Source organism: Shewanella sp. MF05956 (assembly GCF_059758055.1).
The window spans coordinates 1-57,671 of the sequence record NZ_JCAYNV010000007.1 but is presented as its reverse complement, the minus strand read 5'-3'; the positions used below and the strand labels follow the sequence as shown (position 1 = coordinate 57,671).

Sequence of the window (57,671 nt, the reverse complement as noted above, 5' to 3'; positions counted from 1 at the left end):
TCGGCTTTTAGCCAACCAATATCATTACTTGATTTAAGTCCTGTGTCTTTAATGACGATTTGCAAGTGTTGGGCAAGTTGTTTGTCGTCTTCAATGTCATTGAGTTGCGCAAGAGGGTGTTCAGGATGGCAGACTAATTCAAATACCGCTTCGCATAAAGGTTCAGAAATATGACCTTTGGGTGATGCAGCACAAATGGCGATATCAACTTGGTTATTTTGTATCAACTCCTGAGTCCCGGTGATGACTGAATCGAGAATGGTGACTCGTGTGCCGCGACTTTGTGGTAAAAATGCATTCAGTGCTTCAACGAGCGTGTCTATTGGGTAGATAATCTCACGAGCAATGGTTAAATTCGGCTCCCAGCCTTGCCCTAAATTTGTCGCAAGTTGTTCTAGCTCATCAACTGACTGAGTTAAGTGACGTGAACGGCGAAGCAACACTTCGCCTTGCTCGGTGAGATAAGCTTTACGCCCCTTCACTTCAAGCAAATTAATACCGAGTTGATGTTGTAACTTTGCCACAGCATGGTTAAGCGAAGACTGGCTTTTACTCAATTGTTCAGCAGCTTGAGCATACCCGCCAAAATCAACGACTGCTTGCACGATGCGCCATTGCTCTAATGTTGATTTAGCTCTACTCATTAATGTGTCCGAATAGTATAAAAGAATGAATATTTTGACATATAAAAAAGGCAAATGCAGTGCATTTGCCTTTGATTTATTACTGTAACTTGATTAACACTTTGATTCTTATTGAGTAAAAGGTAGTTACGCCTTCGACAGATTAATGAGCATTAGTCTTGGTTGCCGTTATCTTAGGTGTGACCAGTGTTGTGGTTACTGCATTAGGTGTTACAAGCTTAGGCAGATAACGTTTAGTGCTTGAAATATCGTTCAAATATGGTCCTTTATGTAACGTCTCAGGCCAATGCAGAAGCATCATGGCTAATACGTTTCTGTGTTCACCAGACGATAAAATAGCTTCACCTTTTGGTGATGGGATCATCTTAAACTGGGGATTATAAGCCGCAATCACATGTTTTTTGACTTTATCAACGACAGGGTTATTGCCATTGCCGGTGATTAAGAAACCAATTCCCACTTCAGTAATAATATCTTCTGTGGTGTCTTTTAAAATGCGATCAATATTTTTTTCAAAGTAAGTCAAAATCCATTGATATTCTTTGGCATCTACTGGGCGTTGATAGTATCCGCTGGCGGCAAAAATAAAGTGCGTCATGCCGTATATTTTATTTTTATACTGGCTCTTGTCTAGGCTGGCATCTTCATTATCAGGATAGGCGTTGATAAACGCTTTTTTATAGGCAGAGTAATAGTCACCTACGCCCATTTGTTTAGCCCAAAAAACATAGTTAATTAATTGTGCAGCCCAGGCTTTAATCATTTTTTTGTCTGTCAATGCTGGGGCCAAATCAGCCTTTTTAAGGGTTTTTATCATTAAATCATGACATGGTCCTTTAAAGCCAAACTCATCCACACGACTGGCGTAGCGCAGTAATATGTCGCTATAAAACATAAATTCAGGGTAGGGGGCAATGGCTAACTTGCGCGCATCGCCTCGTATACCCGATTTGATTTTGGCCACTTCTTTTTGTGATTCAGCCTTACTGAAACCGGGTTTATCTAAATTACAATTGTAAAAAGCTTGTTGTTCGGCAATGGTCAACAAATCGATTAACGAACCATTAGCGTACTTATCTTCACCGGTCATACGATATTGACGTATCGCATAGTGTCCTTGCACTCGAGGAGGCAGCGAATAAAGATTGCTTTCTAAGTTTGTCTTAATCCCTTGATAAACTTGATCTGCAGTTAAATTGTGCGGGACCGTTTCAATCGACTCTTTCGCAAACGCCACACTACTTAATAAGCTAGCTGACAATATTAGATACGAGAGTGTTTTACTCTTGCGCAGTTCTAGCATGTTTAAATCTCCAAATAAGTGAATGAGGGTCTATTGGTGAGCCGATAAGTTGCATAAGTTGCTCGTTAAAAGGCAAATACGCCTCGTTAACAATCAACAGATTAAAAATATCTAGGCTTGAATGTTGGGTTGCACTTTGGGTAATGATCAATTGTGCCACAGCATCTTGCCATAGTGGAAGATAATGGCTAATTCCTTCATTAGCAATAGCTTGGTAGCTATATATTGCATCAGTGGCACTCGGCCACGATTGGCCAAAACTGTCGGCAAACGCTGCTGACAATTCAGTGTTGAATGCTAGCCAATCACTGTTATCTAAATTACCTGAAAATTGATAATAATGGAGCGCGACTTTAGATCTAAACACTCTCATTTGTTGTTGATATTGAAGTGCGAGTTGTTCTCGTTCTGAAGTGGGTGAAAATGGTTGTAATTGAGTCAGATAATGGTTTAACCATAAACTTGCAATCGCGTGCTGTTGTTTATTTTGAGTTTTATGGGCGAGCAAATAAAATTGTCCACCTTGGGCCAAAGACACAATGGCATCGCTAAGTGCTGCAATCAGTTTTTGTTGTTGTTTTTGTGTCGTCAATATTGCAGGGAAACTCAGAGCATATTGGCCAAATTGATGACCGATTACAGTTTGTTTTATGAGCTGGCCGCTAATGGATAAGGCTGATTTCGATGACTGCTGAGGTTGCTGTTGCGAGAGCGGGTAAGTGTATATCTCACCTAATAAGCGTTGCTGATGCCATATTCTAATGATATTGATGTTATCGTTTTTTGAATCACTTACAGTGTCTGGCTGAGCAATATACTCAATGCGAATTCCCAGTGGTATTAACTGATCAAATAATTGCGATAAATAACCTTGGCTAGATACCGCTTCAATCGGGGCCGCTTTTTGAGTGAGGAATAACGCTTGCGCTATATCCCAGGGAGCTATGCCGATTGACTTGGTTTGCGTATCCAAAAATCGATTAAGCATTGCAGGCGTGAGATCATAGGGTGCTAACGCAAGTTCTGCCGCGTTTAGATAACCTTGTTCGATTGCTCTTTGCTGCTGTAATTCATGAATGTAAGCCATAGCGGCAAGTAATTTGGATTTAGCGCGCAATTGATAAGCAAACCAAGCTTGTTGACGACATTGTGCGTTAGGTTGTTTAAGTAAATATTTAGCAATGTGGATATCAATGTTGGTGCTAGCTTGTTGCGTATTCTCATCGACGACAGACTGACTGGCTAATAAGCATTGTTCATCGTTGAATTGCATCTGTAATTGACGTTCGGACAACGCTTGATTGACGGTAGCCTGGGCGCTATGCAGTTTTGATTTTTCAGTCAAACTCCATTGTGTTTTTTTTACACTTTGAAGGCGTTCGGCTAATTGATTATAGGGTGCTGATAGAGAGTGTAATGAATCAATAAGCTGTTGAGTTTGATTGGCTGCGGTTAACTCATAAAGCTCATCGGCTAAATGTAATTGGCACCACAATAATCCTTGTTTGCTTAACGAGTCAGTGGCAAAAGGGCGGTAGTATTGAATACGGTCGTTAATATTATTCAGCGCAAGCGTTTGTTTTTCGAATTCGACGGCGTTGAACACACTTGAGGAAACAGGTTCTTGCTGGAGAGTGCTTAAGTCAGGTTTATATTGAAGGCACTGCTCTACAAACAGTGCCAACGGATTGGCCACAGCATTTGCTGTGGCCAATAAACTAAAACTTAGGATTACTAGAGAAATGCTTTTTAGCATAAGCCACACGTTCTTCAACTGACATTGCTGGGCCTTTCATGGCTTCAACGTGTTTAAGTCGAGGTAAAAGGCCTCTACCATTGGCTATTTGAATGGTTAACCCTGGGCGGGCGTTCAATTCAAGCAGTAATGGTCCTTTGTATTTATCCAATACCATGTCGGTACCCAGATATCCCAGCTCACACATTTCATAAGCACTCGAAGCTGTATGAAGTAAGGTTTCCCAATGTGGCACAGTCATGTTCGACAGTGGAAAGTGGGTATCTGGATGCTTATCAACAGGTAAGTCGAATTGCACCGCATGCAAGCTTTTGCCTGTCGCGATATCTAATCCGACACCAACAGCACCTTGGTGCAAGTTAGCTTTACCGTCTGATGCCGCCGTCGACAAACGCAGCATTCCCATGACTGGGAAGCCCTTAAAAACGATTAAGCGAATGTCTGGTACGCCTTCATAACTGAAGCCTTCAAATACCGGGTCGAACTCAATTAATCCTTCAACAATCGCCACATCAGGCTTACCGCCCAGTGAAAATAATCCACTGAGAATGTTAGACACATGCCGGTAAATTTCACTGTGAGTAACTTCGTGACCATTGGGCTTGTAGTAACAGCCATTGTTCACCTTAGTAATCACCATGATACCTTTACCGCCAGAACCTTTAGCTGGCTTGATAACAAAACCAGTACGGTCACTGACCATGGCTGGAATTTCTTGAATTTTATGTTGTTCGTGGACAACACCAATCAGGTCAGGAACCGCAATGTTATTAGCAAGCGCAAGTTGCTTAGTGATCAACTTATCATCAACGCGTTTATAAAATTTACGCTGATTATAACGACCAATATAGCTAATATTGCGCCTGTTCATATTCAGTACACCGCTACGGCTCAATTCCCAAGGCCAGGCGTACTTCATTATTTCTCTCCAACCAATGGTTTAAAGCGTTTTAACTCTGTTAGGCGATAACCAGTGTATTGACCCATCACTAATACCAGAGCCAAAATCACTAAGTGAATACCTAAAAAGTTAAACACCCAATGTTGTACTAATTGGTTATCCATTGCTAAGTAGGCTAGGGTTGCGACAAATAAACTGCCACCACCTGAAACGAATACCTTTTTAGGGCCTTCTTCTTCCCACAGGATAGACATACGCTCGATGGTCCATGCAAGGATGATCATCGGGAAGAATGTAATGGTTAATCCCTCACTTAAACCTAGCTTGAATGAAATCAGCGTGAATAAACCGATGATAAATATCACCACAATTATGACCGCGGATATTCGGGATATGAGCAGTAAATTGAGGGTGGACAGATAGGAACGGATCATTAAGCCAAATGCCACAATCAGTAAGAAACCAATTAAGCCAGTCAGTAACGTTGTTTGAATAAAGGCTAAGGCAATTAACACAGGCATAAAGGTACCTGATGTTTTAATCCCCACGATTACCCGTAAAAATACTACAACTAATACTCCGATAGGGATTAAGAGAATACCTTTAAACGTGCTTTGTTCTTCAAGGGGTAATTGATATAACGAAAAATCCCACACATCATCATTCATCATCATATCAATAGATGTTGCTAATGCAGAACGTGTGTCTTGCAGCATTGAGAAGTTAACTAATGAATTAGTGCCGCCCATGACATCAAGTACGGAGTGGCCAGCATATTCCCACAACACGAGAGTGTTATCGCGACCTTTTTTGTTATTTGGTACATCAAATAACACCCATTCACCGTCATTATACACTTGCACGTAAGATGAAAGTTGTTGGCGACGACGTTGATCTTCTAATTGTAAGCCATTGACAATGCGCGCAGGGACACCTTTAGAGTGCAGCATATGCAAAAACAAATTAGTTGAAGTGTTTGCCGACAATAACAATGCCATGTTTTGGCTTTGATCAGCGTCGTTGATTAGATTCATCAATTGTTGAGCAAACGACAGATTAGTGGCACTACGGCCCCATACTTCTTCGGTGATCTGCTCAGCCGCTGACTTCTCTGTTGCTGGCCATAAGTAGGTATCGGGTGCGAGAGGCTCTTCAGTTGCTTCGATGTTTAATTTACCTGTAGGGACCAAAGTCACTCGGTAATATAAGGCTTGTGGGCCTGAAGCTTCACGAATTGACCATACAGCACGACGATTAGCCACATCGTTAGAAATGGTTAAGCCGTAACCTGGTGATGTCGCGTTTTCAACGAGCACATCAAACGCAGGATCGTTCGGTAATGAAAAGTTGACTTCAGCTGGTTGATTGTTACCAACAAAACTGACTTTAGCGTCTACAGCCCAACTTTGAACCTGGTCACCAGGCAAGAAAGGCACATTGTGCTCAATTCCACGGTAAATACTTGTGCTGATGCCGATGATAAATAGCAGCGCAACAAAGATGTAAAACGGTTTACGAGAATGCATTACTGATCCTATTTATTTAACGTGGTTATTTGGTCTTTTGCTTTACCGTGGATATAGATTTGGCCTACATCAACAACAGCAATATCTTTCATAAACTTGCGACCTAGTAATAATGGATAGTCTAGGTGGCTTCGATCAACAAGGTTTAAATCTGTTTCTGCTGAATATTTACCTATTTTTAAATGCGCGTGGATCACTGGACGACGATCATCATCTGAATCAACGTCTTGTTTAATACGAACAAACTTTTCTACTTTTGATTCAAAGGTATTCGCGGGTTGGTCAATACCATTGGTCATTACGTCATAACGAGCCCATTGTACGCCGTCACGCTCAAATAATACGATATTTCGTGCATCTAAAGAAGACGACTCAGCCCCAGTGTCAATACGGGTAGCAAACTTAGCTTTCACTTCATCGACATAAACGCTTTCAACTTCACCTAAAATAAATTTCTCACCAATGGTGGCTTCAGAACATTGATCTGGAATGGCAATCGGTCTTACTCGTTGGGGTGGTGGCATCACAATCGTCTTTGGACGTTCGGCCATCGCGGTGCTGACTTGGGTTTTTAATTTTCTCATTTCAGCAGACAGCGCACTAATTTCTACACTTTGTTGAGCACATTGAGCATTAATGGCGTCAATAACGACAGTTTGTGTATTAACCAGACTGCTATTCAACTCAGCATTAGTCAGTGGTGGTGTCATTGGTTTTTGAGTGGCTGTACAACCCGATATAAGGGCTGCTGCAACGGATAGAGCAAGTACCTGCTTTAACATGTCAATTCCTGTTGAATAGTAATATTTAAACTAAATCGTGATTCGGTTGATTCTTGGTAGCAATAATGATGGCCCGTTTGGGGGCGGGATAACCTTCAACAGTTAAACTCGCATCATCGGGGTCGAGATAATCGACAAGTGATTCATTTTTCATCCACTGGGTGCTACGTTGCTCATTTAGTGAGGTGACATCAATATCGACACAACGGATATCGGTAAACTCACACTTTTTTAACCATAACATTAAGGCCGCAACAGAGGGGATAAACCACACGTTGTTCATTTTGCCGTATCTGTCTAAGGGGACAAGAACTGCGTTCTCATCGCCATCAATAACGAGTGTTTCAAGGACTAATTCACCGCCCATTCTTAATTGATCACGCAGTTGTAATAAGTGATCAATTGGTGAACGGCGATGATATAACACCCCCATTGAAAATACAGTGTCAAATGCATCCAGTGGCGGTAATTCTTCAATGCCTAATGGCAATAAGTGTACAGGGTGTTGATTACCGGCCAAGCGTTTAATGGCTTCAAACTGACACAAAAAAAGGGGGGACGGGTCAATACCCACCACCCTTGCTGCGCCTTCACCTAACATACGCCACATATGGTAACCGCTGCCACAACCGACATCGAGCACGGTACGGTTTTTCAAAGGCGATATATGTCCTTTTACTCTATCCCATTTCCAGTCACTGCGCCATTCTGTATCAATTTCAATACCATGGACAGTAAACGGACCTTTACGCCAAGGTTGAAATACCGCCAGTAAGTTACTGAGCTTTTCAGTTTGTCCTGGGCTCAGTTGTTCGCCAGAACCAATGGTTACGCTACTCGTAAATTCAACGGTGTCTGGCTGTGGGTAATTAAGTTTATTGAGGACTTTTTCCCACTTAGGTAAATTACCGTGTTTATGGTCGCGTTGCCATTGGCCTAAAATAGAGGGCAAATTTTCTAACCAATGTTGCAAGTTAGAGTCGGCAATGTCTTTGTAAAAAGAACTAAAACTAATCATTTAATCGCTACCATTGATGCAAAATTAAAGCATTGGAACCACACTGAAAAATGTGAGAAACCGTTTTCTGTTAACCGTTGTTGATGCACCGTTAAACTGTCTGGACGCATCACATTTTCAAGGGCGCTGCGTTTTTGACTGATTTCAAGTTCACTGTAGCCGTTAGCCCGCTTAAAATTTAAATGCAGGCTGTCTAACAAGCTTTGAATTTGATCGTCTTCAAAATACAATTTTTCTGATATCACTAAAATGCCACCTGGAAGCATACCGTCATAAATACGCTTGATGAGCGCGTCACGATCGTTGATAGGTAAAAATTGTAGCGTAAAGTTTAACACCACCATTGAGGCATTTTGAATCTCGATATTTCTTATATCGGCGCATAATAAATTAACTTGGGTATCGCTAACATAAGCCGCTAGATTTTCCTTGCAGCGGTCTATCATCGATTGACTATTATCAACGGCATAAATTTGGCATTCTCGACCTTCAATTTGACGACGAATGCTCAAGGTAGCAGATCCTAACGAACTCCCAAGATCATAGACATTACTGTTTGGCGTTACGAAGCGATCGGCAAAATCACCAATCGTATTGATTATTTGTGCGTAACCTGGGACAGAACGACGGATCATGTCATTAAATACACCAGCAACTCGCTGATCAAATTGAAAATCGGCTATCTGATCGGCAGCGTGAGCGTAAATCGTATCTTGTTGAGAGTTCATGAGCTGTTATGTGGAAAAATTCTGCGTGTATTTTAGCTAATCATGGTGAATGGCAGCAAGCATCCTGCTAGTATTTTGTGAGTTTTTTTTCAAATAGTTCATTATAGTGTTAATACTTTTGATTTAGGCTGCTATTTATCGCTGTTAATCTGTACAGTAATGGTCGTTGACTTTCGTCAGCGCCTTCCAAAGTAAATTATTTTGATTGGTCGACTCTCCGCTATTGACTATAAAAACAACAACAGGGCATGTTAACAAGATAAAATTAGCGCGATCATCTTAAAAATAATGATATTATTTATTCAGCATTACATAAATATAACAATTGGATTGTCGCGGTCGTGTTCAACAAGAAAAGCGAGTATTCGCCATCTTATTAACTTTGTTTAACACTCTAGGGCCTGTTGATCTTTTCTGGTTGAATTTTGTTTGAGTTAAAAACGTTTTAATCGAGGCGAATGGATTGATGCCTAGTCATCTAAGCAAAGTTCATTCAACAAAGAGTAAAACGTTTTTAGCCGAACCCTACGGGCAGCGTTTGTTGGCCATTTTTACTGCGTTATCGACTTTTTATGTAGAATAACTACACCTCAAAGTCTCTGCCGCGCAGTTGTATATGTGAGTAGTGGCCAACAATTTGCTGCTAAAACAACCTCGAAAGATCTACAGGCCCTAATGTATGTCGCGAATAACAACAGAATATCGCGTATAAAAACAAGCTTGTTTATTCATCAAAATTAAAAGTATTAGGGAAAAAACTTGAAATTGATATCTTGGGCGCTGGCATTCATGTTGATGTCGCTATGCTTGCCTGCCACTGCCGTTCATGCCGATGAGGATGCTAAGCTGTATTCTCCTGAGCCCTTAGTGATTGTCATGGGCGAAGACACTTATCCTTTTGAATATTTAGATGAGCAGGGTAATGCTGCAGGTATATTAGTTGACTTGTGGCGTGAGTGGTCAACGATTACCAATACCAAGGTACGATTTGTGGCTCGACATTGGCTGGCCTCTTTAACGCAACTTGAACAAAAGCATGCTGATGTTCATATTGGCATGACTGAAACGGCAGAACGCTCACGCGTATTTGATTTTGCACACCCTTTTACTACCTTAAATGCCTATCTTTATGTTCATAAATCCATTAACAGTAAAAAGCGCATTAGTGATTTAATTCCTTATCAAATTGGCATCGTTGATGGCTCATCTCATGAAGTGATGCTTAAAGATCTTGAGCCAAGATTAAGTTTTAAGCGTTATAAAAACCGAGAGCAATTACTGCAAGCAGCCGCCAATGGCGATTTATTTGTTTTCGCAGGGATTGAAGGTTATCAACGTAATGTCGCATTAGAGCAAGATATTGCCGCTAACTTTTACAGTTCATCTCGTATTCTCATCAAAAAAATAGGGTTATCTCCTGCTGTAAATAAAGGTAATCAACAACTTATCGACAAAATCAATCATGGTTTTGAATTAATTTCTCCTAAAGTGATTAAGCAAATTGAGCGTCGCTGGCTTGGGTATCATAAACAAACCTCTGGTGTCGTTATTGCCATGCAAAATGGGGTAGAGCCCTATGCTGATATGGGGACGGATGGGCTACCGGCAGGGATGTTAGTGGACCTATGGAAATTATGGTCTAAAAAAACTGGTATCAATATCGACTTTGTCACAGGTGATATGAATAGCACGATTGACGATGTCAAAACGGGTGTGGCGGATGTTCAGATTGGCTACCCAGAAAGTAAAGAAATGCGCTCAGGTTTGAAACAAGCGTGGCATATTATTTCTGTTAAAAGTCGTTTTTTTAGCCGTAAACAACACATTGAAAATATCGAACAATCGACCATGAGGATTGGCGTATTTCCAACTGCACCGTATATCGGGCAAGTTAAAAGCGCATTTCCTAAAGCTCAATTACGTTTTTACGATACGTTAGATGAAATGATTAAAGCAGTACATAACGATGAGATTATCGGTTTTGTATCTTCTGCAGCGATGACATCACACTATTTATTAGCCAATAAACTCTGGGCTGAGTTTCACCAATATACCAATATAGAATTTATTACAGACATGTATACGCTAACGCGTATTGATGACAGCGGACTAGCCGATCGAATTAAAGCGGGCTTTAATTTAATTTCGGTTGAAGAACAAATACAAATTGAACGTAAATGGCTTATTAATCCAGACGACCGCTTTTTTACTGGAAGCGCAAGTAAAATCAAATTAACAACCCAGCAAAAGCAATACATTAGCAGTTTAGGTGCCATTAAAATGGGTTACCTTAAAAATTGGGCTCCAATGGAGTTTCAAGGCAAAAATGGTCAGTTTTTAGGGGTCAATGCCGACATTAAAAATTTACTCGTTAAGCAGCTTAATCTCACCATTATTCCTGTTGCCTATGACGATTTTGGTAAAATGGTAAATGATTTAACTAAAGGCGAAATCCATTTAGTCGCGAGCATGGCACAAACCCCCTCAAGAGAGAATACGCTTGCATTTTCGTCGCCTTATTGGCCATCACCTTGGGCGATAGTGACCTCGTTAACTCAGCCGCCTATTTTTAATATTTCGCAAGTTGCCGGTAAACGTTTAGCGGTTGTCGATGGTTACCATATTATTGATCAATTACGCCAACAATATCCGGGAATAGAGCTGGTTATCGTGGCAGATACCAAAGACGGTATTAATGCGGTGATTAATGGCCGTGCAGATATGTTTGTTGAGCAAGTTGCCACATTGGCCGCCACCCTTAAAGGCGGGCAATACCCCAGTTTAAAATTGTCTTTAGTCGCTGAATTAACAGAACAGCATAGCCGAATAGGTTTATTCCCAGGCGTTAAAGATTTAGTGCCATTGATTGATCGTGTTATTGCGACAGTGGATGAAAACGAACAGCAAAATATGTATCAAAAGTGGGTGGCACTGGATTTAAATAGTGACTCGTTATTATACCAACGGTGGTTAAAAATATCGGTGGTAGGTTTTGTTATTTTGGCGCTTATTGCCTTGGTTATTTTAATGTCGAATCGACGGTTAAATAACGAAATAGAAAAAAGAATTAAAGCCGAAGATAACCTTAAATTTATGGCCAATCATGATAACGTAACGGGCCTGCCCAATCGTAATTTACTGGAAGACAGGCTCGAGCAAGCGGTATTGACACATCATCGTGACAATCAACGCTTTGCATTATTATTTATCGATTTGGATGGTTTTAAAGTGGTTAACGACCTTCATGGTCATCATGTTGGCGACAAACTATTGCATCGTGTCGGGGTGTTATTGTCTAAATGTGCACGAGAGTCTGATACCGTTGCCCGATTCGGTGGTGATGAGTTTGTATTACTACTCAACCATATCGACAGTAAAGGCAGCGCGCGACAAGTGGCAGACAACATATTATTAGCCTTTAAAAAGCCAATAATAATAGACGGCATTAGTGTCAATATTTCAGCCAGTATCGGTATTGCCGTATTTGCCGACGATGCCGATACCGCACTGTCGTTACTCAAAACCGCGGATCAGTTAATGTATCAAGCTAAAAAAATTGGCGGCCATCAATTTAAAATGAACTAGTGCTAAGGTTTTGTTGGTTTTTCAGTCAGTCAACCGTGTTTATGTACGACAGGTATGGTTAATTCACACAAACTAACTGATACTTCAATGCATAAGTTTGAGTCACGGTATATAATGCCGTTTTTATCGTTTTCGATTTCCAAAACTACCGCTTTGTGGATAAAGGATAGAGTTCAATGCGCAGTCATTATTGTGGAGACATTAATAAGTCTCATCTTGATCAAGAAGTTACTTTAGTCGGTTGGGTAAACCGTAGTCGTGATTTAGGCGGAGTTGTGTTTTTAGACTTACGCGACAGAGAAGGACTCGTTCAGGTTGTTTATGACCCAGACTTAAAAGAAGTCTTTGACGTTGCAAGCACACTGCGCAGTGAATTTTGTGTTCAAATAAAAGGATTGGTTCGTGCTCGTCCAGACAGCCAAATCAATACACAAATGAAAACCGGCGAAATCGAAATCTTGGGTAAACAACTGACCATTATCAATGCGTCAGCCCCCTTGCCACTGAGCATGGACAATTACCAAAACAACAGCGAAGAGCAACGTCTTAAATATCGCTACCTAGATTTACGTCGCCCAGAAATGGCCGAGCGTTTAATCTTCCGTGCTAAAGTGACCAGTGCCGTGCGTCGTTTCTTAGATGGTAATGGCTTCCTAGACATCGAAACCCCTATTTTAACCAAAGCAACACCAGAAGGTGCGCGTGACTACTTAGTCCCTAGCCGTACTTATAAAGGTCAATTCTTTGCATTACCGCAATCGCCGCAGCTATTTAAACAATTACTGATGATGTCGGGTTTTGACCGTTACTATCAAATTGTGAAATGTTTCCGCGATGAAGATTTGCGTGCTGATCGTCAGCCTGAATTTACTCAAATCGATATCGAAACATCCTTTATGTCATCAGAGCAAGTGATGGAAAAAACTGAGCAAATGATGCGCGGTTTATTTCAAGACTTGCTCAATGTCGATTTAGGTGAGTTTCCGCGTATGTCTTACGCAGAAGCGATGAAGCGTTATGGCTCTGATAAGCCAGACTTACGTAACCCACTTGAATTAGTGGATATTGCTGACTTAGTTAAAGACGTAGAGTTTGCGGTATTTAACGGCCCAGCTAATGATGTAGAAGGTCGCGTAGCAGCGCTTCGTATTCCTACTGGGGCATCATTGTCTCGTAAGCAAATTGATGATTACACTAAGTATGCCGGCATTTATGGCGCTAAAGGCTTAGCATGGATGAAGCTTAACGATTTAACGGCGGGTATGGATGGGATTCAATCTCCAGTACTTAAGTTTTTATCTGAAGACATTGTTAACGACATTATTAGCCGTACCGGTGCACAAACTGGCGACATCATTTTATTTGGTGCCGACAAAGCCAACGTGGTTGCAGAAGCCATGGGTGCATTGCGCTTAAAAGCGGGTGAAGACTTTGATTTACTTGAAGGTCAATGGCGCCCAATGTGGGTTGTTGACTTCCCAATGTTTGAGAAAATCAATGGCGGTTTCCATGCAGTCCACCACCCATTTACTGCACCACGCGGTATTAGCCCAGCAGAATTAACTGCCGATCCAGCAGCGGCTATTTCTGATGCATACGACATGGTATTGAATGGCTGCGAATTAGGCGGTGGTTCTGTACGTATTCACAATGCTGAAATGCAAAGCACGGTATTTAATATTTTAGGTATTGAAGCCGAAGAAGCGAAAGAGAAGTTTGGCTTCTTACTTGAAGCATTACGTTATGGTACGCCGCCACATGCTGGTTTAGCATTTGGTTTAGACCGTATTATTATGCTTATGACGGGTGCTACCTCAATTCGCGATGTTATGGCATTCCCTAAAACAACCACAGCTGCGTGTCCGCTCACTAACGCGCCAGGTTTTGCTAATCCAGTTCAGTTAACTGAGTTAGGCATTGCCGTGATTGAAAAGGCAAAAACGGAAGAATAGTTTTTAATGTTCAACTTCACTCGCTCTTAAAGGGCACCACATACCGAGGCTGCTGCCTCGGTCTGTTTTTTACAAGTATGATTTTGTACTTGAACGAAAAGGGAGCTTAATATGGCAGGACACAGTAAATGGGCCAACATTAAACACCGCAAAGCAGCCCAAGACGCTAAGCGTGGTAAATTATTTACTAAATTTATCCGTGAACTCACCGTTGCGGCTCGAGAAGGTGGCTCAGACCCCGATGCGAATCCAAGATTACGCGCCGCCATCGATAAAGCCTTATCAAATAACATGACTCGCGACACCGTAGAGCGTGCCATTAAACGTGGCGCAGGTGAAGTCGACGGCCAACAACTTGAAACCATCATTTATGAGGGCTATGGCCCAGGCGGAACTGCCGTGATGGTCGAAACCATGACAGATAATCGTAACCGGACAGTATCTGGTGTACGTAATGCCTTTAATAAATCGGGTGGCAATTTAGGTACCGACGGTTCAGTGGCGTATTTATTTACCAAATCAGGTGTGATTTCATACAACAATGATACTGATGAAGACACATTGATGGAGCTAGCGCTAGAAGCGGGCGCTGAAGATGTGGTTACTCATGATGACGGTGCAATGGATGTATTTACCAGCCCAGAAACATTTGGCAAAGTAAAAGATGCACTCGACAGTGGCGAACTTGAAGCTGTTAACGCAGAAGTGACCATGGTTGCTTCAATTAAAGCGGAATTAGATATCGATACCGCAGAGAAATTTTTACGATTAATTGACATGTTAGAAGATCACGATGATGTACAAGAGGTATATCATAACGCTGAGATTTCAGATGACGTCATGGAAGCATTAGATAATCTATGATCATATTAGGGGTCGATCCCGGCTCACGTATTACCGGTTATGGCGTGATCCAATGCCATGGTAGACAACAAATTTATTTAGGCAGTGGGTGTATCCGCACCTCGGCCGATGATTTACCCCAGCGCTTACAGCAGATTTATGCAGGTTTAAGCGAAATTATTACCCAATATCAGCCTAATGAATTTGCGATTGAGCGAGTTTTTATGGCAAAAAATGCCGACTCGGCATTAAAACTGGGTCAGGCACGTGGCGCCGCCATTGTTGCTGCTACCTGCGCTAATTTACCGGTGGCCGAATACAGCGCGACCCAAATTAAGAGTGCCGTAGTGGGTACCGGACGTGCTCAAAAAACACAAGTACAGCACATGATAAAACAACTGTTAAAATTGCCCGCCGCGCCACAAGCAGATGCAGCGGATGCGTTAGGGGTCGCAGTGTGTCATTTTCATACTTATCAAAGTCTTATTGCTATGGGCGGTAAGGCGAGTAGCAGAACTTACGGAAGATACAAATGATTGGTCGACTCAGTGGGATATTAGCGGAAAAACAAGCACCTGAAGTGGTGCTAGACGTAAATGGTGTGGGTTATGAGTTACAAGTGCCCATGACCAGTTTTTATGAACTCCCCGAACTTAATCAGCAGGTGATGTTGTTCACTCACTTCGTTGTGCGTGAAGACGCGCAGCTACTGTATGGCTTTATTACCAAACAAGAACGGGCATTATTTCGGTTATTGATTAAAACCAACGGAGTAGGTCCTAAATTGGCGTTAACTATTTTGTCGGGAATGACCGCTTCAGAGTTTGTCTCTTGTGTTGAACGTGACGATATTGTGACGTTAGTGAAGTTACCGGGCGTAGGTAAGAAAACTGCTGAACGTTTAGTGATTGAAATGCGCGACAAACTCAAAAGCTTGCTTGAAGCTTCTGTTGGGTCGGAACGTGAATTTATGTTGCAAAGCAACTATAAACCAACACCAGTTGCAGACAGTGCAGAAGAAGATGCCATATCAGCGTTATTGTCATTAGGCTATAAACCCGCCCAGGCCAGTAAAGCGGTTTCTGCGGCATATGCTGATGGCATGAGTTCTGAAACGCTGATTAAAGCGGCATTAAAGTCGATGTTATAACACGTTGAATATACAGACTAGGGTATCTACATAATGATTGAAGCTGATCGCCTGATCCAACCGCAAGTACAAGGTCAAGATGAACAAATTGACCGTGCAATGCGACCGAAAATGTTGGATGAGTACACCGGGCAGGACGATACTCGCGCCCAGCTTAAAGTGTTTATTCAAGCGGCAATCAATCGAGGTGAAGCATTAGATCATATGCTTATTTTTGGCCCGCCAGGTTTAGGTAAAACCACGTTAGCTATGATTGTGGCGAATGAAATGGGCGTGAATATTAAATCGACATCAGGTCCCGTGCTTGAAAAAGCGGGTGACTTAGCGGCGTTATTAACCAACCTTGAACAAGGCGATGTTCTCTTTATTGATGAAATTCACCGATTAAGCCCCGTCGTAGAAGAAATTCTGTATCCCGCAATGGAAGATTACCAACTCGACATTATGATTGGTGAAGGCCCCGCTGCACGTTCCATTAAACTCGATTTACCGGCATTTACGTTAGTCGGCGCTACAACTCGAGCTGGAGCGTTAACTTCACCACTGCGGGCGCGTTTTGGCATTCCTCTACGGTTAGAATTTTATAATGTTAAAGATCTCACCACCATTGTGACTCGTTCTGCCAAAGTGATGGGATTAGAAATTGATCATCAAGGTGCAATCGAAATTGCTACCCGTTCACGCGGCACGCCACGTATTGCTAACCGGTTACTGCGCCGTGTTCGCGATTATGCTGAAGTTAAACATGACGGCATTGTGACTCAAGAAGTTGCTGAATATGCCCTTGATTTACTTGATGTTGATGAACAAGGTTTTGATTACTTAGACCGTAAACTCTTATTAGCGATTATCGATAAGTTTATGGGCGGCCCAGTAGGATTAGATAACGTTGCTGCAGCCATTGGCGAAGACAGAGAAACGATTGAAGATGTACTTGAGCCGTTTTTAATTCAACAAGGCTTTATTCAACGCACGCCAAGAGGCCGAATTGCAACGCAACGGGCGTATGACCATTTTAGTATGGTTAAGCCAGAGTAGATGACTTCGAAAAAGAACCACTATTCATTCAGTCATACGCCTTATTTAAGCCCTTTTAAATTCTCGCTGAGTTATCACTGAATAAAGCAAAATGGTATTAACCCGAGTTGAGCTCACTTAGTTGTGACCGTTCATCAATACAGGTTACGATTCGTTTTCTGCCGTGGGTTTTGCCGTTAACGCAAAGACTTGCTGGCAGTACGCTAAATGATGGCGAATGTTATCCAAAAACTGTGAGGCCTGGTAATCCACTAAATACCAATAACTGGCTTGAGTTTGCGGGGTCTCATTATAAAAAAGGGCTTCAGCGGTGATTAAATCATCTTGAGTCGCATACGATAACCAATGCACGCTGGGTAAATTGCTCAACGCAGCTAACAGCGCGTATTGTAAATCGGGCTGTGCAGGGCGCTCAGTGGTGACTTGTAATGCTAACGATTGCGCCGTAGCCAAGCTAAATGCTGGCTGAGTATCTCGTTTACTGCGACGCACATAATCACTCAATAACACTGCAAATGGATTGATATCAGGTTGCTCAACTCGGGTATCAAGCTCTGCAGGAATGCTAGCTTGATCGATTAACAACTCCGGCCACACAATAGTGTTATGCGTTAAGGTTAAACCTAATGCAAGACGACGTTCCCCAAGCCAATTATGCACCATGCAAGGTAAATACTCATCAGCTGCCAATGATGATGAACGCCTTAATGATGGCATTAACGACATACGTTGTACGGATACTTGTGCTGCGACTATTGTCATTAAAAAGCTGGTCACTAACCCCGAAGATGGCCAACATTTAAGTTGCGAGTTAAGTGTCTCTGCAACTTGCGTTAATAATGATACTAATTGGCCATTATCAGGGCCGTTGCTGACGACAAAGGCATGACTTGATTCAGCATAAGGTCCATTGCAAATATTGATCACATTGGGCGCTTGATGTTGGGTCGCATTAAACACAAAGGTGTGACCCTCTATGGCAGGTTGCCACTCTCCTTGACCATTACCAATAATGGTCACGTTTTGGTAAGGCAGAATATTTTGCGATTCAGTTGCGACGGGGTTATCAGAAGAAGGCATTATTTCAAGTTCACTTTTAACGTTTCGACATGATGGCGTGTTCATTATCGCTTAAGCTCAATGACACTGCTGAGCGAGCAATTGTAACTCATTGATCTGGGCTAATGTCGAATAACTTAATGAAATCGTAAAAGGTCACACTTATTTAATGCGGATTGGTATTTGGTTAAAAAACCATTCCATTTTGTTACGCTTTAGTATAAATTAAAACAACTGTTTTAATTATTCGTTTAAGAGAACTTTATGTACCCATATCAAGCCCCATTAAAAGACATGCAATTCTTGTTAGAACAGGTTTTTGATGCGCCTACAACGTGGGAACAACTTCCTGCAATGGCAGAGACTGTTGACATGGATACAGCATTGGCCATTTTAGATGAATCAGCCAAAATTAGCCGTGATCTACTGCAACCTTTAAACCGTAATGGCGATGAACAGGGCGTGGTTCACAGTGGCAATAACATTATTACCCCAGATGGTTTTAAAGAAGCCTATAACCAATTTGCCGAAGGCGGTTGGGTAGGTTTATGCGGCGAAGCTGAGTTTGGCGGCATGGGCATGCCTAAAATGTTAGGCGTGTTGGTTGACGAAATGGGCTACAGCACCTGTAACTCTTTCACACTTTACAACTCGCTAACAGCCGGCGCAGCATTGTGTATTCATGCGCACGCAAACGATGAATTAAAGCAAACTTACTTACCGAATTTATATTCTGGCCAATGGGCTGGCGCAATGGACATGACCGAGCCACATGCCGGTTCTGATCTTAAAGGTATTCGTACTAAAGCAGAGCCTTTAGATGATGGCAGTTATTCTATTACCGGCAACAAGATTTTCATTACCGGCGGCGACCAGGATTTAACTGAAAACGTCATTCACTTAGTTCTGGCTAAACTGCCAAACTCGAAAGGGATTTCGTTATTCCTCGTGCCAAAAATCAGTGTTAATGCTGACGGTAGCCTAGGTGATGCCAACGGCGTTACTGTGGGTTCAATTGAGCACAAAATGGGCCTTAAAGCGTCTGCCACATGTGTCATGAATTATGATAATGCCAAAGGTTTCTTAGTCGGTGAGCCAGATCGTGGTTTAGTGTGCATGTTCACCATGATGAACTACGAGCGTTTAGCCATTGGTTTACAAGGCTTAGGTAACGGTCAAGCCGCTTATCAAATGGCCAGCGATTACGCCAAAGAGCGTTTACAAGGCGTTGCTGCAGCGGGTTCTGCAACTGGCGCAGTGTCTGATCCTATTATTGTCCATGGCGATGTGCGTCGTATGTTACTCACGATTCGCGCCATGACTGAAGCTGGGCGCGCGTTGTCAGTGTATACCGGTAAGCAACTGGATTTAGCCAAGTACGCCAGCGGCGATGTGCAAGCAAAAGCGGCGCGTTATGTGGGTTTACTTACGCCAGTTTCAAAAGCGTTTTTAACCGATCGCGGCTTAGATTCAACCGTAATGGGTCAGCAAGTGTTTGGTGGTCATGGTTATATTCGTGAAACAGGTATCGAGCAGTTTGTGCGTGATACCCGTATTGCCCAAATTTACGAAGGTACTAATGGTATTCAAGCCATTGACTTTTTAGGCCGTAAAATCACTTACGATAATGTGGCCACCTTGACTGAATTTGTTGCTGAAGTGAATGCCAGTCTTGTTGAATTAACTCAAGCGAACCCTGAACATAAAGCTAAGGTGAGTGCGGTATTTGCTGAGTTATTAGTGACAGCCAATTACATCAATGACAATAAGAAAACCCAACCAGCACTAGTGAATTCATGTGCCGTTGATTTCTTAGATGCGTTTGGTTATGCACTTTATGGCTACTTCTGGTTATTAATGGCCGATAAAGCTTCAAGCCATGAAGACTCGACCTTTGCAGCGCAAAAGCAGTATGTAGCCGATTTTTATATGGACAAGTTATTGTCTAAGTCTCAATACCACTTATCACAAGTTAATCAAGGTGATAAGTCTATTATGGCCATGCCAGCAGAGATGTTCTAAACCACTTTCGTGGATAATAGACAACACAATAAGCCTTCCATTAGTAATGGAAGGCTTTTGTACTTATGGCGTTCTGCATGTTGCTAATAGCGGTATTTATTTGCTGCGTTTCCAATAGATAAACGCCACAATCGCAACCAGTGCAATGGCAGGCGACAGATCCATTAAGTGATGAAATAATCCAACACCGCCGTGTCCCTCATGTGCCATAGCAAGAGATGGAGTAGCGGCAAGGATAAAGGCAAGTGATAAGTATTTCATGGTGTGGTCCTTTTATTGTGTTCACTTTTGTCGTTATTGTGTGTTTTAACATTACTTGTTCTGTGTCGCGTGAGTCGCTTATAAACCCGTCTTTATGTCTCTAAAATCAATTGCATTAGCATCATGTCTTCACCGTCCGTCACTAAGGTGTTATTGCCACCACAAATTGGGCAGATAATGGTGCGTTCATCAACCTGCGACTGTTTATCGCAATCGCGGCACTGCAACACTAATGGCTGAATATTCATGATTAGCTTGGCGTTATGGCATACCGTTTCCAACTTAAACGTATCGAAAGCCTGAGCCAGTAAAGCCGGTTCAACACCGCTCAAAATACCAATTTTAAGTTCGACTTGCTCAATGCCTTTGGCATTGTTTTGCAAGGCAAGTGCTTCACATTGTTCCATTAACGACATGACTATCGAATATTCGTGCATTAACAAATCCTGGGGAGTAATTCACCCTGAGGTAAATCTAAATAACGGCTGCTGCCCCACGGGGTGTTTAAAATCACTTTGCCTATTTGATTGTCAGTCACATGACCAATAATGGCTGCTTGCTCGCAATGGCCGTAACGTTGCATCACTTCAATGACACCCTCGGCAATGTCTTTAGGTACCGACAATAAAAAGGTGCCTTCGTTGGCTAAATCATAGGGTTCAAAACCAAATAGCTCGCACAAGCCTTTGACTTCATCACAGACTGGAATATGAGCTTCATCGACGGTAATACCCACGTTTGAAGCCGCCGCCCATTCATTTAATACTGCTGAAATTCCGCCACGGGTCGCATCGCGCATGGCGTGGACTTTAACATTGGCAGCCAATAGCTGTTCAACAATAGGCCATAGGGTATCGCAGTCACTGCACAGGGAAGACTCAAGGGTTAGGCCATCACGGGCCATTAATATTGCCGCGCCATGTCGGCCTATGTCTCTAGAGACAATAATGGCATCACCAATCTGTAAATTCCGTGCTGAAATGTCGGGATTGAGAATGCGTCCGATCCCTGAGGTATTGATAAATAAGCCATCAGCACAGCCTTTTGGTACCACCTTGGTGTCACCGCAGACAATTCTTGCTCCCGATTTATGTAACTCTTCAGCCATGCTATTAACGATGGTTTTGAGGTCATCGATGGCAAAGCCCTCTTCAATAATAAAGCTGCAACTTAAGTATTCTGGTTGCGCAGCCATCATGGCCAGATCATTCACCGTACCTGCGACAGCTAATTTGCCTATATCGCCACCAGCAAAAAATAACGGCGATACGGTAAACGAGTCAGTGGTGAAGGCAATATGGCCACACATGTTCAACTTGGCCGCGTCTTCTTGTGAGGCTAAGATTGGGTTATTAAATGCTGTAAAAAATAAATCGGTGATTAATTGATTCATTTCTTTACCGCCACCACCATGGCTTAGTTGCACGGTCTTTTTAGTTGGCATGTTGCACCTCTCCATAGCGATAATAAGCGTTACAAGCGCCTTCTGAGCTCACCATACAACTGCCTAAAGGCGTTTGCGGTGTACACCCTCGGCCAAACACTTTGCAGTCTTTGGGATTGGCTAATCCCCGTAAGATATCGCCGCACTGACACGCCTTATGATCATCAATTTCGGTTGTGGGTAATACGTCAACATAGATGCGCTCTGCATCGCGATGCTGATATTCAGGTTTTAAGGCCAGTGCAGATTTGGCGATTGGGCCTAAACCGCGCCAGCGAAAGCTATCACGCACGGTAAAATAGGTATCGACGAGCTGTTGCGCAGCCAGGTTGCCGTCATAGGTCACCGAGCGGCTGTATTGATTGTCTAAAACGGCTTCGCCAGCCACTTTTTGTTTCACAATGCGTAAAATAGACTCCATCACATCTACAGGCTCAAAGCCTGACACGACAACAGGTGTGTGGTAAGTGTCGACCGCAGCTTGATAGATTTTAGCGCCGCTGATGACGCTCACATGTGCCGGGCCAATAAACGCATTTACCTGGGCGCGGCTGTCGGCCATCACCGCATCAATTGCAGGAGGCACTAACACATGATTGATATGAAACAGCAGGTTAGGGATGTTTTGTGCTTCAGCCTGGGCAATTAATGCTGCGGTCATTGGCGTTGAGGTTTCAAAGCCAATGGCAAAAAAGATCACGGTTTTATCCGGGTTATCTCGAGCAATGGTTAACGTATCAAGTGGGTCGTAAATAGGCCTAATGTCGCAGCCTTTGGATCGAAACTGCGCCAAACTGCCCATTGAACCGGGCACACGGATCATGTCACCCAGGGTGACTAAAATGACATTGTCCTGACTTGCGAGTACCGCAGCATGGTCAATACGCTCTTTGGGCATCACGCACACAGGGCAACCTGGACCATGTATAAAGCGAATATTGTCAGGCAGTAATTGCAATAAACCGTATTTCATAATGGTGTGGGTATGGCCGCCACACACTTCCATTATATTGATTTGTTGATTGGTTTTAGCGGCAGTTTGTTTGATAAGCGCCGCTAAATGACCAATGGTTTTCGGATCTCGAAATCCTTGATAAAAGTCATTAAGGGTGAGCATCACATTGACTCCATTTGCATTTTTTCAACAATCTCTTGGTATAAATCAAGACTGAGTTGCGCATCTTTCTCATCAATTTTATTCATTACAAAACCAATATGGATAAGTACAAAGTCTCCTAATGCTAATGGTTCAGCCATTAAATGACTGCTAACTCGACGCCTTACGCCTAGCGTATCGACAGTAATGCTTGCATCATCATGTATTTCAACAACTTTTGAAGGAACGGATAAGCACATAATTAATGCTCCAGATTATGGGTAATCCAATGAGCAAAGGTTTTCATTGAGTCAGGATTTTTCACTGACAAAACGAAGAGTTCAACGCTAGGGTTGAGTTTGTGTAACTGTTGTTTGGCTTGTTCAATACTAAAATCAAAGTGGGGCAACAGATCAGATTTGGTAATGACGACCACGTCAGCGCGGCGAAACATCACCGGATACTTCTCGATTTTATCGTCGCCTTCTGGCACCGACAACAAGACGATATTTTTATGAGTGCCGACATCATAACTGGCTGGGCACACTAAATTGCCGACGTTCTCAACAAAACAAATATCGATAGGATTAAGGTCGATGTGATGCAACGCCCCATGCACCATAAAGGCATCTAAGTGACAAGCTGAGCCGGTTTGAATTTGGTAGGCATTAATCCCTTTAGCGATTAAGCGGTCTGCATCGCGTGAGGTTTCTAAATCGCCTTCAATCACAGCGTATTGTTGTTCAAGGTATTGTGGTAAATGTTCGAGCAGTGTGGTTTTCCCACTGCCAGGGCTACTCATCAAATTAAATGCCGTGACATGATGGGACTTAAAATGATCACGGTTATGCTGCGCTTCAACATCATTTTTATCCAATATTTTATGAATAACCGCTAAGGTTTTCTTGTCGTTTAATTGAGGATTACTGTGAAGTTGGCTGTGATGATGTTCGCCATGAGTATGCTGATGATCAGCATGATCGTGTGTGATAGAACAACCGCAATCTTTGCACATGTTTTTTCCCTAATATGACTTATCTTTTAGCTAGTGTCGGTTAAGTTAGAGAACGATTCTTTGATGCACGTCAGCTTTTGATAAAAACAAAGAGAACAAGCGCAGTATCTGCGCGATAATGTGATCTGCGCCACAGCGTTAACAGTAAAAATAATGCCCTCAAGTAAGCGATGTCTCTGCTGAATTTGTTGATGTTTTAGGCAAAAATAAATGTACGCCATACCACAATTGGCCAAGTGCAATGCCGCCGTCATTAATGGGTACATGTTGGCTGGTTAATACCTGATGATTAGCGCGTTTACTTAGGGTTAAACATTGACCGAGTAAGGTTTTATTTTGAAATACGCCGCCACAAAATACTTGCGGGTAGTCACGATAATCTTCAGCGACACTATCAATCTTATCTGCTATTTCAGCCATAAATTGCCAGCATAGTTGATGAGTGAGGTAAGGTGTTGTTAACGCGGAATCTTGTTGATGCGCTGTTAGCACCAGTTGAGTAATAAATTGACTGCTATGCCATTGAATAACCTGGCTGTCTTGCGCTGTAGAGGCGGGATGTTGCGATAAGCTAATCCTTTTTAATGCATTATGAATCCCACTGTCTTTGGCTGTGTGTAGTTGTAAATATTGATTAGCCGCGGTTTCAATCATCATGCCGGCCTGGCCTTCATAGTCATTATGTTCAAGTAAATTAAGCCCGACAGCCAATGCATCAAACAAGCGCCCAACCGAACGACACGCAATACAATGACTGTTGTTGCGCCATAATCGGTGCAAATTGGTCACGGTTTGCTTGCCTAAACTAATGATTGCCTTAATGGGCAATGCCAACACTTGCTCAAGCGATAATTGTTCAAATAACAGTGCCAACAAAATGCGCACTGGCTGTTTAATAGCTTGCTCACCGCCGATTAATTTGAACTCACTAAAATGGGCTAGGGTAGTAAAACCGTTAATATCGGCGAGCATCACTTCGCTGCCCCATAACACGCCGTCGTCGCCTAACCCCGTTCCATCAAAGCTCACACCAAACACAGGTGCCGTCTGTTGATGCACCGCCATCACCGCTAATACGTGAGCATAATGATGCTGAATGCCCACGCATTGTTCGGCTGGCATCGAATGGCGCTGTTGGTAGTCCATTGCCCATTGGCTTGGCGCATATTGCGGGTGTTTATCATGGATAATATGACTCGGGCTAAAATCATATAATCGCTTAAACGTGGCTAAGCTTTGATGAAAGTATTGCTGTGCTTCAAGGCTAAACAAATCACCAATGTGCGGCGATAACATCATGCAATGATCAACCCCAAAAGCGACCGCGTTTTTTTGCTGTGCCCCCACGGCTAATATCGAATGTGTGTCAGCATTAATTGTTGCGGGATCTGAAATATTAATGGTTAATGGCGCGTAGCCTCGAGCTAAACGGATCACTTGCAATTGCTGGTCAATCACCTGTACGACACTGTCGTCACAGGCGTTAATAATCGCTCGATTATGATCCAATATGGCATCAACCACATGGCCTAAATGATGTTCGATTTCTGCTTTATTGCCAATAATGGGCTCACCATTGCGATTAGCGCTAGTGGCGACGATTGGGTTATCTAATTTGTTCATCAGCAAGTGGTGTAGCGGTGTATAAGGCAAAAATACCCCGAGCCTATGAATCCCTGGCGCTAACTGTTCACTTAAGCCCAGTGAATTTTGGGTGTGTTTGTACATCAAGGTGATCGGCTTTTCTGCACTGTTTAGCACCGTCCACTCAGTGTCATTTCCATAGACACACTCATGTGCCTGACTAAGGTCTTTGACCATAATCGCAAGAGGCTTAGCTGGGCGTTGTTTGCGTTTACGCAGCTCGCGTACCGCGACATCATTACTTGCATCGCACACTAAATGAAACCCGCCTAACCCCTTAATGGCCACAATGGCCCCACGGTTTATTAGCTCCGCTGTTTGCGCTAATGCATCGCCATTATTTAATCCGCTGAATGTGGGATTTAATATGCTTAATTGCAACTGTGGCCCACATTGTGGGCAACTGACAGGTTGCGCATGGTAGCGGCGATCGAGCGGATTAGTATAAGCATTTCGGCAATGCACGCACATATCAAAACCCGACATGGCCGTGTTACAGCGGTCGTAGGGTAACGTCTTAATGATGGTGTAGCGCGGGCCGCAATTGGTGCAGTTAGTGAAGGGATATTGATAGTGTCGATTACTGGGGTCTTGTATTTCGTCTACACAATCCTGGCAAATACTTTTGTCGGCCGATATGGCCACATTGGCATGTTCGCCCGCTAATGTCTGGCTTTCAATAATACTAAATTCACTAAACGCAGACAGTGTTGAGATAGGGTTTTGTTCAATGGAATCGATGCGGGCAAGAGGTGGTGGGCTGTGCTGTAAGGTTGCTATAAAGGCGTTAATGGTGGCTTCATCGCCTTGTAATTCAATGGTCACACCAAGATGATTATTGAGTACAGTGCCAAGCAAATTGAGCTCTTTGGCCATGCGATAAACAAAGGGCCTAAATCCGACCCCTTGTACAATTCCTTTCACCACAATGATCACTTGCTGCACTGTTTTCATTCACATTCCGCAGTTAAATTCAGTGCTATTTTAGCGTTTATCCACGACGTTGTTTGAGATATAGGCCACCAATTGCAATATTAACCCCATCAAGATCGAGTAACGGATTGACCACCAGCGGAAAGTTTTTACCAATGCGCAGCTGTACTCGTTCTGCCAATACCGGGTTTGCAAATTCATTACCGGCGACCACGAGTTGCTTAATCCCGATGTTTTGATCGACATGCTCAATCCAGTGGCTTAAGTAATCGGCAAACGAATCATGGAACGCAAAAGCAAGCTTGGCTAAATTGGTATCACCAGCCAATTTAAAGCTCATCAATGAACCTAAGGTTTTACACCAGTTAAGGCTACGGTGTGCCATGCCTTTAGTTAACGGAAAATCAATTCGTGGCGCATTATTGCCCTGGTAAGACATTGCGAGCGCGATAAATTTATCGGCTAGCTCACTTACGCATTTTTGTTGGCTGTGTTTGTCCTGGCTTGGGCCGGCGCCAATAATTAATGCCGCGACAGCCATTAATTGACTCAATGCACCATCGCTTGGCAACAGCTGTAAATCCAGTAATTGATTGTATTCTCGCGGGTGCAATTGCTTAAATTTATCGAGTACATTCTTTTGCGGTGAGTCCGACAAACTGTGACACACCTCGTAACCACTGCCTGGCAGCATAGGCAGTTCAAAAAATAACTCGGCATCACTGTGTCCATCTACGGTGACAATTTGACTGGGGTGGTGTTTATTGAAATACAATATCGCCGCATTTTTCACAAACTGTGCTTTAGTATGATGTTCGTTGCTATGGTGACGTAATAAACCCGCAGATAACGCACATAAGCTGTTACTGATGTCTTCGCCTGGTTCGCCCTTATCAATGGCATGTTCAAGCGTGTTGTGATGTTCAGGCTCCATTAAGGCAATGGCGGGTTTATCCTGTGCTTGTTTAGTAAGAGACAGTTTAGCCTGAGAGAGTTTAGTCTGAGAGAGTTTGGGTAACCTCACCACATGCCATTCAAGCAGGCGTTTAGTGCTTTTAACCAAAAACTTGTATTGACTTGTCTTGTAATTATTTTCGTCGTGTAAGCAGGTTAAGTTATTGGGTAGCGGTATATTACCATCGGTTAAGTTGGTTATGGGTAACCAGTAATGGTTGATACTGGCTAAGCGTAAAGGCAGATCCATTTTGGTATTGTCTACGGTGTCCTGGTTAACATACAACCAGTGCACGCCTTTTTGACGAAGCATTTCTGTTAATATCACCAATAAACGGTTTTCAGCAAATTGGATCTCGTACAAAGGCGCATGCAGGCTAGGGTGATCGCTACAAGGCCTAACACGTAACAGCGGTTTTTCGATGCTGGACAACGCCAATACCTGGCTGTCGGTGACGCAAAATTGGCTGTTAAGCGAATTAGGATTACACACTAATATCCGCGGCCTTTGGTACTGGGCTTGCTTGTCACTGGGCGAGAGCGCCAGGGTGATACCGAGCATAGGTAACGTTAAGGTTTTTTCGCTCAGTAAATTATTGGCCATTGCGGCGATGTCTAAATGGGTTAATGATTTTAACTCGCGGCTTAACTTGTAATGGCCTTTGCAGTGTTCACACGCGAAGTTAATGTCGCCAAAATGGGGATGCTGATTATCGCCAAATTGAGGCTGACAATGCTGACAAAAGTACAGCGGTAAACCTTGATGTTGTTTAACGTCAAACGGGTTAGTTTGGCCAGTTTTATGATTAATACGTTTTATTTCAGTTTTTTGCAGCCAAACTGACAATAAAAAATCACTCGCGATATCATCCGCTAATGCTTCAAGTTCAGCCTGGGTTGCATACGCTTCTATAAAATAACAAATCGAATCGTTATCTTGTTGATGCTCCATGCCAATCGATATGGCCAGTTCAGTACGTTGAAGATAGTCATTACATAAGTGCTCATATAACGGCACAGGACGCTGACAGATAAAATCGAACCTAAGGTTATGCATCGACATAGCAACCTCGCTTATAGGCGTCGGGGATCACTTGGCCGATAGCAATATCAGCCACACAGTCATAGGTAAAGCCAAGGGATGTGATGTGCGCGAGTAACGCTTTTTCCATGGTAGGGATTGCGTTAAGCAGGTGAGTGGTGAGCCCGAGCACCATAGGTTCAATAACGGTTGGTGTTACGCCTAACACAAAGGTGTGTGGCCGGTCGCCAACAATGTCCATCATATTGAGAGTTTGCAGCATTTCCACTTCGTGGGCACTGCCTTGCCAGTCTATTTCGGCTGGCGCATGGTCAAAATCAAAAAAGTAAACTTCACCGGGGCCGACGCCCACGCTATTGACGGTATCCACCACGATTAAATGATCATACTGACAGATTATAGGAATAAGCCCCTGTGCCAGGGTGCCACCATCCATAATATCCAGTTGATATTGCACGTGGTTAAATTGATATTTATCTTTGATATAATTGACAAAATGTACGCCGACACCCTCGTCGGCGTACAATACATTGCCTATACCTAACAGCAATATTTTCTTCACAATAATAGATTCACCTTATTTATGAACTTTGTGATAGTCATAACCAGACACAATCGAATCGACTGAATTATGCTTAAAGCGAATACCAGACCACACCGCCATATACATATGGATCACCACAAAGATGACGAACGCCCATGTTAAGTAGTGATGGTAAATCCGCAAGGGGGCTAAACCACCACACAGGCCAGTTATCCAGGCCGATACATCACCTAACATTCCGCCAATACCCAAATGATACACATTGGCGTACAGCACTAAGCCAGTGATACACATAATCAAAGCGACAAACGAAATGGCCACATAGGTCATAAATTGTAATGGCCCGTAAACCCCAGCTTTGTGTAAACTGCCCATCCAAAAATAAGACTTTACTTGCTTAATCCAACTTCGAGGCGATAGCACATCTTTAAATGAACGTCTTTCATGGTCAATACGACTAAAGAAAAACAAGTAAAAACGCACTAAGGTAATACTGGTTAACAAAAAGCCAAAAATGATATGGGCAAAGCGGATCCAACCTTGTACCAATACATCAGTGCTTTCAGGCGCCACTAAAAATGGCCACGAGATATAAAACCCGGTGATCACTAATACCAAAATAGCCAATGCCCTAAGCCAGTGAAATATTCGAATCGCTGGCGTAAATATCAGCTGCCGATTATGGGTTGCGATATGTTCCATACTGTTGTCCCTCCTAATCCATCACCTTAATTAGAACCCATTTGGATCAATTTTAAATTGACCTAAAGTGTGTTTTTTGTAATCCATCACGTGGACAGAACACGCCATACAAGGGTCAAACGAGTGGATAATACGGATCACCTCAAGTGGCCTGGTTGGATCTTCCAGTTTTAGGCCAATAAGTGATGCTTCATAAGGTCCCATTTTGCCATTAGCATCGACAGGGCCAGCATTCCAGGTCGTCGGTACCACTGCTTGATAGTTTTCAACCTTGCCATCTTTAATGCGGATCCAGTGACTTAACATGCCGCGCGGCGCTTCAATCATCGAATAACCTTCGTAGACTTTGCTTGAGTCAATTTCTGGTTTGACGTAGGTCGATTCGTCAGATTGAATATTGGTCAACAGGGCATCAAAAGTAGTTAAACTGGCTTGACCGACTAACACAGTTTGCAACATGCGTGCAGCGGTGCGACCCAAAGTGGTAAACAGCGCATCTAATGGCAGACCAGTGCGAGCCAGTAAGCCATCAACTGCATTTACCACGGTTTGATTACCACGAGCGTAGTTCACTAATAAACAGGCAAGTGGGCCCACTTCTACCGGCTCGTCTTGATAACGAGGTGACTTAACCCACGAGTATTTTCCGTCACCGTCTAAGGTGGGTAATTTGCCGTAAACCGTGTCGCGTTCCACAAACCCTGTGTAATCAGGAATGGTGGTACCTTCATAAGGATGTTGTGGACCGTCAGCTTTATACCAGGCGTGGGTTACATCTTCGCGAATAAGGTCTGGGTCTATGTCCATCACATTGGCTAAATCACCTTTGATGATGACCCCTTGATTAAACAAGAATTCACCGTCAGCCATGATAAAGTCATCGCCACACAAGAAGCTGTTCACATTCACGCCGCCAAGTACACTGGCTTCGGTGCCAAAGGCTTCAGCCGCCATAACAATATCTGCCTGGTATGCGCGCTCAATAAAGTCTTGTACTATTGCGTGTTTTTGTTTCCATTCTTGTAAACGAGCCGGGCTTAACATGTCGCGCACTGAAGTGACACCGCCCACCACAATAGACTGCGGATGGGGCGATTTTCCGCCAAATATGGCGAGCATTTCGGCTGCCACACGTTGTACTTCTAACGCTTTCAAATAATGCGATAACGCAATTAAGTTTTGCTCAGGGCTAAAACGATACGTGCCATTACCCCAATATGCATTGGCAAAGGGGCCCAGCTTGCCGGTTTCTACTAAGCCTTTTACTCTTGCTTGTACCGCTTTTAATTCACCTTCACCGGCTGCAATCGGGGCGTCTGAATAATTCATTGCCACTTTGGCTGCAAGAGCGGGGTCGGCACTTAAGGCCGAGACCACATCAACCCAATCTAATCCGTGTAAATGATAAAAATGCACAATATGATCATGCATATACAAAGATGATTGCATCAAACTGCGTAAGTATTTTGCATTCAGCGGGATTTTAACGCCGAGGGCATTCTCAACCGCTTCTGTACCACAGCGATAATGCGAATAGGTACACACGCCACAAATACGCTGAACAATTAAGCCCACATCCATAGGTGTGCGACCTTTTAATATCACTTCAATACCGCGCCACAAGGTCGATGATGACCAGGCTTTAGTGATGACATTATTGTCATCCACTTCCACTTCTACGCGTAAATGGCCTTCGATACGGGTGATAGGGTCGATTACGACACGTTTACTCATGATTAATCCTCCAAAGGCTTAGCAAATACGCTAGCAACTGCATGGGCGCCAATACCAACAACGGTCGCACCTAAAATGACCGCTCCAATAGTGTCTGCGGTGGCATCAATGCCATGTAAAAGTTGACGTCCTAGCGGTTTTTCAAAGTCCGCCATGTCATCCCAAAAATTCGGTTCAGAACAGCCCATACAGCCGTGACCCGCTAATACCGGCCAACTGGTGTGATGATTAAAACGTTCTGTCGGGCAATTGTTATAGGTATATGGGCCTTTACAACCCACTTTGTATAAGCAGTAACCTTCTTTGGCACCTTCATCGCCAAACTCTTCAACAAACTCACCGGCATCAAAGCGGCCACGACGTTCGCAGTTGTCATGCACCCGTGCGCCATAAGCCCATTTAGGACGATTAAACATGTCCAGTGCAGGTAACTTACCAAACATAATGAAATACATTAACGTACCCACAATGTTCTTTTCGCTGGGTGGACAACCGCCCAGGTTAATCACGGTTTTATTGACCACTTCATGCACGCCTTTTGCGCCCGTAGGGTTTGGCGCCGCAGCTTGTACGCCACCAAATGCAGCGCAAGTGCCGACCGAAATAATTGCGGCAGCATTTTCAGCGGCTTCTTTAACAATGTGTAATCCGGTGTGGCCTTTACAGCCCACGGTTAAATACGCGCCGTTATTGGCGGTTGGTACCGCGCCTTCAACGGCGAGTAAGTAACGGCCTTTATAGGTTTCAAGTGCATGCTCAAGGTTTTCTTCAGCTTGCCAACCCGAGGCGGCCATTAAGGTTTCGTGATACTCAAGCGAGATATGATCAAAAATAAGGCTGTCGAGGTTAGGGGAGTCGGTGCGAATGAGCGATTCAGAGCAACCGGTACATTCAGCCAAGTGCAGCCAAATTAACGGCACTCTGTCGGCTAACTCAGCGGCTTCAGCGACCAAATTACTAAAGGGTAAGGGCAAGGCAAACATTGCGGTGACCGAAGCGGTCCACTTAATGAAGTCTCGGCGAGATATGCCAATGTCGGCCATTTTTTGTTGTAATGTCTTGGGCTGACGCTGGGCAAATTGGCGTAAATAGTCAAGGCGCTCTTGGCCTTGCTTATAAAGGGCTGCATGTGTGTCCATGTTGATACCTTCTGCTTAATTTAGCGCGGGGCTAATAAATAGTTGCATTCCATCAGTATCAATATTAAAACTCGGTTAAAAATCCACCTTGATGTAAATCAAATTGTGAGAAATCCCCTTACCATAAGTATGGTAATTACGTCGAATTCATGATGTTGATCAAGTTAACAAAAATCAAAGCGGACAAATTGTCTCAATTAGAAAATATTCAATACTGTGATCGCGCACTTGTTAGCCAAGTTTTATTCACTCAATTTGAATTGATATTGTTTCGAAGAGTTGCACGAGGTTAAGTTATCCACCATTAACCTTGTTTTCTCAGGGTATTAACCCTAAAGTGTCGGCTTGTATCGATAACGATCCAATGACACGTATAAAACAAGCACAAATAGGTAGTAGGTTTGATAGATAAAATAATGTTAGCCATCGATTTTCTTCTCAATCACAAATTATTATTCACCGCATTGATCATTGTGCTTATCTCATTGATTAAACAATTCATCATTTCAACCATACGCGGTGATGTCGCCTTTTTGTCAGACGTGCAGCGCAAATGGATGTCGCGTACCAAAAATGGCATTTTCATTCTAACCATCATGATTTTGTTCATGCTTTGGCAAACTGAGGTGAGCAAATTTGCCCTGTCGGTAACCGCCATCGCCATCGCGTTTGTGATTGCATCTAAAGAAATCATTTTGTGTTTTACCGGCTCAATACAACGCGCGAGTTCACGGTCGTTTGTCATCGGTGATTGGATTGAAGTGGGCAATATTTATGGCCAGGTTATTGAACATAATTTAATGGCGACCGTTATCCAAGAAATTGATTTAGAAAATGGCCAATACCATTTTACGGGTAAAACGGCCACATTACCCAACAGCATGTTTTTTACTTATGCCGTTAAAAATCATAACTTTATGAAGCGATATGTGTATCACCATATCACTATTACCGTTGCAGAATTTGTCAATCTGTATCCTTTGTTCCCTGAATTAACCACCAAAATTGACGGTTACTGTGAAGACTTTATCGAAGTCGCTCGTCGTTACAATGGCGTGATAGAAAAGCATGCCGGTGTAGATTTACCCGGTAGCGAACCGCATATTCACGTTACCAGTGGCGCTACGGGTGAACAAAACGTCAATATCATGATTTTTTGCCCAACAGAGCGGGCAATCGAATTAGATTACCAAATAAGACAAGATTTTATGGAAGCGTTCCAGCAACGGTTTCACGCACAACCTAAAGGCTAGGTCGTCATGGAAATCACATCACGCTAATAGCAAAGGTGAGTCACTCAAGCTAATAACTCTGGTTAATCGCTCAGGTTAATCGCTCAGGTTAATCGCTCAGGTTAATCGCTCTGGTTAATAGCTCAGGTTAATAGTTCTGGTTAATAACTCAGGCTAATCGCTTTGACAAATAACCCAGGAAAATTCAGCGGGTATGTATGATTAACTCATGCATACCCGTTTTCATTTTTAGGCAATAAAAGTGGTAAAGCAAAACAAGTTATTGAGTAGGGGTCTTTTTCGCAAATTTGATATAGATAAACAGTGACAACAAAATTATCCCGCCGCCAATCAGCTTTTGTGGTTCAACGACTTCACCGAGCAAACTGACAGAGAGCAATAACGTCCAGATGGGTTCAAGGATCATAATCAATGATGCTTTTTCTATCTTAACGCTAAATTGTCCCACGGTTTGCGCTAAGTAACGTAAACAGGTGGCGATGAGTGTCGACACTGCAAACCAAAACACAATATGACTATTTAACTCGACGCTTTCAGGATTAACAATCAGCATTAAAATCAAGCCTACAACGCCTATCATAAACAGTTGCACGCAAATTGAAGTGAGCGGTTTAGCCTTATTCAACACCTGTTTGTTCAATACAAAATGCAGCGACAATAATGCCGACGATAACAAGAAAAACCATTGGCTTTTTTCAACCACCCAACCGTTAGTTAAGGTGAGTAACATAATGCCAATGCATGTTACGGGTAAGGTGAGCCAGAAAATACGTGGAGGCCTGATTTTAAAAAGAATCCATGAAATAAACGGTGCAATAATCATGGCCAGGCTCATGATAAATGCACCTACAGACAATGTATTAGAAATTGAAATAGCATACACCCATACCTCAATTGAGGCGGCCAGTACCACTCCCACAGCACAAAGCGACAATACTTGTTTGAGCCTTAGGGCGAAGACTTGTTTATAGCAAAAGGGTAATAAAATAATACTGGCGAGTAAAAAGCGCGCCGTGACAAAGCTGACACCAGGCACTTCTAAAATCACCAGTTTAGAGGCGATCCACCCCACACCGGCCAAGATTGTCGACAGTAAAATAAACAGCTCGCCACGGTAAGATGGTTTGTTTAACACAATATGACTTCCAATACACAGGCAGGCTTTTGCAATATGCCAATAAACAGTGGTCAATAGTAGCAAATACGTCTGATTTAGTGATAGCTAAAATATCGATAAGCGACTCACATGAGTCGCTTATTTTCATTGCCTTATTAACTTGGGCTATATTCAGGGTAATCGGTTAAGCAGGGTGAGATCGTGAACGTTTTTTGAACTTCTGATATTTTACACCCAATAAATGAGACTGTTAAAGTATGATAACTTATCAATTTAATCATTTTTTGTTATCGATACTAATCAAATTATCGTAACAGGCAGGTCATGGCGTTAGGCTTTTATAATGATTATTCATCGTCAATCACCATCGCTTCTTTAATCTCATCACTGCTAAAGCCCTTACGTGACAAATAAGCGTAGGCTTTCGATTTTTCTTTGTAATCAGCCAGGTTATAGCGTTTTTTAGCCAGCTCGTTTTTACAGCTTAGGTAAAAATCAATGTCATCAGATAGGCTAAGTTGATACACGGTTTCTTCAAACTCAGTCACATCAATCAGCCGTTGTTTGAGTTCTTGCAAAATCAGGGTTTTACCTTTGCCTTTATTAAACAGCTTAATGATTTCTCTGCTCAAATCGGCTTTGTCTGCTTTGATGGCCAATTTTGATCGCAAGCCATCACGCTCGGGATGTTGGGCTAAGGCGTGATCAATTTCTGATCGCGAAAATCCTTTGGTGGTCATTTGCGCGTAGACTTTCTCTTTGCTGGTGGTATCAAAGTGTTCAAATTTGCTTTGTAATCTCGCGCTCGCCATTTCCAATGGGTCGACATTTTGTGCATGCATAACATGTTCGATGGCGCTATCTATTTCTGCCATCGCAATGCCTCGCTGTTGTAACTTACGTTTTATCGCACCAGCACCTATTTCATTGCTAAACGCTAACTCGCAATAACGGATGGCAAATTCAGTGTCTTGTTTTAAATAGCCACCTTCTATCAACCTGGCTAATACCGTATCAATCCATTGCTGATTGTCCGTTTTGCGCTCAAGTTTATTGCGGATTTCATTAATGGTGAAATCTTGTTGTCCAAGGTGCCAATACGCACTGTTGAATACATTATCGATAGTTTTGGCTTGTCGAAGTGGCGGGCGCTGCATAATGGTGTGTAATTATAGAGTGATAGTTAATTTAACCACATTCTAGCAGAATGTGGCCACAGCATAGATGCAAATCGGCTCCTCATCTCACTCATGCTTATGGTGTTGTAAGATGATCAACAACGAAAGCTTTGTTTTTAGCCATAAACCACATGCTGCTGGCTAAAGCGCCAATGCTAAATTGAACAATCCCTAAGCTGTGGATTAAATTATCTGGGTGCAACGAAACTTACACTCCAGTTGATTGCAATTTATTTAATACCAACAATTAACGTTGAACATTTATTTTGCTTAATAATGGGTTAAGGAAGGTTAAGGCGTCGAAGATACTTGGCAAGCAATCACTCACTTTTATAGATTAAAAATGTTGTCATATAGGTGTTTACATTAAATTACATTGCGATGACATAGTTTTACAGCACCCCATGTAAAATGATTCATTAGCTAGTGTGTTAAATACTTAAAAATTGAAGCATCACTTTGAGCGTTAACCTTTTCTACCTTTAAATACCAAGATAACTTATTGTCATTTAACCATGTTGTACAACATGATTAATTAACATACTCACTTTTATTGTTGTATCTGTGGATGTAATTAAAAAATGAAAAAAACCAGTATAAAAAAACTGACTCTCCTGATCGTTGTCATAATACTCATTATCGCAGGCGGTGCATATTTTGTTTTTGACAGCGATAGCTCTGCGCCTAATTATGCGACAGAGTCGGTCCAACGTGGCAATATTGAAAGCAGTGTGTTGGCTAACGGCATGCTTCAAGCGTCTAAATTCGTGAGTGTAGGCGCGCAGGCTTCTGGCCAAATTATCAATTTACCTGTCGCACTAGGCCAGCAGGTAAAACAAGGTGAGTTAATTGCTCAAATTGACAGTTTAACTCAGCAAAATAAATTGAAAGAAGCCATTGCCTCACTCACAAGTAATGAAGCTCAATACCGAGCAAAGCAAGCGCAGATAAACCTAGCTCAACAAGAATTTAATCGCCAAAAATCGATGTTAGCCGACAATGCGAGCTCAAAAGCAGATTATGAGTCAGCACAAGCTACGCTATTGGTATATCTAGCTGAACTCGACCAGCTAAAGGCTCAACAAGAACAGGTCAAACTCAGTGTAGAAAGCGCACAACTAAACCTTGGCTATACCACAATTAAAGCCCCAATGGACGGCATGGTGGTCTATACCGCTGTCACAGTGGGGCAAACTGTTAACTCAACTCAATCAACTCCAACCATCGTTGAGCTAGCTGACTTAACTAAAATGACGGTAAAAGCAAAAATTTCTGAAGCCGATGTGATTAAAGTTAAGCCAGGGCAAGCGGTCTACTTTACCATTTTGGGTCAGCCACAAAAACGCTTCAACGCAACCTTACGCGCCATTGAACCAGGGCCGACCATTATGGATGGCGACGATAGCAACATGACCTCAAGTGATACAGATGCTATTTATTATAATGGGCTGTTTGATGTAGAAAACCCTGATGGTATTTTGCGTATTGGTATGACCGCGCAAGTCTCTATTATTCTTGAGCAGGGCGAAGATGTGATTTTAGTGCCATCGCAAATACTGCAACCTAATCATGGCAAAAGACCTGGCTTTAGAGTACCGGTTTTAGTTAATGATGAAATTGAATATCGTAATGTCACTGTTGGGATCAACAATAAAGTGAATGCTGAAATTACGGAAGGGCTTGAAGAAGGCGATCAAATTATACTCGGAACAGGAGGTTCAACCGATACTGTTAGTGCCCGTAGAGGCAATCGCCGTTCACCGATGGGATTTTAAGTTATGAATGAATCTTCTTTACTTAATATCTCAGGTGTTTACCGCTCTTTTAGTGCGGGCGAGCAACAACTCACCGTACTCAATGACATTAATCTCGACATTAAACGCGGCGAAATGGTGGCCATCGTAGGTGCCTCTGGTTCGGGAAAATCCACCTTAATGAATATTTTAGGCTGTTTAGACAAACCGTCTAAAGGTCAATATTTCATTAATGGCCAAGATACTTCCACCATGGATGCTGACCAATTAGCGCAATTACGCCGCGAACATTTTGGTTTTATCTTTCAGCGTTATCATTTATTGGGCGATCTTGATGCCGTCGGTAACGTTGAAATCCCCGCAATTTATGCCGGTAAAGATAAAAAACAGCGCACCGAACGTGCCAAAGGTTTATTGTCTCGTTTAGGCCTTGCTGATCGACTTGACCATAAACCCGGCCAACTCAGTGGCGGGCAGCAACAACGTGTCAGTGTGGCGCGAGCACTGATGAATGGTGGCGACGTTATCTTAGCCGACGAGCCCACGGGGGCACTTGATAGCCATAGCGGTAAAGAGATGATGAACTTGCTGCAAGAGCTTCATCAAGATGGTCACACTATTATCTTAGTGACCCACGACATGGACGTTGCCAATTTTGCTGACCGAATAATTGAACTTAAAGATGGTGTTATTATTCGTGATGTTGAAAATAACCAGTCAACAACACATAAAGTGTTGCCAGAGGTAAGCACGACCATTACCTCATGGTTAAACTGGGACCGTTACATCGAAGCCTTTAAAATGGCATTAATCGCCATGTTATCGCATCGATTACGTACTTTTTTAACCATGCTTGGCATTATTATTGGTATTGCATCTGTGGTTTCTGTGGTGGCACTTGGAGCAGGTTCGCAAAAATCCGTGCTTGAAAATATCAGCGCGATGGGAACTAACACTATCGATGTTCGATCTGGTAGCGGTTTTGGCGACAGACTTGCGGCCAAAATCAGAACCTTAACGGCTCAAGACAGTGAATCACTTAAAGTATTGCCCTATGTTGACAGTGTGACACCTTCAATTAGTAGCGCGGGCACTATTCGTTATGGCAATCAAGCCGTTTCAGCGAGTTTCAGTGGTGTGGGGGTTGACTACTTTAGAGTACGTGGATATTCATTAGCGGACGGCCAATTTTGGGATGACACCAGCGAAACTGACATGGCACAGCAAGCGGTGATTGACGATAATACACGTAAGTCGTTGTTTTCTGATAGTTCAGCCATCGGTGAAGTGATTTTTCTCAATGACTTACCGGTTCGTATAATTGGTGTAACCAAACCCCAAGAAAGTGCGTTTGGTAGCAGTGACTCACTCAATGTTTGGGTACCTTATACAACGGTATCTGCTCGTATGGTCGGTCAACAATATCTTGACAGTATTACTGTGAGGATCAATGAATCAGCGTCAAGTAGTGCTGCAGAGCAAGGCATAATTGCATTATTAAAAATGCGCCATGGAACAGAAGACTTTTACACCATTAATACGGATACAATTCGAGAAAGTATCGAAAAAACCTCGCAAACTATGACACTACTGATTTCAGCAATTGCAGTGATTTCGCTTATTGTAGGTGGTATTGGAGTAATGAACATTATGTTGGTGTCTGTTACCGAACGTACTCGAGAAATCGGTGTGCGTATGGCCGTGGGAGCAAGGCAAAGCGATATATTACTTCAATTTTTAATTGAGGCTGTTTTGGTGTGTTTGTGTGGTGGTGCTGTTGGGATCGGGCTTGCCTACTTAATTGGCCAAATATTTGCCATTAGCGGGGGGAGTTTTCAAATGATTTACTCTACAGCATCGATTGTCGCTGCGTTTGCCTGTTCAACCTTAATTGGTATTTTGTTTGGCTTTTTACCGGCCCGCAATGCCGCACAACTCGACCCTGTAGATGCTTTAGCGAGAGAATAATAATGATAAACCCAAGTTTTACACTCAAACTGACTAGCATTACATTGTGCCTATCGCTCACCAGCGCCTGCAGTAGCCTGACTCACACTGATTTTACACAACCCGACGTGACGATACCTGATAGTTGGCAAAGTGTTAGCGTTAATCAACAAGTCAAACTCGATCCTTGGTGGCAACGTTTTAATAATCCAGAGCTCAATCAACTCATAGAGCAAGTGCTATTAACCAATAATGATTTAGCGCTCGCGACATTAACATTACGTCGCGCAAGGCTGCAAGCTGGCTTAACCGATACACAAAGTTACCCACAAATTAATGCTAACGTAAATGGTGCTACAACAAAGCCTCTAGAGGGTGGAGCTAGCACAAGCGAATATGGCACTAAATTATCGCTCAGTTACGAACTGGATTTATGGGGCCGAGTTTCTGCCGATATGGACGCAGCTAAATGGACCAGTTTAGCCAGTGAACAAGACAGAGAAAGCACTGCACAAAGTTTAGTGTCCACCACGGCAATATTGTATTGGCAAATTGGATACCTTAAACAAAGTATTACCCTTAGCCAAAATAGTATTGATTATGCACAGCAAACCTATGATCTTGCTCAACAACAATACCGTTCAGGTGCTGTGTCACAACTGAATGTATTTGAAGCAAAACGTAGCTTAGCAGGGCAACAGGCGAGCCATAGCGAACTTGAGCAGCAACTCGTTGAAGCGCAAAATGCGCTAGCTATTTTGTTTAACCAGCCACCCGCTAAAATGGCCATAAACATTAATCAGCTGCCAGATGCTGAACTGCCCAGTATTGCAGCAGGTATTCCTGCAGATGTGTTAATTCGCAGGCCTGATGTGAAATCAGCACTGTATGAACTTAAATCTGCTTATTCAGCAAAAGATGCCACGTTTGCGGGGTATTTACCTACGTTGTCGCTGTCAGGTTCTTTAGGGACATCATCAACCGAGCTGAAAGAATTATTACAAAATCCGATTGGTACGCTGGGAGCCAATTTACTGTTGCCATTTGTACAATGGAATGAAATGCAATTGTATAAAGAGCTTGCCACAGTGGAGGTCGAGTCAGCGGTAGTGAGTTACAGACAAACCTTGTACAACGCCTTTAAAGAAGTCGATAACGCGATTTCTGCACGGCAACATTACCAATATCAAGCATTAAAACTCTCTGAACAATATCAAGCGGCAACGTCTGCGGAGCGCATATACGCCAGCCAGTATCGTAATGGTGCAGTCAGTATTCAAGATTGGTTAAATGCACAAGAAACACAGCGCAGCGCCGAAGTCTTTCTGTTAGCCAATCGCTACAACCTATTTAGTGCACAAGCTACGTTGTATCAAGCTCTTGGCGGCAGTGATATTGCTCCAGCGGTACAGGATCAATAAACTGAATAAATGGGTCATTGAAATGACAATTTAGGTAAATGAAAAAGCACGCTCAAAAGCGTGCTTTTTAGTATTTATTGGTCATTTGTCAGGGGTTGTCAGCGATTGTCAGCGATTGTTAGTGATTTTTTATTACGTGTCACCCAAAAGCACATCAGTGAGCCTAGCGTCACTAATGCTACGCCTTGCCAAAACGTTCCAGTAAGAGAGATAGACAAGTAAACAGAGGCAAATATTGTTGAAAACACTGGCGTAAAGTAAGACAGAGTGCCTAATAAAATAATATTACCGCCAATCACAGCTTGGTTCCACAACGCATAACCTGAACCAATCACAATACCTGCCAATATCAGTATTGCCGTAGACGATAACGAGAACGTTATACTTGGCTCATTACTGAAAAAATACTGCACCCATAAAGTGATGGCCGTTGCCGCAAAAAACAGCACGATAGCATTTTTACCCTGGCTTATTTTTTTGGTTACAACGCAATAAATCGCCCAAATAAACGCAGCAGAAAACGCCATAAAGTAGGTCAGTGGATTGTCGGCAATATTGGATAATAAAATATCAACTGAAATGCCTTTGTCACCCGCAATACACCAGGCTACACCAATAAATGCGATACAAACACTGGGGTATATCAACCCACTGACTTTTTTACGGCTCAGCATAACGCTCAATAATATGGTTAGTGCAGGCCATAAGTAATTAATGATCGCCATTTCTATTGCTTGATGTCGGCTGTTCGCCATGCCTAAAGACAACGCTAAACATATTTCATAAGTGACAAATAAGCTGCCACCAATCAATAGATACTTTTTAGGGAACGCACCAATTTTAGGCACACCCATGACCGACATTAAAAACAGTGCGCTCACGCTATACAACATTGCCGCGCCCGCAATTGGGCTAAACAGTTCAGACACGTCTCGTATAAACGCAGTGACACTACTCCACAATAAAATCGCAATGACACCATATAAAGTGTATTTATTTTCACCAATAACAGACATAACACCCAATAATTAAATTTGCCGACTCAAAGTGACACTATCACTGTAAAAACAGATAGATGCAACCTATCTAAGTGATGTTATTTATTTCAAGTAAACCCGATGTAATAAAATAATAAACAGAATAATAAATGATACTGTTTAGATTGTTCTCATGTCTTTGGGTGATTTTCTTCAACATTTATGCAGCAGTTGCCATGCTGAACAAGACAGTGATGCACACAAACTCAACGCGCACAATGTTGCCAATGTTAAATGTACCGATTGTCACATGCCATGGATGAAACATGCGGGTGGACGTGCTCACCGTTACGATGGCAGATCGCTCTCCTGGGACTTATTAACACCAACGGACTCGTTAAAAGGATTTGATCTGTTACGCCCATACACAGAACAGGGCGCAGAACCTGACGCAAAACTGACTAAAGACTGGCAAAAAATTGAAGCTATTAAGGGGTTATGCTACGGCAACTTCAATTACCCAATCAACGTAGTAGGTTGTGCTAAGTTTGATATTATGCCCAATGCGCGTTCAAGCTGTCATACCGATCATTTCCCAACACCAGGTGTATTCACTGATGCAGAGCGTGCAAAATTGGTTGAAGGTGAGAAACGCCTAGAAGCCTTTAAAAATCTCATTCAGAAGCACAATTAAGCTGTAATTAACAAGCAAACAAAATTAAAAAATGCCACACAAGCAACTTGAGTGGCATTTCTATTTACAATATTCATCCGTCATCTACATACCATTAAGATTGCCTAACAGTCCGATATAGTTATATCCCTTAGATTTATAAAAGGCTAATTCAACTTTTTTAAAGGAGTCGACATAGGCCGCCACCAAAGGCGTAAACGCAATAATCGCATAAATGTGCTTAACCTCGCCATCGGGTACAAAGCCCACAGAATGTATCAACCAATGTGTCAGATCAAACAGCCGTAAAAAGACAATAGCGCCCAAGCCTAAGGCTAAAGACATAAACAGCTGACACCATAAAACACGGTCAAAGCGCCAAAGTAGGGTGGATATGCTAGAAAAGCAAAAGACATAAGTATAAAACCCACCGAGTAACATAACCGCTAACATATCTAAGGTTTCAGGCATTAAAAAATAACTAAACGCGGGGATGACATACCAGATCATTCGTTTTTTATAAATAATAACAAATTGTTCCGCTTTAGCGATGATGTCGTCGGGCAATGAGCTGACGTGTTTAATGTTGGTAGACATCATTATTTCAACTTTGTCGACAGTGAAGATAATTGCGCACGCGCGGTGTCAAAGTCTAACGCTTCAACGCTGTCACATAGCGCGATTAACTCTTGAATCAACCGTGTATCTGCCGCTAACTTAGTTTGCAGCGCTTGGCATTGCGCAATGGCATCGAGGTTACCTTGGCGCAAAAGCTGGTTAAGCTCATCAAACTCGTTTGTTAACTGTGCTAATGAGAATGTGATGTTGTGCGATTCCGTGTCGGGTTCTGGCTTTGTTAGTGTTTGATTGTCCGTTGATGTGGCTAACAAGGCATGAATATGTGCTAATTCAGAATGCGCAATTGCGGTAATCTGCTGGCCTAAGTCGGCATAAAGACTGGTGTTAGGTTCAGCATTGCTAGCATCAAGTTGGGTTAATTTAAGCTCCCAATCATATAAAGCACGGTAAAGTGCTGAAAATCCCGCTGTGCCCGATGTGCCTTTAAGCGTGTGTACAAGGACCATTAATTCCCTGGTATTGTGTTGATCAATTAAGGTGTTGATGTCATTAAGCTGCTCAGCTAAGTTTTTTTCAAAAATGGCAATCAAGCGACGATAAAACGCCTCTTTGCCAGCAAAAGGCTTGAGCAGTTCTTCAAGCGTCTGCGGTGACGCTGTTGTTTTAGGAGTAACGCTCAATTTATCCGCGCTCATAACAGGGTTCTCAGTCAATAATAAAGCAACACGTTGCATTCACTCATATTAGACACATGTGCATTATGCTACTTAGGCGTCACGCTATTTAGGCATTATTTAGTCATTATTTGGAAATAAATCGCTAATCTAATGTATTTATTCAATGGCTTAGTTTGCTACATCACCAATAATAATACAATATTAAAAGGATATAGATATTGGGTTCGGCCAATCGTTGTCGTGACGCTACGCCTGAAGTGCTATTTGTGAAGTGCTATTTGTGAAGTGCTATTTGCGAAAGGCTATTCGTGTAGTGCATCATTAAGCTTAAGCTCGCAAATACCGGCCTTAACATAAAGCCATATTTGGACCGCTAAACAAAACTGAATCGGAGCCTAAATGCAGTTAGATAAGATTTTACACGTAGAAGATGATGAATCTATTCGAGTCATTGTAGAGATGGCGCTGGTTGATATTTCTGGTTTTAGCTTAGTGTCCTGCGATGGCGGGCAGGCGGCATTAGCCCAAGTCGTGACATTTACCCCAGAGTTAATTTTACTCGACGCCATGATGCCAGGCATGGACGGATTGCAAACGCTGCTTGAGCTTCGTAAAACGCCACAATGCCAACACACTCCAGTGGTGTTTATGACCGCGCGCATTCAACAGGCAGAAAAACAAGAATACCTTGATGCTGGTGCTATTGCTGTCATAGAAAAACCATTTGATGCCATGACCCTAGGCGATGAGTTGCAAGCTCTTTATCTGACTCACTTAAGCGCAGCAGACACTAACGATTCGGAGTAACTCATGCAAACGCCTGTTTTACCGCACAATGAGCAAAAGAGACTCACCGCATTACAGCAAACGGGCTTACTCGACACTGAAGCAGAGCAACGCTTTGACCGTTTAACCCATTTAGCCCAACTGTGTTTAGGCACTGACATTGTATTAGTGTCATTAGTGGATGCAGACAGACAATGGTTTAAATCTAAACAAGGGCTCGATGCCTGCGAAACGAGCCGAGATATTTCATTCTGCGGTCATACGATTTTGGGCGAAGGTATTTTTGAAGTGCCCGATGCACTGCTCGATAAGCGTTTTGCCGATAATCCATTAGTGCTCAATGCGCCCAATATTCGCTTTTATGCCGGTGTGCCTTTAGTTAATGACGGTGAAAACATCGGCACACTGTGTTTTATTGACAGTAAACCACGTAAATTTAGCGATAGAGAACGCCAAATAGTTACAGAAATTGGCAAAACTATTGAACAAGAAATCCAGGACAGACTTCAAGAGCAGGCCCAGGAAGAGTTAGCCGCGCGTGAACAAATGTATCGTTCGGTACTCGAGGGCACCCGCATCGGCACCTGGCAATGGAATGTGCAAAATGGTGACACTGTGCTTAACGAACGTTGGGCTGCCATTATGGGCTATACACTTGCTGAGCTTGAACCTATTTCAGTCGATACCTGGCTAAACCTGCTTCATCCTGATGACATAGCCGACTCAGATGCTCAATTAGAAGCGCACCTTAACGGCAGCAAAGAATTTTTTGACATTAAATGCCGCATGAAACACAAGCAAGGCCATTATGTGTGGGTACATGATAGGGGCAAAGTGGTGTCATACACGGATGACGGTAAACCCTTAATGATGTACGGCACCCATGCTGACATAACCGAACAAAAATTGAATGATTTAGCATTACAGCAAAGCCGCGATCAACTGTATAAATTAACCCAACAGCTTCCAGGGGTTGTATATCAATATCAAGTATGGCCAGACGGACACGCCGCATTTCCTTATGCCAGCTCAGGCATTGAAGATATTTACGGCGTGACTCCAGAAGAAGTACGCACTGATGCCACTAATGCTTTTGAGAGAATTCATCCAGATGATTTAGGCCTGCTAGTAAGCAGCATTGGGCGCTCAATTGAAGACCTCAGCCTATGGGAGATTGAATATCGCGTATCAAGTGACAATAACGAGTTTAAATGGTTATCTGGCAGTGCAACGCCCGAGCGAATGGAAGACGGCAGTACCTTATGGCATGGCTACATTCAAGATATCACCGAAACTAAAAAATATTACCTTAAACTTGAAGAGCTTAACCAACAGCTCAATGTTGCTCAGCAAAGTCTTGATTTAGCGAGTAAACAAGCTCAAATCGGCTACTGGCATGCGTCGTTAAAACTTGGCACCTTGTGGTGGTCACCAATGGTCTATCAAATCTTTGGCCTAGATGAGCAAGACTTTGTACCTACCGACAGTAAGTTTAAAAGTGTTATTCATCCAGATGATATGGACATAGTTGAAAAAAGCCAACAAAAAGCGCTTGTCACTGGCATCCATAACGTCATACACAGAATTATTCGCCCTAGCGGTGAAGTGCGCTGGGTGCATGGGCTTGGGCAGATAGTGTCAGAAGACCGAAATCCAGATTTGATTATGGTCGGGTCACTGCAAGATATTACCGACAGAATGAAATTACAGAAGGTTAAAGACGACTTTATCTCAACCGTGAGTCATGAGTTGCGTACGCCTTTGACCTCAATTAATGGGGCGTTAACGCTATTACAATCAGGAAAAATCACCACCTTACCTGAAAAGGCTCAAAAGCTGATGGATATTGCCAGCAGTAATTGTAAGCAACTCAGCCGATTGATTAATGATTTGCTCGATATCGAAAAGCTCGCCGCAGGTAAGATGTTGTTCGAAATGAAACAACTGCAAATGGCTCCACTGTTACAGCGTGCACTGACCGATCATCAACCCTATGCAGACTTACACCACATTACTTTAGTGTTACAGCAAGAACCGCTGATAAATGATGTGTGTATTTACGCAGATGAACACCGTTTATTACAGATTTTTACTAACTTTCTTTCTAATGCCGTTAAATTCTCACCGCAAGCAGGCAGCGTAACCTTGTCGGCATCGGTTATAGACAACGAGATTGAAATCGCCGTGCAAGATCAAGGCGCTGGGATCCCAGAAGATTTTAAAACTAAGATTTTTGAAAAATTCTCACAAGCAGATGCCAGTAGCGCAAAAACCAAAGGCGGCACAGGTTTAGGCTTAGCATTATGTAAAGAGCTCACCGAAGCCATGCACGGCAGCATTGGTTATGACTCAAGCGCAGAACAGGGCGCTCGTTTTTATGTGCGCTTCCCCCTAATGCAGTAAACACGTGTACGTGAACACTAATAAAAATCCCAGTGTGCTTATCGCTCACTGGGATTTTTTATTAGCTTGCAGCTGCTAATACGTTAAATGCTCACTCTTGAAACAGTGAATCTTGAAATAGTGACTAGATGAAACAGTGAATACATTCAATGGTGGATACATTCAATGGTGATGAAATAAAATGACAATTACTTACTTTGCGTTGTTGCTGCCTTGCTTAACGATTCAAGTACATTACTCACTTTATCAAGCACCGCATCACAACCTGTAATGTTATGACGTTGCTTAAGGTATTGTGGATTATTATACGACAACCATACCTTGTTATTCGCATCTTCAGTAATCAGCACCTTTTGCGGTAAATCGATAGCGACCTGCTGATTACACTGCATCAATTGAGTGCCAATCTTGGGATTACCAAAAATAATTACCTCTGTCGCAGGTAAACTCAAGTCGACATTTTCAGCATTTTTTTGATGATCAATCCGCGCAAATACCGTAAAGCCCTTATCCTTAATAATCGACTCAAATCTATCTGCTGTGATTTTAGGTGAAAATTGACTTTGATGAGTAATCAAACTGTCGACAGCAAACACTGAAGTGGCTGTGAATACTGAAGTCGATGTAAAAAACAGCGTCATCGCCAGCGAAAGATTTTTGATCATACAATGCTCCATTTGTGATGTTTAAGCTCAATGTTAAAGCAAGATGCTTATGTTAGAACTCGCACTAAAGATTAGCTACTAGAGATTAGCGCTTAGAGATTAGATAGTAAAAACAACATATCACCAAGGCCCATCTTAATATAAAGAATAATGTAAAAGATAATACAAAAAATAATGTAAAAGAGAATATAAGAAGTGATGCAAGGACTCGCTCAAACATAAGCATCAGCATAAGCATAAGCATAAACAACAGCATAAACACCAGCATAAACGATCTAATTTTGCTGGTGGCCGTAATAACACTAATCGTGATGATATGAAACGGGTTGAACAATGAACAATAAACCGCCTTTTTGACTGGGTATTCAATCACTTGCATAAAAGTTAAAAAATTACCGAGGGTAATACTTTTATTTTTGCATAAATACGAATAAATATGCTGGTGGCCAGCGTTGGGTTTACGGCAGATTATATGTCACATCCATACGAATTTAACATTTCGCTACGTTCAAAAGCACTCTAGTAGTAAACTATCCCCAGTTAAAAGAGTGTCAGTTCAGTTTGTTTATCAGAGGTATTGTTTGGCGTCACATCATTCGTTATTAAATCACCAGCGCTATTTTGAGCGCATAGGTCCAGACTATCGTAATGGTGCCTCGGTGAGCTTTTTAGACATTAAAGACACTTTTGGTTTACGCCATATTCGTGTCGGTAAATGGGTCAATAAACAAGAGTCTGCACTGGCCGCCAATTTGATTTTTGACTCAATGGCCGACCTTGCCAATATTTTACGTGTGCCACCTGAGTTAATCGGCCTGCGAGGTAGCCTGAGGTTTGCCTTTGGTTCAGGCGGGCAAAAGGGCGTACAGGCCCATTACTCGCCAGCATATAAAGAATTAGCATTAGCGAAAAATGCCGGAGCAGGGGCATTAGCTCATGAGTTTTGGCATGCGTTCGATCACTACATTGCCGATAAAATGTTTATCGACGACAGCCTATTAAGCCCCGACGATTACATGAGCAGCACCAGCCGCTTTGTCTGCGCCACAGACCACTGGCTCGCAGATAAAACCATCGTCAATCATCCGCTAAATCAGCAGTTATCAAATTTATTTGCCGTCACTTTTTTAAGCGCCAACAGCCAGGAACCCCACGACTATGTTCGCCGCTCAATTGCCTTAGACAAGCGGCAAAACAGCCAATACTTTGCTAAGCCTACTGAAATGATGGCCCGCGCGTTTGAAGCCAGTATTGAAATGTATTCAGAAACCCACGCCGACATCGCCAACCCGTATTTGGTCAACAGCACCATCAACTCACCTCTGAGCAAACACGGTGCCTACCCAGATGCCGAACACTGCGCACAAATCTATCAAGCATTAATGGCTTATTTTGAACCACTGGGTATTGCATTTGATAAGCAGACCCAAGCAATGGTTGATGAACACATTAGCTAATTGATTAATCAGCAAGGTCAGACTTAACTAACACCTGCTTTAATCGCGCGAAAGTGACCATAGTGTCATTGGCCATCATTGGCGAGTAATCAAGATTATGAGCATTGAGTTGATATTGACCGTTAGTCAATTTACTCACTTGGCGAAGTAAATATTGATTATCTCCCGCGTCATCTTGGATTTCGATAGCCATGACTTTTCCAGTAATCGATCCTGCATTGATTGGCGTAACAAGCTCAAGTAATAGTAAGTCACCATCTTGAATGGGATTCTTACCACCATTCATCGAGTTTCCGCTAGCTGGTGCAATAAAGTGAATAGAGGGATCAAGTCGACTGAAAGTCGAATTTAAGTGAAGTGTTTCACGGCTATCATTTGATCCTGTTTTAAAATGACCACAGGCGATTTTTATATCAGGATAGAAGTTGAACTGAGGCAAGTGTTCTTGAGGTTGTTCGATGGGTAAATTAATCACATTAGCAGATGATGGTTTTGTTTTAGTCTTCGAGGTTTTACGTTGGCTGTAACGCGCTAATAGTAACTCGCCCAATTCTCGCATTGCGCTTGATACTGTATCAATATCGTCAATTGCAATGTCTATATTGGCGTGAAGACAATCACCTTCAACGTTAAACCAAGCTTGAGTATCGGTGCTATCTTGCTTACTTAAAAAAGTAATCGGGTTGCTTAACCAGTATTTACGCCATTTTGGTGAGTCAGATTCTACTTGTTGTAAATCAGCTTTAACATCTTGCGTCCACAACTCCGGGTAGCGTTTAAAGACTTGCCAACTTTTAATGCAAACAGCGTCGATGCTGGGGGGAGTGTGTAAACCGTCTAGTTCAATAAAAGCTTCTAATAAAATGGCTTTGAAGCATTTACTCATTGTGGCTTTTTCTACACCGCGACTTAAAAATGTTAAATAGGGCGTTAATGTCTGTAATTTTTCATCATCTTGCTCTTGGCTTAACACCAGTTCAAACCAACTACCAAATTGCTGGGTTAATTTACTCCAAGCATAACCACTATGATAAAACTCTGTCGCACTAGGGCGATGGCCTAAATCATCGTTGAGTAATTGATATTGTTGATCAGCTTTAGAGTAATCAAGTTTTAATTGCTGCCAAAAATCAATCAGTTCTGGATCAATGTTGATGACACAATCAGGATGAAGTTTAGGTGCATTAAGCTGCTTTACTGTCTCGTTGATGTTTTTTGATTGCAGTAATGCCATCGGACGATTCAAAAAACTGATGTGATTACCAATAAAGTCGATAACCGAAACAAACTTTTTGTTAGTGTCGGGTGATGTGCGCAATCCGCGGCCTAATTGCTGTAAAAAAAGTATTTTTGATTCAGTCGGGCGAAGAATTAAAATGGTGTCAATTGAGGGTAAATCAGTACCTTCATTAAATAAGTCGACCGAGAAAATCACTTCAATTTTGCCTAATGCTAACAAGCTCAAGGCTTCTCCACGTTTAACCTGAGAGTCACTGTGTACAGACACCGCTTTTATGCCATGAGCGGCAAACCACTGAGCCATAAAATCTGCATGCGCTTTAGAGACACAAAAGGCTAATGTTCTTTGCTGCTTGTGTGTCTCCCAGTGACCAAAAACATGTTTAGCGCGTTTTTGTGTGGCAAATGTAAATTCAAGTGCTTGAGGATCAAACTTACCGTTACGCCATGGTAGTTCACGATAATCTACCGTTTTATCGTTAATGCCTTGATAATGAAACGGCACTAAAATACTTAACTCAATGCCATCAACGATGTTCTTTTCATATACCAAATTGTTATCGCATAAAGATAAAATATCAGCTTGATCGGTACGTTCTGGTGTGGCTGTTAAACCTAATAGAAATTGCGGCGTAAAGTGGTTTAATAATGATTGGTAACTGCTGGCGCCTGCATGATGAAATTCATCCACAATCACATAATCAAAGTGATTTGGATTAACTTGATTAAGGTTTGCCTGTTTACCTAATGTTTGAATTGAAGCAAATACAATGTCAGCATCCAACACTTTAGATTTGGCATTAAAATGGCCACTCACAAGTTTAGGTAACAACGACTTAAATGTGCGCTCAGCTTGTAATAAAATCTCTTCACGATGAGCGACAAACAATACTTTACGGGCATTAAATTGTTGCACATCAAATGCTGCCAACCATGTTTTACCCATGCCTGTCGCGAGAACAACTAATCCTTTTGATTGTAAGGCGAGCCGCGTTTGTGCCAGTGCATATAAAGCTTCTTGTTGTGCAATATTCGGGATCAGTTCTTCTGGCTCAACTTCACCCACCACGGCTAACGGCGGTTTAACCTTTTTTCGGTGCTCAGCATATTGGTTTATATACGAGTCATTGAGATCGATAGCTTGAGGGTGATTAAATATTTGCGCAAATTGATGACGAATATTGTTAAATTCACTTGGGTCTTGATTTTCAATTAAATCGTAACGTAAACACCATTCAAAGGCATGAGTTAGCGCGGTTTTACTGATATTGTTCGAGCCGATATATGCACAGCCCGTTTCTAATAAATCAGAATGTTGCTGGACGAAGATATAGGTTTTCATGTGAAAACTTAACTGGTTTTCACATTTGAAAATCTTAGTTTTTGCGCCTAAAGATTGCAGAATCATTAATTCGCGTAACGCAACAGGATCGGTAATGTACAGGTAATCTGAGGTTAAAATAGCAATGTTAGCGCCGCGATCTAATGCGTCAGTTAGACTATCAAACAGCAATTTAAGTCCAGATTGCTGGATAAATGAAACCGATATTTCAATATGTGATGCACGGTTAATTGAATGCAGTAACTTTGGTAAAAGTGGGTCGTCCTTACCACCGCTAGTTAATACAGGTCCTTCTGCTAACTTCATGTCTTTCTCTACTTTACAGTCTTAATAAGAATGGCATTAAGCCACTTTTCATTTGCGCGATCTGGACGAACATCTGTTGTCACCCAAGTATGTTTAATGTGTAAACCTGAGCCTTGTATCCACTGCTCAAGCAAAGACTCATCGGCATCAGCAAAAAAACGGCCGTTATGAGTTCGCTCTTGTACGCCATATTTGAAAGAGCAATAAAATACGCCATTGGATACCAGTGTGCTGGCTAAAGTCGAAAACGTGTTGGGTAGGGCACTTGCTTCAACATGAAGTAAAGAAGCGCAAGCCCAAATTCCATCAAAAATCAGTGTTGGGTCTATTTGTTCGAAGGTACAAACGGTAACTTTTTGACCAATATAATCAGAAGCGGCTTTGGCTAATTCAACGCTGGCATCGATAGCAGTGACTTCAAACCCTAATTGAATAAAAGCTTTACTGTCGCGGCCAGAGCCGCATCCAGCGTCCAATATACGAGCATTAACCGGTAATTGACTCAAAAAAGCGTGGTACAACTCACTGACATCGGCATTAACAGTCGACGCAAAAAAGTCTTGGGAATGTTGGTTGTAAAACTCGATGGTGGACATGGCAAACCCTATAAATTACATCATTTGAGTTTATCGATATTCTACAATGCTCTCAAGTGTTTAGTGTGTTTGTTAGCTTGTCGCTTAGTGACCTAAAACTCAAACTGCTTATCAATAATCTACGTTTTGAATGACGGTTAATGCCACGGCATCACGGCCTTTTTTAGATGGCACTCGGTGGCCAGTATCGGCGTTGGTTTTCATTGTTTGCACAAATTGATTCATTTGCGGGCCAATGCTGATGTGCAACGGGCGATCTTTGCCGTAATAATAGAGGCGATCGAATTTAAGATTTTCACAAATCCATGCCGCGACCTGTTGCATGTCGACTGGTGTATCGGCTTGGATATCACTTGATGTGCTGGCTGGGTTATTGAGCACGGTAAAGTCGCATGCTGCACCGAGACGGTCGCAAATAAGCTTTTGATTTTGATTGAGTTCGTAAGCGCAATGTTGGTCAAGTTTTGGTGCGATATGCGGATTACGATTTTTAGCAATTAAGCGTGCAAGCTCAGGTGAACAAAAACCATACGTGAACGAGATAGGGCCAAATTGATCAACGATAGGGTCAAGTAGTTGGGTGGCTAATAAGCTCAGTGCACGCCAGGTTTCTGGTTGCTGTGGTAAGTTTTCAATCTGATTCAGTATGGCCGTATTGCCGCAGTTAATGAGGTCTGCATAGGTAAAGTGGCGGCTGGCTTTGCCATTGATATTGTAGGTAAACAATCAAGGTCCGTTATCTGTATTCTGGTTTGGTGTCACCATACCGTGTATTGATTATGTTGACTAGATAGCAGTGTTACTAATGCGTATTTAACTTGAAAGTAGTTGAAAAAACGATAACTGTGTAAGATAAAGTAGTTAAGTTGAATGTTACTGATTTAGTGAGAAGTCTAAACCAGCAACAATTTTTAATCATTAATTCTGAAGATACTTATAGTCCTGCATTTTCCTTAATCCAAGAGAAAACTTCAGTCTTATTTTTCGGACTATAATAACTTAAATGTGGAACGGCAACGATAAATGTTGATTTACCATTTATTTCACATTTAAAGCCTTTGCACTTCCAATCACCATGATCTGCATCAATTGTTAATTCAGTTTCATCTATATGAAATAACTCCTTCAGAAACGCATAAGCTGATATTGAAGATATACCAAAGGTTAGAATAAGTTTTGGTTTCACTAAGTTGAGAATGGCTTCATGCACAGGCCAACATAACCCAGCTAGACCGTAACAGAGGTCGCTGGAGTCACGAGACGTTTTAAAGATAATATTTGATGCGCATACTGTCCTAGGGTCGTTTACTCCAATACCTTTTAATAGGTCAATAACTCTCATTTGAAGCGGTGCTTTACCTGCCTCGTAATGAGCTACTTTGTTTTCCCATCTTTCATCAATAAATGAGTTTTCTGTTCGCTTGAGCATTCTATCTAGATGAGATTTGATTGAATATGAACTTGCAGTATCAGGGTTTTCTTGTCCATCACCACCAGGATTTAGTCCCAATAAATAAATATCACCTTCTTTTAGTGTTTCATGAGAGCTATAAATGACTTCACCTTTCTGTTTTAAAATATGCTTTAGAGTTTGTTTCGCGAAGTCTGGTAAATCTTGCTTTAAAATAGGATGCATAGAGGTTTCCTTGCCTGCATAAAATTAATATTCATAATGATTGTATATGATTTCTGGATGATAGAATAAATATCATTAATATGTAATTAGGTTTAAATGTATGCAGTAATCTCTATTACTGTCTAACACAGAGCAACCGCATGAGTGTGCGTTTTTTGCTCATCATGAGTAATTTAAATACTGAATCACTTTCAATTATTCATGAAATGATGGCGTACTGAACAAATTCAGTTTTAAAAATGTACCAAACCTGTGCAAAAAATATTCACGATTTTGCCCTGCTGTTTAACAGATTTAGCTTTTTATAATATGGGTTTATTGTAAGCAAAAAAAGGTCTTCGTTATGAAGACCTTTATTGTATTGAAAGCTATTTGTATAAGATTCTTTGTTTAAGGCTATTTGTTTACAATTCTTAAACTTACTTAGCCAACTTAACAAAGTAGTCGAAGATTTCTGGTACGTTGCCGTTACCTAAGCCTGCATCGAATGCGGCTTGTAGGTTAGCAGATGAACCTTCAGCAATTTTAGATTGAGTGCCTAGGTCTTCTACCATTTTCAAGAAGTAGCCTAAATCTTTGTTGGCGTTAGCAATAGAGAAACCTAAGTCGCTTACACCATCAACGGCGTAGTTTTTACAAAACTTCATAAACGGTGAGTTAGATGGACCTGCAGACATGATGTCGAACAGTTGTGCACGGTCAACACCGGCAAGCTCTGCAACAGCAAAGGCTTGTGACATTGCACAAACAGTGGTCATACCCATAAAATTATTGATTAACTTAGTGGTGTGGCCAGCGCCTAATGCACCTAGGTGGAATACGTTTTCGCCTTGTTCATCAAGCACAGGTTTTACCTTGTTAAAGGTATCCATGTCGCCAGCGGCCATGATGTTTAATAAACCGTCTTTTGCGTGAGCAGGTGTACGGCCGAGTGGGGCGTCGATCATACCTACGCCTTTAGCGGCCAGGTCGGCTCCAATTTTACGGGTTGAAGATGGAATTGATGTACCAAAATCAACCAGTACAGCACCTTCTTTAATACCGGCTAAGATACCTTCGTCGCCGTAAACCAGTTTCTCAACGACCGCTGATGTGGTTAAGCACAACATAACAATGTCACTTGCTGCGGCCAGTTCTTTTGCTGAACTGACGGCATTAGCGCCGCGAGCAACACAGGTCGCCACAGCGTCTTTATTAAGGTCCATTACATTTAGCTGGTAACCTCTTTTTTGTAGGTTCTCAACCATGTTGCCGCCCATAAGGCCTAGGCCGATGAAACCGATGACTGGTTTTGTCATATCTAACTCCTAAATATAGTGGTAAATGCGTTTCTACGATAAAGTTTGCGAGCCTAATTATTGAGGCTAACAATGTATTTAATGCTGTGTGTGACGTTCAAAAATTCGGTAAATTGATTATCAACTTGTATTACAAAATTCTAGTTAATTATAACCACATTGTCAACCAATTATGGTAATTGGACATACCAAAATTAATATTGGTAAGGGTTAAGGTAATACAGTTGATTATTCAGCCGATTATTCATTGGTATTAAGCACGACAACAGAGCATTAATCTTGATTCAGTAAAGTAAAAAGCCTATCAATTTGATAGGCTTTTTGGTTTTGCTCGATTAGAACTTGGCGCGTACGCCTAGCGTGTATCGACGGTCTGCTTCGCTGTAAGCCCAAACTGAACCTAACTCTGAAGTGTATTCAATTGGCTCACCAGTGATGTTTACTGCATTGGCTACCACAGTGAAGTTTTCGTTGATATCCCAGCTTGCTGAGAAGTCGAACTGGCCACGTGCTTCGCGGTAACTATTGCCTACTGTTGGGTCATAGCTATCTGCTGATGGGTCATTTTGGTTAAATACGTTGTAACCTAATGCTCCTACAGTTTGCACACGCTTTGTGCTTTGCTCATCTAAGTAACGGTCACGCCAGTTGTAGGCTAGGCGGAACTGAAGTTCTTCACCTTCCCAGTACAATTGGGTGTTGGCTGTGTGCTTAGAAATGTTTAACAGTGGGTTGCCGTCTGGCTGTTCACTGTCGGCATAGGTGTAGTTGGCATTAACACCAAAACCAGACCAAAGCCCTGGTAAGAAGTCAAATTGCTGTTGGTAACCTAGCTCTAAACCTCTTACTTCACCGCTACCGCCATTTACGTCGGTTTCGATAGCAATACCTGTACGACCTGCTGCTTTTTCAGCATCGACGTAAGCTAAACCTTGGTCTTGGGTGGCATTAACGATGTCGCCCTGGCTTTCACCTGCGGTATCAAGTAAACAAATGTTGTTCCACTGTGTGGTGTTTTGACCATTAACCGTACTTGAGTCAGCTAAACAGCTACTGTCTGTTTGGGTAAACGATTGCACATCTTTGTAGAATAACGCGGCAGATACGATACCACCATCTTCAAAGTAGTGTTCAACCGACAAGTCATATTGCGTGACGCGGTAAGGTTCTAATTGGTAAGAACCTTGAGTACCAGTCACTAACGAGTTATCGATTGATAGTGCAGGGCTTAACTCATCAAAGTCTGCACGGCGCATTACTTTAGCGGCTGCAAAACGAACTAGCGTTTCTTCAGACAGGGTGTAGGTTACGTTTAAGCTTGGTAAGAAGTCTGAGTAATCGTTTTTACCCGTGTTAAGCACTTTTTTACCGTTAGCATCAACTGAGTCAACAATGCTCGACTCTAATTCAGTTTGAATATAACGACCATATATGGACGCTCCCGGTGAGTCAAGATAATACTCTGCTCACCGAAGGCTTTTTGGCCTTAGTTTTCTGTACAACATTCTCACTCTTATCGTTGCTTTTGATGCGCTCATTTACCGCTAGAAGC

At 42.4% G+C, this 57,671-nt stretch carries 47 protein-coding genes and 1 pseudogene (1 of these 48 running past the window's edge); 15 read left to right on the top strand and 33 right to left on the bottom strand.

Features of this window, described 5'->3' with window-relative positions:
• The 8 genes from AC19MX_RS09275 to cmoA all read right to left on the bottom strand — a co-directional run.
• On the bottom strand, positions 1-644 hold the 5' portion of the coding sequence (locus tag AC19MX_RS09275; protein ID WP_432400216.1) for a LysR family transcriptional regulator. 262 nt of this gene lie to the left of the window's left edge; only the first 644 of its 906 coding nucleotides appear in the window; the start codon lies at positions 642-644; its stop codon lies beyond the left edge, outside the window.
• A 142-nt stretch (positions 645-786) separates the two neighbouring features.
• Positions 787-1,947 carry a DUF3541 domain-containing protein gene (locus AC19MX_RS09270; protein ID WP_432400217.1) on the bottom strand — a complete coding sequence of 387 codons (1,161 nt, stop codon included), beginning with the start codon at positions 1,945-1,947 and terminating at the stop codon, positions 787-789.
• Entirely contained in the window at positions 1,925-3,703 is a 1,779-nt protein-coding gene (locus tag AC19MX_RS09265; RefSeq protein WP_432400218.1) for a hypothetical protein, read from the bottom strand. Before AC19MX_RS09265 ends, AC19MX_RS09270 begins: the two co-directional genes overlap by 23 nt.
• Positions 3,666-4,622 (bottom strand): alpha-L-glutamate ligase-like protein, encoded by a 957-nt coding sequence (locus AC19MX_RS09260; protein ID WP_432400219.1) that lies wholly within the window; start codon positions 4,620-4,622, stop codon positions 3,666-3,668. Before AC19MX_RS09260 ends, AC19MX_RS09265 begins: the two co-directional genes overlap by 38 nt.
• Positions 4,622-6,130 (bottom strand): UUP1 family membrane protein, encoded by a 1,509-nt coding sequence (locus AC19MX_RS09255; protein WP_432400220.1) that lies wholly within the window; start codon positions 6,128-6,130, stop codon positions 4,622-4,624. Before AC19MX_RS09255 ends, AC19MX_RS09260 begins: the two co-directional genes overlap by 1 nt.
• Positions 6,131-6,138: 8 nt before the next feature.
• Positions 6,139-6,912 (bottom strand): ATP-dependent zinc protease family protein, encoded by a 774-nt coding sequence (locus AC19MX_RS09250; protein WP_432400221.1) that lies wholly within the window; start codon positions 6,910-6,912, stop codon positions 6,139-6,141.
• Between the two features lie 25 nt (positions 6,913-6,937).
• Positions 6,938-7,930 carry a tRNA 5-methoxyuridine(34)/uridine 5-oxyacetic acid(34) synthase CmoB gene (gene cmoB, locus AC19MX_RS09245; protein ID WP_432400222.1) on the bottom strand — a complete coding sequence of 331 codons (993 nt, stop codon included), beginning with the start codon at positions 7,928-7,930 and terminating at the stop codon, positions 6,938-6,940.
• A complete protein-coding gene (gene cmoA, locus AC19MX_RS09240; protein ID WP_432400223.1) occupies positions 7,927-8,658 on the bottom strand; it encodes a carboxy-S-adenosyl-L-methionine synthase CmoA in 732 nt (243 codons plus the stop codon). The genes cmoB and cmoA overlap by 4 nt, the downstream gene beginning before the upstream one ends.
• A 759-nt stretch (positions 8,659-9,417) precedes the next feature.
• On the opposite strand from cmoA, the gene AC19MX_RS09235 reads away from it, so the two are divergent.
• The 6 genes from AC19MX_RS09235 (at position 9,418) to ruvB (ending at position 17,226) form a co-directional block, all read left to right on the top strand.
• Positions 9,418-12,243: a transporter substrate-binding domain-containing protein gene (locus AC19MX_RS09235; RefSeq protein ID WP_432400224.1), complete on the top strand. Its 2,826-nt coding sequence runs from the start codon at positions 9,418-9,420 to the stop codon at positions 12,241-12,243.
• A gap of 176 nt (positions 12,244-12,419) precedes the next feature.
• On the top strand, positions 12,420-14,195 hold the full coding sequence (gene aspS / locus AC19MX_RS09230) for an aspartate--tRNA ligase (protein WP_432400225.1): 1,776 nt from the start codon (positions 12,420-12,422) through the stop codon (positions 14,193-14,195).
• A gap of 111 nt (positions 14,196-14,306) precedes the next feature.
• The gene (locus AC19MX_RS09225) at positions 14,307-15,059 is read left to right on the top strand and encodes a YebC/PmpR family DNA-binding transcriptional regulator (RefSeq protein ID WP_432400226.1); all 753 of its coding nucleotides are present in this window, start codon (positions 14,307-14,309) and stop codon (positions 15,057-15,059) included.
• The gene (gene ruvC / locus AC19MX_RS09220) at positions 15,056-15,574 is read left to right on the top strand and encodes a crossover junction endodeoxyribonuclease RuvC (RefSeq protein ID WP_432400227.1); all 519 of its coding nucleotides are present in this window, start codon (positions 15,056-15,058) and stop codon (positions 15,572-15,574) included. The genes AC19MX_RS09225 and ruvC overlap by 4 nt, the downstream gene beginning before the upstream one ends.
• The gene (gene ruvA / locus AC19MX_RS09215; protein ID WP_432400228.1) at positions 15,571-16,188 is read left to right on the top strand and encodes a Holliday junction branch migration protein RuvA; all 618 of its coding nucleotides are present in this window, start codon (positions 15,571-15,573) and stop codon (positions 16,186-16,188) included. Before ruvC ends, ruvA begins: the two co-directional genes overlap by 4 nt.
• A gap of 33 nt (positions 16,189-16,221) precedes the next feature.
• Positions 16,222-17,226: a Holliday junction branch migration DNA helicase RuvB gene (gene ruvB, locus AC19MX_RS09210; RefSeq protein ID WP_432400229.1), complete on the top strand. Its 1,005-nt coding sequence runs from the start codon at positions 16,222-16,224 to the stop codon at positions 17,224-17,226.
• 144 nt (positions 17,227-17,370) lie between these two features.
• Here the strand turns inward: ruvB and AC19MX_RS09205 are convergent, their stop codons facing one another.
• Positions 17,371-18,351 (bottom strand): hypothetical protein, encoded by a 981-nt coding sequence (locus AC19MX_RS09205; protein ID WP_498297758.1) that lies wholly within the window; start codon positions 18,349-18,351, stop codon positions 17,371-17,373.
• A 198-nt stretch (positions 18,352-18,549) separates the two neighbouring features.
• Here AC19MX_RS09205 and AC19MX_RS09200 point away from each other — a divergent pair, with 198 nt between their 5' ends.
• Complete coding sequence (locus AC19MX_RS09200) at positions 18,550-20,307, top strand: acyl-CoA dehydrogenase C-terminal domain-containing protein (RefSeq protein WP_432400231.1); 1,758 nt, start codon at positions 18,550-18,552, stop codon at positions 20,305-20,307.
• Between the two features lie 96 nt (positions 20,308-20,403).
• Here AC19MX_RS09200 and AC19MX_RS09195 read toward each other — a convergent pair whose 3' ends face one another.
• From AC19MX_RS09195 to hyaA, 12 genes are all read right to left on the bottom strand, one after another.
• Positions 20,404-20,568, bottom strand: a complete 165-nt coding sequence (locus AC19MX_RS09195) for a hypothetical protein (protein WP_432400232.1) — start codon at positions 20,566-20,568, stop codon at positions 20,404-20,406.
• A gap of 92 nt (positions 20,569-20,660) precedes the next feature.
• The gene (locus tag AC19MX_RS09190) at positions 20,661-21,005 is read right to left on the bottom strand and encodes a hydrogenase maturation nickel metallochaperone HypA/HybF (RefSeq protein WP_432400233.1); all 345 of its coding nucleotides are present in this window, start codon (positions 21,003-21,005) and stop codon (positions 20,661-20,663) included.
• Positions 21,005-22,012 (bottom strand): hydrogenase expression/formation protein HypE, encoded by a 1,008-nt coding sequence (gene hypE / locus AC19MX_RS09185; RefSeq protein ID WP_432400234.1) that lies wholly within the window; start codon positions 22,010-22,012, stop codon positions 21,005-21,007. The genes AC19MX_RS09190 and hypE overlap by 1 nt, the downstream gene beginning before the upstream one ends.
• The gene (hypD, locus tag AC19MX_RS09180) at positions 22,002-23,129 is read right to left on the bottom strand and encodes a hydrogenase formation protein HypD (protein WP_432400355.1); all 1,128 of its coding nucleotides are present in this window, start codon (positions 23,127-23,129) and stop codon (positions 22,002-22,004) included. The genes hypE and hypD overlap by 11 nt, the downstream gene beginning before the upstream one ends.
• Entirely contained in the window at positions 23,129-23,368 is a 240-nt protein-coding gene (locus AC19MX_RS09175; RefSeq protein ID WP_432400235.1) for a HypC/HybG/HupF family hydrogenase formation chaperone, read from the bottom strand. The genes hypD and AC19MX_RS09175 overlap by 1 nt, the downstream gene beginning before the upstream one ends.
• Positions 23,369-23,370: 2 nt before the next feature.
• The gene (gene hypB, locus AC19MX_RS09170) at positions 23,371-24,123 is read right to left on the bottom strand and encodes a hydrogenase nickel incorporation protein HypB (protein WP_432400236.1); all 753 of its coding nucleotides are present in this window, start codon (positions 24,121-24,123) and stop codon (positions 23,371-23,373) included.
• Positions 24,124-24,282: 159 nt separating this feature from the next.
• Entirely contained in the window at positions 24,283-26,721 is a 2,439-nt protein-coding gene (gene hypF / locus AC19MX_RS09165) for a carbamoyltransferase HypF (protein ID WP_432400237.1), read from the bottom strand.
• A 37-nt stretch (positions 26,722-26,758) separates the two neighbouring features.
• Complete coding sequence (locus AC19MX_RS09160; protein WP_432400238.1) at positions 26,759-28,717, bottom strand: NiFe hydrogenase; 1,959 nt, start codon at positions 28,715-28,717, stop codon at positions 26,759-26,761.
• On the bottom strand, positions 28,704-29,258 hold the full coding sequence (locus tag AC19MX_RS09155) for a HyaD/HybD family hydrogenase maturation endopeptidase (protein WP_432400239.1): 555 nt from the start codon (positions 29,256-29,258) through the stop codon (positions 28,704-28,706). The genes AC19MX_RS09160 and AC19MX_RS09155 overlap by 14 nt, the downstream gene beginning before the upstream one ends.
• Positions 29,259-29,273: 15 nt before the next feature.
• A complete protein-coding gene (gene cybH / locus AC19MX_RS09150) occupies positions 29,274-29,942 on the bottom strand; it encodes a Ni/Fe-hydrogenase, b-type cytochrome subunit (protein ID WP_432400240.1) in 669 nt (222 codons plus the stop codon).
• 30 nt (positions 29,943-29,972) lie between these two features.
• Entirely contained in the window at positions 29,973-31,676 is a 1,704-nt protein-coding gene (hyaB, locus tag AC19MX_RS09145) for a nickel-dependent hydrogenase large subunit (RefSeq protein WP_432400241.1), read from the bottom strand.
• A 2-nt stretch (positions 31,677-31,678) separates the two neighbouring features.
• Complete coding sequence (gene hyaA / locus AC19MX_RS09140) at positions 31,679-32,815, bottom strand: nickel-dependent hydrogenase small subunit (protein ID WP_432400242.1); 1,137 nt, start codon at positions 32,813-32,815, stop codon at positions 31,679-31,681.
• Positions 32,816-33,219: 404 nt separating this feature from the next.
• Here hyaA and AC19MX_RS09135 point away from each other — a divergent pair, with 404 nt between their 5' ends.
• Positions 33,220-34,068, top strand: coding sequence for a mechanosensitive ion channel family protein (locus AC19MX_RS09135; RefSeq protein WP_432400356.1), 849 nt, complete (start codon positions 33,220-33,222; stop codon positions 34,066-34,068).
• A gap of 259 nt (positions 34,069-34,327) precedes the next feature.
• Here AC19MX_RS09135 and AC19MX_RS09130 read toward each other — a convergent pair whose 3' ends face one another.
• Positions 34,328-35,203, bottom strand: a complete 876-nt coding sequence (locus AC19MX_RS09130) for a DMT family transporter (protein WP_432400243.1) — start codon at positions 35,201-35,203, stop codon at positions 34,328-34,330.
• Between the two features lie 329 nt (positions 35,204-35,532).
• On the bottom strand, positions 35,533-36,342 hold the full coding sequence (locus tag AC19MX_RS09125) for a RecX family transcriptional regulator (RefSeq protein WP_432400244.1): 810 nt from the start codon (positions 36,340-36,342) through the stop codon (positions 35,533-35,535).
• Positions 36,343-36,944: 602 nt separating this feature from the next.
• On the opposite strand from AC19MX_RS09125, the gene AC19MX_RS09120 reads away from it, so the two are divergent.
• The 3 genes from AC19MX_RS09120 to AC19MX_RS09110 are packed head-to-tail and all read left to right on the top strand — an operon-like array spanning position 36,945 to position 41,485.
• Positions 36,945-38,138 (top strand): efflux RND transporter periplasmic adaptor subunit, encoded by a 1,194-nt coding sequence (locus AC19MX_RS09120; protein WP_432400245.1) that lies wholly within the window; start codon positions 36,945-36,947, stop codon positions 38,136-38,138.
• Between the two features lie 3 nt (positions 38,139-38,141).
• Positions 38,142-40,085, top strand: a complete 1,944-nt coding sequence (locus tag AC19MX_RS09115) for a MacB family efflux pump subunit (RefSeq protein WP_432400246.1) — start codon at positions 38,142-38,144, stop codon at positions 40,083-40,085.
• Between the two features lie 2 nt (positions 40,086-40,087).
• Entirely contained in the window at positions 40,088-41,485 is a 1,398-nt protein-coding gene (locus AC19MX_RS09110) for an efflux transporter outer membrane subunit (RefSeq protein WP_432400247.1), read from the top strand.
• Between the two features lie 98 nt (positions 41,486-41,583).
• On the opposite strand, the gene yddG is transcribed toward AC19MX_RS09110, so the two are convergent.
• Positions 41,584-42,501 (bottom strand): aromatic amino acid DMT transporter YddG, encoded by a 918-nt coding sequence (gene yddG / locus AC19MX_RS09105; protein WP_432400248.1) that lies wholly within the window; start codon positions 42,499-42,501, stop codon positions 41,584-41,586.
• Between the two features lie 154 nt (positions 42,502-42,655).
• On the opposite strand from yddG, the gene AC19MX_RS09100 reads away from it, so the two are divergent.
• A complete protein-coding gene (locus tag AC19MX_RS09100) occupies positions 42,656-43,156 on the top strand; it encodes a hypothetical protein (RefSeq protein ID WP_432400249.1) in 501 nt (166 codons plus the stop codon).
• A gap of 84 nt (positions 43,157-43,240) precedes the next feature.
• Here AC19MX_RS09100 and AC19MX_RS09095 read toward each other — a convergent pair whose 3' ends face one another.
• Positions 43,241-43,735 (bottom strand): hypothetical protein, encoded by a 495-nt coding sequence (locus AC19MX_RS09095; RefSeq protein ID WP_432400250.1) that lies wholly within the window; start codon positions 43,733-43,735, stop codon positions 43,241-43,243.
• On the bottom strand, positions 43,735-44,448 hold the full coding sequence (locus AC19MX_RS09090) for an Hpt domain-containing protein (RefSeq protein WP_432400251.1): 714 nt from the start codon (positions 44,446-44,448) through the stop codon (positions 43,735-43,737). Before AC19MX_RS09090 ends, AC19MX_RS09095 begins: the two co-directional genes overlap by 1 nt.
• Before the next feature lie 342 nt (positions 44,449-44,790).
• Between AC19MX_RS09090 and AC19MX_RS09085 the strand changes: the two genes are divergently transcribed.
• Together AC19MX_RS09085 and AC19MX_RS09080 are read left to right on the top strand one after the other, a co-directional pair.
• Positions 44,791-45,198, top strand: coding sequence for a response regulator (locus AC19MX_RS09085; RefSeq protein ID WP_432400252.1), 408 nt, complete (start codon positions 44,791-44,793; stop codon positions 45,196-45,198).
• A 3-nt stretch (positions 45,199-45,201) separates the two neighbouring features.
• Positions 45,202-47,580 carry a PAS domain-containing protein gene (locus tag AC19MX_RS09080; protein ID WP_432400253.1) on the top strand — a complete coding sequence of 793 codons (2,379 nt, stop codon included), beginning with the start codon at positions 45,202-45,204 and terminating at the stop codon, positions 47,578-47,580.
• A 188-nt stretch (positions 47,581-47,768) separates the two neighbouring features.
• On the opposite strand, the gene AC19MX_RS09075 is transcribed toward AC19MX_RS09080, so the two are convergent.
• Positions 47,769-48,245, bottom strand: coding sequence for a DUF302 domain-containing protein (locus AC19MX_RS09075; protein WP_432400254.1), 477 nt, complete (start codon positions 48,243-48,245; stop codon positions 47,769-47,771).
• Between the two features lie 581 nt (positions 48,246-48,826).
• Here AC19MX_RS09075 and AC19MX_RS09070 point away from each other — a divergent pair.
• A complete protein-coding gene (locus tag AC19MX_RS09070) occupies positions 48,827-49,702 on the top strand; it encodes a CLCA_X family protein (protein ID WP_432400255.1) in 876 nt (291 codons plus the stop codon).
• A gap of 4 nt (positions 49,703-49,706) precedes the next feature.
• Here the strand turns inward: AC19MX_RS09070 and AC19MX_RS09065 are convergent, their stop codons facing one another.
• From AC19MX_RS09065 to AC19MX_RS09040, 6 genes and pseudogenes are all read right to left on the bottom strand, one after another.
• Positions 49,707-52,589: a DEAD/DEAH box helicase family protein gene (locus AC19MX_RS09065; protein ID WP_432400256.1), complete on the bottom strand. Its 2,883-nt coding sequence runs from the start codon at positions 52,587-52,589 to the stop codon at positions 49,707-49,709.
• Between the two features lie 8 nt (positions 52,590-52,597).
• Positions 52,598-53,185, bottom strand: coding sequence for a class I SAM-dependent methyltransferase (locus tag AC19MX_RS09060; protein WP_432400257.1), 588 nt, complete (start codon positions 53,183-53,185; stop codon positions 52,598-52,600).
• A 111-nt stretch (positions 53,186-53,296) separates the two neighbouring features.
• Positions 53,297-53,911, bottom strand: a complete 615-nt coding sequence (locus tag AC19MX_RS09055; RefSeq protein ID WP_432400258.1) for a hypothetical protein — start codon at positions 53,909-53,911, stop codon at positions 53,297-53,299.
• A 208-nt stretch (positions 53,912-54,119) separates the two neighbouring features.
• Complete coding sequence (locus tag AC19MX_RS09050; RefSeq protein ID WP_432400259.1) at positions 54,120-54,821, bottom strand: uracil-DNA glycosylase family protein; 702 nt, start codon at positions 54,819-54,821, stop codon at positions 54,120-54,122.
• A 419-nt stretch (positions 54,822-55,240) separates the two neighbouring features.
• Positions 55,241-56,119 (bottom strand): NAD(P)-dependent oxidoreductase, encoded by an 879-nt coding sequence (locus AC19MX_RS09045; protein ID WP_432400260.1) that lies wholly within the window; start codon positions 56,117-56,119, stop codon positions 55,241-55,243.
• A gap of 335 nt (positions 56,120-56,454) precedes the next feature.
• Positions 56,455-57,558 (bottom strand): annotated as a pseudogene (locus AC19MX_RS09040) (TonB-dependent receptor domain-containing protein); the annotation flags it as partial.
• Positions 57,559-57,671 lie beyond the last annotated feature (113 nt).

Excerpts from the sequence above, each read along its gene's own strand:
- AC19MX_RS09085 (WP_432400252.1), top strand. The coding sequence starts at position 44,791 with ATGCAGTTAGATAAGATTTTACACGTAGAAGATGATGAATCTATTCGA.
- AC19MX_RS09120 (WP_432400245.1), top strand. The coding sequence starts at position 36,945 with ATGAAAAAAACCAGTATAAAAAAACTGACTCTCCTGATCGTTGTCATA.
- aspS (WP_432400225.1), top strand. The coding sequence starts at position 12,420 with ATGCGCAGTCATTATTGTGGAGACATTAATAAGTCTCATCTTGATCAA.
- AC19MX_RS09115 (WP_432400246.1), top strand. The coding sequence starts at position 38,142 with ATGAATGAATCTTCTTTACTTAATATCTCAGGTGTTTACCGCTCTTTT.
- AC19MX_RS09250 (WP_432400221.1), bottom strand. The coding sequence starts at position 6,912 with ATGTTAAAGCAGGTACTTGCTCTATCCGTTGCAGCAGCCCTTATATCG.
- AC19MX_RS09195 (WP_432400232.1), bottom strand. The coding sequence starts at position 20,568 with ATGAAATACTTATCACTTGCCTTTATCCTTGCCGCTACTCCATCTCTT.
- cmoB (WP_432400222.1), bottom strand. The coding sequence starts at position 7,930 with ATGATTAGTTTTAGTTCTTTTTACAAAGACATTGCCGACTCTAACTTG.
- AC19MX_RS09260 (WP_432400219.1), bottom strand. The coding sequence starts at position 4,622 with ATGAAGTACGCCTGGCCTTGGGAATTGAGCCGTAGCGGTGTACTGAAT.
- AC19MX_RS09255 (WP_432400220.1), bottom strand. The coding sequence starts at position 6,130 with ATGCATTCTCGTAAACCGTTTTACATCTTTGTTGCGCTGCTATTTATC.
- ruvB (WP_432400229.1), top strand. The coding sequence starts at position 16,222 with ATGATTGAAGCTGATCGCCTGATCCAACCGCAAGTACAAGGTCAAGAT.
- AC19MX_RS09045 (WP_432400260.1), bottom strand. The coding sequence starts at position 56,119 with ATGACAAAACCAGTCATCGGTTTCATCGGCCTAGGCCTTATGGGCGGC.
- hypB (WP_432400236.1), bottom strand. The coding sequence starts at position 24,123 with ATGTGCAAAGATTGCGGTTGTTCTATCACACACGATCATGCTGATCAT.
- AC19MX_RS09065 (WP_432400256.1), bottom strand. The coding sequence starts at position 52,589 with ATGAAGTTAGCAGAAGGACCTGTATTAACTAGCGGTGGTAAGGACGAC.
- cybH (WP_432400240.1), bottom strand. The coding sequence starts at position 29,942 with ATGGAACATATCGCAACCCATAATCGGCAGCTGATATTTACGCCAGCG.
- AC19MX_RS09225 (WP_432400226.1), top strand. The coding sequence starts at position 14,307 with ATGGCAGGACACAGTAAATGGGCCAACATTAAACACCGCAAAGCAGCC.
- AC19MX_RS09050 (WP_432400259.1), bottom strand. The coding sequence starts at position 54,821 with ATGCATCCTATTTTAAAGCAAGATTTACCAGACTTCGCGAAACAAACT.
- AC19MX_RS09265 (WP_432400218.1), bottom strand. The coding sequence starts at position 3,703 with ATGCTAAAAAGCATTTCTCTAGTAATCCTAAGTTTTAGTTTATTGGCC.
- AC19MX_RS09200 (WP_432400231.1), top strand. The coding sequence starts at position 18,550 with ATGTACCCATATCAAGCCCCATTAAAAGACATGCAATTCTTGTTAGAA.
- ruvC (WP_432400227.1), top strand. The coding sequence starts at position 15,056 with ATGATCATATTAGGGGTCGATCCCGGCTCACGTATTACCGGTTATGGC.
- AC19MX_RS09270 (WP_432400217.1), bottom strand. The coding sequence starts at position 1,947 with ATGCTAGAACTGCGCAAGAGTAAAACACTCTCGTATCTAATATTGTCA.
- yddG (WP_432400248.1), bottom strand. The coding sequence starts at position 42,501 with ATGTCTGTTATTGGTGAAAATAAATACACTTTATATGGTGTCATTGCG.
- AC19MX_RS09205 (WP_498297758.1), bottom strand. The coding sequence starts at position 18,351 with ATGAACACGCCATCATGTCGAAACGTTAAAAGTGAACTTGAAATAATG.
- AC19MX_RS09100 (WP_432400249.1), top strand. The coding sequence starts at position 42,656 with ATGTCTTTGGGTGATTTTCTTCAACATTTATGCAGCAGTTGCCATGCT.
- cmoA (WP_432400223.1), bottom strand. The coding sequence starts at position 8,658 with ATGAACTCTCAACAAGATACGATTTACGCTCACGCTGCCGATCAGATA.
- AC19MX_RS09095 (WP_432400250.1), bottom strand. The coding sequence starts at position 43,735 with ATGATGTCTACCAACATTAAACACGTCAGCTCATTGCCCGACGACATC.
- hypD (WP_432400355.1), bottom strand. The coding sequence starts at position 23,129 with ATGCTCACCCTTAATGACTTTTATCAAGGATTTCGAGATCCGAAAACC.
- AC19MX_RS09175 (WP_432400235.1), bottom strand. The coding sequence starts at position 23,368 with ATGTGCTTATCCGTTCCTTCAAAAGTTGTTGAAATACATGATGATGCA.
- AC19MX_RS09125 (WP_432400244.1), bottom strand. The coding sequence starts at position 36,342 with ATGCAGCGCCCGCCACTTCGACAAGCCAAAACTATCGATAATGTATTC.
- AC19MX_RS09060 (WP_432400257.1), bottom strand. The coding sequence starts at position 53,185 with ATGTCCACCATCGAGTTTTACAACCAACATTCCCAAGACTTTTTTGCG.
- hypF (WP_432400237.1), bottom strand. The coding sequence starts at position 26,721 with ATGAAAACAGTGCAGCAAGTGATCATTGTGGTGAAAGGAATTGTACAA.
- hyaB (WP_432400241.1), bottom strand. The coding sequence starts at position 31,676 with ATGAGTAAACGTGTCGTAATCGACCCTATCACCCGTATCGAAGGCCAT.
- hyaA (WP_432400242.1), bottom strand. The coding sequence starts at position 32,815 with ATGGACACACATGCAGCCCTTTATAAGCAAGGCCAAGAGCGCCTTGAC.
- AC19MX_RS09080 (WP_432400253.1), top strand. The coding sequence starts at position 45,202 with ATGCAAACGCCTGTTTTACCGCACAATGAGCAAAAGAGACTCACCGCA.
- AC19MX_RS09190 (WP_432400233.1), bottom strand. The coding sequence starts at position 21,005 with ATGCACGAATATTCGATAGTCATGTCGTTAATGGAACAATGTGAAGCA.
- AC19MX_RS09160 (WP_432400238.1), bottom strand. The coding sequence starts at position 28,717 with ATGTCGATGCATAACCTTAGGTTCGATTTTATCTGTCAGCGTCCTGTG.
- AC19MX_RS09075 (WP_432400254.1), bottom strand. The coding sequence starts at position 48,245 with ATGATCAAAAATCTTTCGCTGGCGATGACGCTGTTTTTTACATCGACT.
- AC19MX_RS09090 (WP_432400251.1), bottom strand. The coding sequence starts at position 44,448 with ATGCAACGTGTTGCTTTATTATTGACTGAGAACCCTGTTATGAGCGCG.
- AC19MX_RS09110 (WP_432400247.1), top strand. The coding sequence starts at position 40,088 with ATGATAAACCCAAGTTTTACACTCAAACTGACTAGCATTACATTGTGC.
- ruvA (WP_432400228.1), top strand. The coding sequence starts at position 15,571 with ATGATTGGTCGACTCAGTGGGATATTAGCGGAAAAACAAGCACCTGAA.
- hypE (WP_432400234.1), bottom strand. The coding sequence starts at position 22,012 with ATGCCAACTAAAAAGACCGTGCAACTAAGCCATGGTGGTGGCGGTAAA.